The sequence below is a fragment of the Janthinobacterium sp. 67 genome (genome assembly GCF_002797895.1).
In the GTDB taxonomy this organism is placed as follows: Bacteria; Pseudomonadota; Gammaproteobacteria; order Burkholderiales; family Burkholderiaceae_D; genus Janthinobacterium.
On sequence record NZ_PGES01000001.1, the window covers coordinates 3546262 to 3603932 of the forward strand.

The following is a 57671-nucleotide window of genomic DNA, read 5'->3' on the forward strand; positions in this document are numbered from 1 at the left end:
GGCGCGCCGGCCACCTTCAGGGCGCTGGGCGCGCCGCCATCGAGGGGAATGCGGAATACGCCCGAGTCGCTGCCGCGGCGCGTCGTCCACACGAAAACGGATTCGCCCGACACATAGAACACGCGGCCCTGCGGCCCCATGACGGCCGTCGCTTCGCAGCGCATGTCGCGCTGCGCCAGGTCGCACACGGTGACCGTGTGCAGGGTCAGGCCGAAGCCCGTTTCGGGTTCTTCATCGGTGCGGTAGATGCGCGTGGCCGGGGCGATGCGCTTGAAGTCGGATGGCACGGCGTCAGGACGCCAGCGGCGCAGCGCGGGGAAGCCGCCGAACGGGTCGCCTCGGCGCAGGTTCAGCGACAGGGGCGAGTAAAACACCAGTTTGCCGCCGACCAGGCGGCTCGCGTAATTGCGCGAGGAATAATAATCGTTGGAGCGCAAATGATACGTGGAACGGTAGGCCAGCTTGCCGTCCCCATTGACGTCGAACAGGCCGATCTCCGTGCCGCCACGGCTGTAGCTGTAGCCGATCACCACCACCGTGTCGCCATCGATCAGCATCTCGTCATACCAGCTGCCGGACGGGTCGCTGCCCGGCGCGAACGCGTCGAGCGTAGACACGGGCTGCAAGGCGTTGCCGCCCACCTGCACGGTGAACAGCTTGCCGCGCCGGAGCATCACCAGGTGCTTGCCATGCAGCTTGACGATGCCGCCTTCGTCCACGCCCGCCGTCTGCACATTGGTGACGGATTCCGCAGCTTCTGCCGATGGCGCGGGGACAGCCTTGGCCGCCATCGGCGCGGGAGGAACGGGAGGAGCGGGAGGAGCCGCCATGGACTGCGCCGAATACTGCGCCGTGGCGCGCTGCAGTTTTTGCTGCCGCAGCAGCAACGCCTCCTGGCGCGCCTGCAACTGCTGCAGGTAGCTGCTCAAGGCTTGCTCGCTGGCGAACGGCGCCAGGGTCTTGCGCGGCGCCGTGCCGGCGGCGTGGCTGCCTGCCGACAGCAGCAGGGACAGTATCAATGTGATCTTGCAGGCGCTGGACATCGCTTCTTCTCCGGTTGGCTGGGGTGTCAACCATGAAACGCGGCAGCGCAGAAAAAGGGGTTAAGCGCGCGTGAAAATATTCACGCGGCTGCTGCCTTACTCAAAACCCCGTATGCGGTCGCCATTGAAATTCGGCAGCCGCCATTCAAAATGCAAGGCCAGGAAGCGGAACAGGAAACCGGCGCCGATGGACGCCAGTTGCGCCACCGCGCTGTCGACCCTGAAGTGCAGCAGGCCGACATACAGGGCGCCCGTGAACAGGGCCACGGTGGCATACACTTCGCGCTGCAGCACGAGGGGAATCTGGTTGCACAGGATATCGCGCAGCAGGCCGCCGAAGACGCCCGTGATCATCCCCGCCAGCACGACGATGGCAGGATGCATCTTGGCCGACATGGCGATGTCGCAGCCGATCACGCAAAACGCCACCAGACCCAGTCCGTCGACCAGCAAAAAGATGGCGCGCAGATGGTGCAGATAGCGGGCGACGAAGGCCGTCACGATGGCCGCGCCGATGGTAAACAGCAGGTATTCGGGATGCGCAATCCAGCCCAGCGGATAGTGACCCAGCAGCACGTCGCGCACGGTGCCGCCGCCGAGCGCCGTGACGGTGCCGATCATGCAGATGCCGAACAAATCCATGCCGCGCCGCATGCCCATGATGGCGCCGGACATCGCTTCGGCGACGATCGCCACCAGGTAAATCGTATATAACAGCATGGTCTTACTCTTCCGAAAATGATTTGAGAATTTGTTCGCGTTCGCGCGCTTCGCTCAGGGTGCGCGCTTCGTTCGTACCCGTGCCGGAGCCGCCATCGCCGGCGTCACCGCGCGCCATGCGCGTATCCGCACCGCCGCTGCCGCAGCCGACGCTGCTGTGGATAAAGGCGAAGTTATCCTTCAGGCAGTCGCCGGCCAGGTATTCGGCATACACGTAATCGCCATCGAGCAGGGCCAGGCCTGGCGGTTCGGCCAATACCTGCTCGCGGCGACCCTGCACGGCCACCTGCATGTAGTCGCGCCAGACGGGCAGCGCCAGGGTGCCGCCGGTGGCGTTGCCCAGGCTTTTCGGCTGGTCGTAGCCGAGCCAGACGACGGAGACGAGGCCCGAGGAATAGCCGGCGAACCAGGCGTCGTACGCGTTATTGGATGTCCCCGTCTTGCCGGCCGCGTCGCCGCGCCCCAGCGCCAGCGCGCCGCGGCCCGTGCCGCTCTTGACGACGTCGCGCAGCATGCTGTCCATGACGTAGGCGTTGCGCGTGGAGATCACTTGCGTACCCGGCGCCGGCTCGCCCTTGGCGCGTGGCGCCGCATCGCTGAACAGCACTTCTCCGCTGCGGCTGCGCACTTCCTTGATCAGTTTCGGCGGCATCTGCATGCCCCCATTGGCGAACACGGCATACGATTGCGCCAGCTGCAGCGGCGTGACGGCGCCCGCGCCCAGCGCCAGCGGCAGGGACACGGGATTGCGCGCGCCCTCGAAGCCGAAGCGCGTGGCGTAGTGCTGCACGTAGCCAGGGCCGGCCGCCTGCATCAGGCTGACGGCCACCAGGTTTTTCGAGCGCACGAGGCCACGCCGCACGCTGATGAAACCTTCATAGTTGTTGCCGTAATTGCGCGGGCGCCAGGGCCGTGCGCCCGTTTCCTGCGGCAGCAGCAGGCGCTGCGTGTCGTCGACGGCCGTGCCGGGAAAATATCCCTTCTCCAGCGCCGCCGAATACACGAAGGGCTTGAAGCTGGAGCCGGGCTGGCGGTAGGCCTGCATGGCATGGTTGTAGTGGTTGCGGTAGAAGTCAAAGCCGCCCGCCATGGCGACGATCTCGCCGCTGTGGGCCTCGACGGAAATGAGCGCGCCTTCCATCTCGGGCAGCTGGCTCACCAGCCAGCCCTTTTTCGCCGCGTCGCGCACCACGCGGATCACGCTGCCCTCGGCGATGGCGCGCTTGCCATCCCAGGCCAGCTTGCCGCCCAGGCGCGCTTCCGATGCCGCCAGCACGATCTCGTCGCCATTGCGCAGCTGCGCCGTCACCTGGCGCTTGCCGGCCGTATCGACCTTGCGCACGAGGGCGGCGCGCAGTTCTCCGCTGTCCGGGTATGGGGCCAGCTGGCGCGCCACGCTGTCTTCGGAGGCGGCCAGGCGCGCTTCCGGTCCACGGTAGCCGCGCCGCGCCTGCGCATTCAACAGCCCATCGCGCAGCGACTTGTCGGCCGCCCGCTGCGGCGCCATGCGAATGGTCGTCGTCACGTCCAGGCCCATGCTGTAGGCGCCTTCGGGATAGCCTTGCAGGATCAGCTGGCGCGCTTCCTCGACCGCATACGCGGCCGCGTGCACGGAGCTGTTGCGGTCCTTGTTCAGGGCCAGCTTTTCCGCCACGGCCGCGTCGTATTCGGCTGGCGTGATGTAGCCGAGTTCGCGCATGCGCTGCAGGATGTAGTGCTGGCGCACGGTGGCGCGCTGGGGATTGGCGACAGGGTTGTAGGCCGATGGCGCTTTCGGCAAGCCGGCCAGCATGGCCGCTTCGGCGATGCTGACGTCGGCCAGCGGCTTGTCGAAATAAATGTTCGAGGCGGCGGAAAAGCCGTAGGAACGCTCGCCCAGGTAAATCTGGTTCATATACAGTTCCAGCAGCTTGTCCTTGCCGTAGTGCTGCTCCAGCTTGTAGGCGAGCAGCATCTCCGTCAGTTTGCGCTGCACGGTCTTTTCGCGCGAGAGGAAAAAGTCGCGCGCCACCTGCATGGTGATGGTGCTGGCACCCTGCGCATGGTGGCCCGTGACGACGTTGGCCAGGGTCGCGCGCGTCAAGCCATAGAAATCGACGGCGCCATGCTCGTAGAAACGCGCATCCTCGATGGCCAGCAAGGCCTGGCGCATGCGCAGCGGGATCTCCTTCAAGGGCAGAAATTCGCGGCGCTCCTCGCCGTATTCGGCCAGCAGCTCGCCTTCGCTCGAGAAAATGCGCAGCGGCAGCGCGGGCTTGTACTGGGCCAGGTGTTCGACGGCCGGCAAATCCTGCCACGCCTGGCGCAGCCACCAGCCGCCCGCCAGCGCGGCGGCCATGCCCAGGCCCAGGGTCAATCCCAGGCCGAATTTCAGATTGCGCGCCAGCTTGGACTGGGGCTTGCGGGTGCTGCTGTCGTTCGCTTGTGCTTCCATGGTGGTATTCCTTGCTGCCAGGAGGCCGCGCGCTGGCGCGCGGCACTCCATCAAAGAGACATTGTGCACTGCAACACACTCATCCTTATGAAAAGTAAGTATTATTTAGTATTGATAAATTTTTCTTATGCAGGCGATGATCATGGATCTCAATCCCAAACATACGGAAGCGTTTCGCGCCGTCGTTGAAACGGGTAGCTTCGAGCAGGCGGCGCTGCGGCTGCACCTGACCTCCCCCGCCATTTCCCAGCGGGTGCGGGCGCTGGAAAGCCAGCTGGGCAATGCCCTGATCGTGCGCAGCCGACCGGCGCGCGCCACGCGCATGGGGCAGCGGCTGATGCAGTACCTGAAACGGGCCAAGCTGCTGGAAGCGGACTTGCAGGCGGAACTGGCCGTGCAGCAGGATGCCCCGCTGACCCTGGTGCTGGCGCTGAACGCGGACTCGATGGGCACCTGGTTCTTCCCCGCCCTGTCCGAGGTGCTGATACGCGAGCGCGTGCTGCTGGACCTGACCGTGGAAGACCAGGACCACACGTATACCTTGCTGGAAACGGGCATGGCGATCGGCTGCATCAGCACGGAAGCCAAGCCCATGCGCGGCTGCACGGCCGAGCCGCTGGGCGTGATGCGCTACTGGCTGGTGGCCACGCCCGCGTTCCGCCAGCAGTGGTTTGCGCACGGCCTGACGCGCAAGGCGGCGCGCACGGCGCCCGTCGTCGCCTACACGCGCAAGGACACCCTGCAATCGTCGTTCCTGCAAGAGGCGCTGGGGCTGCCCGAAGGGGCCTACCCCTGTCATTACGTGCCGGGCGCCACCTCGCACTTCAACGCCATCCGCTACGGCCTCGGCTACGGCATGGTGCCCGAGCTGCTGCTGAAAGCGAATACGGATGGCGAGCTGGTGGAAATGCTCACGCCCAAGACTCCGGCCGACGTGGCCCTGTACTGGCATACGTGGAAGGTGCAGTCGCCGCGCATGGAGCAGTTGTCGCGGCAAATCATCGCGGCGGCGCGCAGCATGCTGAAATAATTATCGTGACAACTACCGTTGCATGCCCCAGCGCTTCAGAGTCACGCGTTCCAAAGTGCGGAAGCCAAGGTTTTCCACGATTAAACCGATGACGATGACGGCGGCCAGACCCGCAAACACCTTGTCCGTGTACAGCTCGTTGCGATTCTGGAAAATGTACCAGCCCAGGCCGCCCTGCCCCGACGTCGTGCCGAACACCAGCTCGGCCGCGATCAGGGTGCGCCAGGCAAACGCCCAGCCTATCTTCAAGCCCGAGACGATGGAAGGCAAGGCGCCCGGCACGAGGATGTGCAGCACCAGGCGCAAGCCGGTCAAGCCGTAATTGCGGCCCGCCATGCGCAGGGTCTCGGGCACGCCCTGAAAGCCTGCATACGTGTTCAGGGCGAGCGGCCACATGACGGAATGGACGATGACGAAGATCAGGCTGGCGCGCCCCAGGCCGAACCACAGCAAAGCCAGCGGCAGCAGGGCAATCGCCGGCAAGGGATTGAGCATGGCCGTCAGGGTTTCCAGCAGATCGCGCCCGATACGGCTGGACACGGCCAGCAAGGTCAGCACGAAGGCGGCCAGCACGCCCACCGCATAGCCCTGCAGCAAGACGACGAGGGAGGCGGCTGTGCGCGTGAGCAATTCACCGCTGGCGATGCCGCCGATAAACGCCTGCGCCGTCTGCAGAAAACTGGGCAACAACAAATCGTTCTGCGTCCAGCGCGCCGCGCCTTCCCACAGCAGGGCCAGGCTGAACAAAATCAGCACCTTGCGCCACAGCGCGTGCTGGCTCACACGCTGCCAGCGCGACAGCGGCTGCTCGACGGTGACGCCGGCCGGCGGCGGCGCCGCATACACGAATTCCTGGCGGATAGGCGGCTCCAGCAGCGCACTCATACGGCCTCCCGGTGGGCACGCTCTGCTTGCGGGACAGGAGCGGCTTCCTCGTCGAACAGCAAGCCGTGGATGCGGCTGCTGGCGGCCTGGAATTCCACACTGCCGGCGCTGTGCAAGTCGAACTGGTGACTGTTCAATTCGGCACGCACCCGGCCCGGATGGGGCGACAGCAGCAGGATGCGGTTGCCCACGACCAGCGCTTCCTCGATCGAATGCGTGACGAAGACAAGCGTAAAGCGCAGCTCTTCCCACAGGCGGCTCAGCTCTTCCTGCATCTTGCGCCGCGTCAGGGCGTCGAGGGCCGCGAACGGTTCGTCCATCAGCAGCACTTCCGGCTGCATGGCCAGGGCGCGGGCGATGGCCACCCGCTGCTTCATGCCGCCCGACAAGGTATGCGGGTGGGCGTCTTCAAAGCCGGCCAGGCCCACCTTGGCGATCCAGTGATGGGCGCGTTCGCGGGCCGCCTGCTTGTCCAGGCGCTTGCTGGCCAGCAAGGGGAACATGACGTTTTCCAGTACGGTTTTCCACGGCGGCAACTGGTCGAATTCCTGGAACACGACGACACGGTCCGGCCCCGGTTTATGAATGGGATGGCCCTGCATGGCGATGCTGCCGGCGCGCGGCGCGATGAAACCGGCCACGGCTTTCAGCAGCGACGACTTGCCGCAGCCCGATGGTCCCAGCAGCACGAAACGGTCACCCCGGAACACGTCGAAACTGACGTCGTGCGTGGCGCGCACGGTGCGCTGCTCCGTACGGTATTCCAGGCTGACATGCTGAACGCTGAGCAGCGGCTGTAGCGCAACGGGAGGACGGACCAGGTGAAAAGCGGGCGCGTTCATGTCAGCCTCCTTGCGTGATGGCAGGATCGTCAAAGAAATAATCGCGCCAGCTGCCGGGAAAGTTGCGGATGGCGCTCACGCGATGCAGGAATTGCGCGAGCCCATAGGTGTTTTGCGGCGCGATCTTGAATTGCACCTGCGGGTTGGCAAAGATTTTCAGCAGCAGATTGCGGTCCACCTTGCTCTTGTTGACCTTGATATAGATGTCGGCCGCGCCTTGCGGATTTCCGCTCGCATACTGCGCCGCTTCCGCCAGGGCGGCGATGAAGGCGCGGTAGGTTTTCGGATTGTCCTTGCGGTACTTTTCCGTCGCATACAGCAGGGTCGACGAGCTGGGACCGCCCTGCACGTCATACGAGTTCAGGATGATGTGGGCGTTCGGGTTTTGCGCCAGTTCCTGCTCCTGGAACGGCGAATTGCCGAAGTGGCCGCTGAGCTCCGTGCCGCCGGCGATGATGGCGGCGGCCGCGTCCGGGTGCGGCAAGGTTTGCGTGATTTTATCGAGGCGGGCGAATTCCTTGTCGCCCCACTGCTTCGCCACGGCCATTTGCAAGATACGCGCCTGCACGGAAACGGAGACGGCCGGCAAGGCGATACGGTCCTTGTCCGTCAAGTCCGCCAGGGTTTTCACCTTGGGATTGTTGCTGACCAAATAGTAGGGGAAGTTGCCCAGGGACGCGACGGCGCGCACGTTCTGCCGGCCTTTCGTGCGGTCCCAGATGGTCAAGAGCGGCCCCAGCCCGGCCCCCGCGATATCGATATTGCCGGACAACAAAGCATCATTGATGGCCGGGCCGCCGGACAAGGTAATCCACTCGACCTTCACATCGACGCCTTGCTGCTTGCCGTGCTTTTCGATCAGCTTCTGTTCCTGCGCGATATTGAGCAAAAGAAAAGTGATGCCGTGCTGGCCCGCGATGCGGATCTGTCCTTCGGCCCGGGCCATGGGCATGGCCATGCACAGCACGGCAATGGCGGCGAGCAGGCGGCGGGAAAAGGTAAAGATCGGCAACATGGACACTCCTTGGTCAACTACGGTCAAAAAAATCAGTACGGCGCATCGCCTTCGATGGTCGTGCGGTAGAGCTTGCGGCGCTGGTCGGGCGGGCAACCGGTCGCCAAGTGCATCAGGGAACGGTTGTCCCAGAACACCAGGTCGTGCGGCTGCCAGCGGTGCACATACAGGTGCTCGGGACGCACGCTGTGGGCGAACAGTTCGTCGAGCAGGGCGCGGCTTTCATCGTCGGGCAGACCGACGATGCGCGTGGTGAAATGTTCGCTGACGAACAGGGCGCGGCGTCCCGTTTCCGGATGCACGCGAACGACGGGGTGGGTGACGGGCTTGACTTCATCGATCTGCGCCTGCGTCAGGGCGGGACGCCATGGATTGCGGCGGCGCAATTCCTCATACTGGCTCAGGTAGCTGTGCTCGGCACGGGCGCCGCGCACGGCGTGGCGCAGCGCGGCCGGCAAGCTTTCCCAGGCCAGGTGCATGTTCGCAAACACGGTGTCGCCGCCCTCGTCCGGCAACTCTTGCGCATGCAGCATGGAACCGAGGCTGGGCACTTCCTTGTACGACAAATCGGAATGCCAGAAATGGCCCGCGTCACCGAGACCGATGGGCTGGCCGTTTTCGACGATGTTCGAGATGATCAGCACTTCCGGCTGCGTGGGCAGCTGGAACTGGCGCAGCACGTGGATTTGCAAGGGGCCGAAGCGGCGGCTGAAATCGACCTGCTGCTGCGGCGTGATGCGCTGGTCGCGGAATACCAGCACGTGATGGTCGAGGTGGGCATGGTGCAGGCGCTGGAAATCGCCCTGCGACAGCGCTTGCGCCAGGTCCAGCCCCAGCACTTGCGCGCCCAGCGGCGCATCGAAAGTTTCGATCTGGAATGGACTGGTGGACTGCACGGGTTTCAGGACGGCCGACATGGGAGTTCGCCAAGAGTCTGGGGAAGTCCACTGTATGCCGGCCAGCCTTGCTTGCAAACGAAGCATTTACTATATGGATATGCGCGGCGCGTTGCGCCACGCTGCAACAGGCATCGGCGTGGCCAGGTACCTGGCGCGACGCCGACGCCGCTTACGCGATTGCTTCGTAGCGGGCCAGGCGCGTCGCCATGCGCGGCGCCAGTTCGTGGCCAGCCGTGACGGTCACTTCCAGGTCGTTCAGCAGGCCATCCTTCAAGCCATAGACCCAGCCGTGAACGCTGAGTTCCTGGCCCCGTTCCCACGCATCTTGCACGACGGTGGTCTGGCACACGTTCAAGACCTGTTCGACCACGTTCAGCTCGCACAGGCGGTCGCCGCGCTGGCGGCTCGTCAGCACGTCGCCCAGGTAACGTTCGTGTTTCTGGCCCACGTCCTGCACGTGGCGCAGCCAGTTGTCGACCAGGCCGATGCGCGTGCCCGTCATGGCCGCATGCACGCCCTTGCAGCCGTAATGGCCGACGATGATGACGTGTTTGACTTTCAGCACGTCCACGGCAAATTGCAGGACGGACAGGCAATTGAGGTCGGAATGCACGACCACATTGGCAATATTACGGTGCACAAACACGTCGCCAGGCGCCATGCCCAGCAGTTCATTTGCTGGCACGCGGCTGTCGGAGCAGCCGATCCACAGGTATTCGGGCGACGTTTGCGCTTCCAGGTTCTTGAAGAAGTTCGGGTCCTTCGCCACCATCGAGTCGGCCCAGCGGCGGTTACGCTGCAGCAGTTCCGCCAGGGCCGGGCCATTTTTCTGTTCGGTCATATCGCTCCCATTGTGTACGTACGACTGAGGGCGGCAGATCGCGCCCATAGGCCGGCGATGCGCGCACATTGTTCAGTCGTGATGAAAAAAACGCCGGGATGTTGAAGCATCCCGGCGCATGGTATTACGTGTGCTTATTCAAAAAAATCCTTGACCTTGTCTTTCCAGGTCTTGCTTTGCGGACTGTGCTTGGCACCGCCCTCGGTCGTCGACTTTTCAAAGTCGCGCAGCAGGTCTTTCTGTTTTTCCGTCAGTTTCACGGGTGTTTCGATGGCCACGTGGCAGAACAGGTCGCCCGCGTAACCGGAGCGCACGCCCTTGATGCCCTTGCCTTTCAGGCGGAAGGTCTTGCCCGACTGGGTGCCTTCCGGGATCGTGAACGACACTTTGCCGTTCAGGGTAGGCACTTCGATTTCGCCGCCCAAGGCCGCCTTGGTGAACGAGATCGGCATTTCGCAATGCAGGTCGTCGCCTTCGCGCTGGAACACGGCGTGCGGCTTGATGTGGATTTCCACATACAGGTCGCCCGACGGACCGCCATTCGTGCCCGGTTCGCCGTTGCCGGACGAACGGATACGCATGCCGTTGTCGATACCGACTGGAATTTTCACTTCCAGGGTCTTGTTGCGCTTGATGCGACCGGCGCCGCCGCACGGCGTGCACGGGTCGGTGATGACCTTGCCGCTGCCATGGCATTTCGGGCAGGTTTGCTGGATGCTGAAGAAACCTTGCTGCATGCGCACCTGGCCGTGGCCACCGCAGGTACCGCAGGTGGTCGGCGACGTGCCCGGCTTGGCGCCGCTGCCGTGGCAAGTGTCGCACTTGTCCCAGCTCGGCACGCGGATGGTGGTGTCGAAGCCGTGAGCAGCTTGCTCCAGTGTAATTTCCAGGTTGTAGCGCAAGTCGGCGCCACGGTACACCTGTGGACCCGCATTGCGGCTGCGTCCACCGCCACCGCCAAAGATGTCGCCGAAGATATCGCCGAAGCTGTCGGCAAAGCCGCCAGCGCCGCCGCCGAAGCCGCCACCGCCGCCCATGTTCGGGTCCACGCCAGCGTGACCATAACGGTCATACGCATCGCGCTTTTCCGGATTGGTCAGCATCTCGTAGGCTTCTTTGACTTCCTTAAACTTTTCTTCCGATTCCTTGCTATCCGGATTGCGGTCCGGATGGTATTTCATCGCCAGTTTACGGTAAGACTTTTTGATCTCTTCTTCCGAAGCATTTTTTGCGACACCGAGTGTCTCGTAAAAATCACGCTTTGCCATGTTGTCGGCACCTTGCAGTCTATCTACTGATGTAAAAATTACACGAAAAAGCCGAGTCGAGTGCTGCACTGGGCAACGACTCGGCTCGGCCGGTCTTCGCGGCTAATTCCGCGATGTAGCGTTCAGCCCGGCTGCCCCCAGTTCATGGGAGCGCAAGACAATTACTTGCTGTCTTTGACTTCTTTGAAGTCAGCGTCAACAACGTCGTCTTGCTTGGCGCCTGCGTCCGATGCGCCAGCAGCTTGCTGTGCACCTTCCGCGCCGCCGGCAGCTTGCTGCGCTTGCATGTCGGCATACATTTTTTCGCCCAGTTTCTGCGATGCGCTCGACAGTGCTTCCACCTTGGCGTCGATCTCAGCCTTGTCGCCCGCCTTGATGCTTGCTTCCAGGTCGGTGATGGCCGCTTCGATCTTCTCTTTCTCGCCCGCATCCAGCTTGTCGCCGTATTCGGTCAAGGATTTCCGGGTCGAGTGTACCAGAGCATCGGCCTGGTTGCGCGACTCGGCCAATTCTTTGACCTTTTTGTCTTCTTCCGCGTTCAGCTCGGCATCCTTGACCATCTTCTGGATTTCAGCCTCGGTCAAGCCGGAATTGGCCTTGATCGTGATCTTGTTTTCCTTGCCGGTGGCCTTGTCTTTCGCGCCGACATGCAAGATGCCGTTGGCGTCGATGTCGAAGGTCACTTCGATCTGTGGCGTACCGCGTGCTGCTGGCGGGATGCCTTCCAGATTGAATTCGCCCAGACCCTTGTTGCCGGCGGCGATTTCGCGCTCACCCTGGAAGACCTTGATGGTCACCGCAGGCTGGTTGTCGTCGGCCGTCGAGAACACTTGGCTGAACTTGGTCGGAATCGTCGTGTTTTTGTGGATCATCTTGGTCATCACGCCGCCCAGGGTTTCGATACCCAGGGACAGAGGCGTAACGTCCAGCAACAGCAAGTCCTTGCGTTCGCCCGACAGGACCGAACCTTGAATCGCTGCGCCCACGGCGACGGCTTCGTCCGGGTTCACGTCCTTGCGTGGATCCTTGCCGAAGAATTCCTTCACTTTTTCCTGCACCTTCGGCATACGCGTCATACCGCCGACCAGGATGATGTCATCGATGTCCGACACTTTCACGCCAGCATCTTTGATAGCGGTGCGGCATGGCTCGATCGTGGCCGTGATCAGCTCTTCCACCAGCGATTCCAGCTTGGCGCGGGTCATCTTCAGGTTCAAGTGGACCGGTGCGCCGTTCGCCATGGCGATGTACGGCTCGTTGATTTCGGTTTGCTGCGACGACGACAATTCGATCTTTGCGCGCTCGGCCGAAGCCTTGATGCGCTGCAGGGCGATCGGATCTTTTTTCAGGTCGATGCCGTTGATCTTCTTGAACTCATCGATGATGTAATCGATGACGCGCTGGTCGAAGTCTTCGCCGCCCAGGAAGGTGTCGCCGTTGGTCGACAGCACTTCAAATTGTTTTTCGCCATCAACATCCGCGATTTCGATGATCGACACGTCGAACGTACCGCCACCCAAGTCATACACGGCGATTTTACGGTCGCCTTTTTCGGTCTTGTCCAGGCCGAACGCCAGCGCTGCTGCGGTTGGCTCGTTGATGATGCGCTTGACGTCCAGGCCAGCGATACGGCCGGCATCCTTGGTGGCTTGACGCTGCGAGTCGTTGAAGTACGCAGGCACGGTGATGACGGCTTCGGTAACTTCTTCACCGAGGTAGTCTTCTGCCGTTTTCTTCATCTTGCGCAGCACTTCAGCCGAAATTTGCGGCGGCGCCAGTTTTTTGTCGCGTACGCCGATCCATGCATCGCCGTTGTCGGCTTTCATGATTTGGTACGGCATCAGCGCGATGTCTTTTTGGACTTCTTTTTCGTCGAACTTGCGACCGATCAGACGCTTGACTGCGTACAGCGTGTTTTTCGGATTGGTCACGGCCTGGCGTTTCGCTGGCGCGCCGACGAGAATTTCGCCATCTTCTTGATAAGCAATAATCGACGGCGTCGTGCGTGCGCCTTCAGCGTTTTCGATTACCTTTGGTTGACCGTTTTCCATGATGGAAACGCAGGAATTCGTGGTTCCCAGATCGATACCGATAATTCTACCCATGATTTTTTTCCTTTTATTTGCTAGATTTCAGATGGTTCTTATATGTGGCAAAGCGGCATGGTTTCAAGGCTTGCTTGATGCCGCACTCTGATTATTTTGCTTGCGCGGTCGTTACAATGGCTGGACGCAGCAGGCGGTCCGCAATCATATAGCCCTTTTGCAGGACTGACACGATGGTATTGGCTTCCTGGTCCGCCGGCACCACGGCAACGGCCTGGTGTTTCATCGGATCGAGCTTCTCGCCCTGCACTGGCAACACTTCCACCAGGCGGTTGCGCTCGAACGCGGCGTTCAATTGCTTCAAAGTCATTTCGACGCCTTCTTTCAGCGATTCGATGGTCGGTGTTTCCACCGTCAGCGCCGTTTCCAGGCTGTCCTTGACGGGCACCATGGCTTCGGCAAAGCTTTCCACGGCGAATTTATGTGCTTTAGCAACATCTTCCTGCGCGCGGCGGCGGATATTTTCGCCATCGGCCTTGGCGCGCATGAAGGCATCGTGCATCTCTGCAAGACGCGCTTCGGTACTCGCCAGCTGCTCTTCCAAAGTAGGCTCTGCGGGAGTCGATGGGGCAGTCGCCGCGGCGTCCGCTTGCGGATTAGGTACAGCTTGGTTTTCCTGATCTTGCATCTGAAAAGCTCCTACAATCAATGACTTAAATGAGTTAGTCTAACTATCTTTACAACACTAACGGGCAGATGGGGCTATATCCTATTGTTTCAAGGGGTATGCGTGGCAAAACCGAAATTACATGGGTCCATGTTACAGCCTATTACAAAGCGCTTCCCATTTCGGACATCCATCCGTGCGCGCCCACCCTTGATTTTCCTGGCTTCCCACGGCAAAGCGGGCATTCTACCAGCCCCGCCGCAGCCATCGCCACTGGCGGTGTTGCTATTTGGAAAGCCACTTGGCCGCGCCAGACATGACAAAGCCGCGCAAGCGCGGCTTCAAGATGGCAAAAAATCCAGCAATGTCAGTTCGTCGCGCCCAGGGCCAGCGCCGCCGTGCGCGCCTGCTCGCCCGCTTTCTTGTCCGCCTCGCGCTGCGCCGCCGTCTTCATCGTCGGCCAGCCGATCATGTGCTGTTCCGCAATTTCCGCCATGCCCGCGATCCAGGCCGGCGTTTCGTTCAGGCAAGCGATGTAATGAAACTGCTGGCCGCCGGCCGCCTCGAAATCATGCTTGGCTTCCATGGCGATTTCTTCCAGGGTTTCCAGGCAATCGCTGGTAAAGCCTGGACACAGCAGATCGACGCGCTTGACGCCCTGCTGGGCCAGCGCCACCAGGGTGGGCGCCGTGTACGGTTGCAACCATTCGGCCTTGCCAAAGCGGGACTGGAAGGTCACCACGTATTGCTCTTTGCTCAACTTCAACTTTTCCGCCAGCAGGCGCGCCGTTTTCAGGCATTGGCAGTGGTAGGGGTCGCCCAGCAGCAAGGTACGCTTGGGCACGCCATGAAAACTCATCACCAGTTTTTCCGGGCGGCCATGCGCTTCCCAATGGTTCAGCACGGAATCGCGCAAGGCGTCGATATACGTGTCGTGTTCGTGATATTGCTTAATAAAACGCAATTCCGGCACATTGCGCACGGTGGCGTAATGGGCAAACACGGCGTCATAGATGGAACCGGTCGTCGTGCCCGAGTATTGCGGATACGCAGGCAGGATGGCGATGCGTTCGCAGCCCTCGCTTTTCAGCTGGGCCAGCACGTCAGGCAGGGAAGGCGAACCGTAGCGCATGGCCATGGCCACCGTCACGCCGTCATGGCCCCGCTCGGCCAGCGCGCCGGCCAGCAATTTCGCTTGCTTTTGCGTATGCACTTTCAGGGGCGAGCCCTCGCGCGTCCAGATCGACGCGTATTTCTTGGCCGACTGGCCCGAACGGAAGGGCAAGATAATCAGGTTCAAAATGAACCACCAGACCAGGCGGGGAATCTCCACCACGCGCGGGTCCGACAGGAATTGTTTCAGGTAACGCCGCACGGCCGACGAGGTCGGCGCATCGGGCGTGCCCAGGTTGACGAGCACCACGGCGCTGCGGTCGATGCTGCCATGCGTGTACGGCGGTTCAGTTTGAAATGACATGAAGGCTCTTCGAAGGCGTTGGATAGATTAGCCAGTTATTATAGTTACATTGCGTCAACATCGGGAAAGATGGATGTCGATGCAATTCACCCATAGCAAAAGCCGGGGTCAGTCACTGCGTGATCGCAATGCGCTCCAATGGAACGCATTGCCCCGGCGGGTCTGACCCCGGTCTGCCCCCAGCCATGAATCAAATCGCGAGCAACTCGCGTGCATGCTTGCGCGTGGTGGCCGTGATTTCCAGGCCGCCCAGCATGCGCGCCACTTCTTCCACCCTGGCCTTGGCGTCGAGCATGTCGATGCGCGAAGCCGTCTTGCCATTGTCCAGGGTACTTTTTGCCACCTGGAAATGCTGATTGGCCTGGCTGGCCACTTGCGGCAAGTGGGTCACGCACAGCACTTGCCGCCCCTGCCCCAGGCGCTTCAGCAAGCGGCCCACGACTTCGGCGACGGCGCCGCCGATGCCGCTGTCGACCTCGTCGAAGATCAGGGTCGGCGTGGTGGTGGCGTGCGAAGTGATGACGGAAATGGCCAGCGCGATGCGCGCCAGTTCGCCGCCGGACGCCACCTTGGCCAGCGAGCGCGGTGCCGTGCCCGCATGGCCGGCGACGAGAAACTCCACTTGCTCGAGGCCGTGGGCGGCCGGCTCGCAAGGATGGAGGGCAATCTCGAAGCTGCCGCCCGTCATGCTCAGTTCCTGCATGGCGCGCGTGACGGCTTGCCCCAGCTCCAGGGCGGCGGCGCGGCGCGTGGCGGACAGGCGCTCGGCCACGGCGCGGTACTCCGCCTCGACCTTCGCTTCCTGGCGCAGCAAACCTTCGATATCGGAAGCGTCGGCCAGGTGCTGCAGCTTTTCCGACAGCTTGGCGTGTTCCTCCGGCAACTCTTCGGGCGTGACGCGGAATTTGCGGGCCGTGCTGTGCATGGCTTCCATGCGCGCGTCGAGCTGGTGCAGGCGCTCCGGGTCCAGTTCCACCCGGTCAAGATAATTGTTCAGCGCGTACACGGATTCCTGCAACTGGATACGCGACGATTCGATCAGGTCGACAATCGGCTGCAATTCCGCATCGACGGACACGAGCTTGCCCAGCTTCTGGTTCAGGCCCGACAGTTGCGACACGATCGGGTGGTCTTCCGACTCGGAAATCATCGACAGCGCTTCCTGCGCGCCTTCCAGCAGGCTGGCCGCGTGCGACAGGCGGCTGTGCTCGTTGGTGATGTCCGTCCACTCGCCGGGCTTGGCGGCCAGCTTTTCCAGTTCGCCCACTTGCCATTCCAGGCGTTCGCGCTCGTACAGCACGTTGGCGGCGTTGGTTTCGAATTCCTCGCGCTGGCGCACGAGGGCGCGCCAGCGCTTGTGCAGGGCCGCCACTTGCCGCGCGTCCTGTTCCGCGCCCGCTTCGCGCGCCGTCGCCTGGCCGTCGAGCAAGGCGCGCTGGGCTTCGCTTTTCAGCAAGGACTGGTGCGCGTGCTGGCCGTGGATGTCGACCAGCATGTCGCCCAGTTCGCGCAACTGCGCGGCCGTGGCGGGGATGCCGTTGATGTACGCCTTCGAGCGGCCCGCATTGTCGATCACGCGGCGCAACAGGGCGCCGCCATCGTCGTTGGCGAACTCATGCGCCACCAGCCACGCTTGCGCCACTTCGCTGACGGAAAAGTCGGCCGTGATGTCGGCCTTGGCCGCGCCTTCGCGCACGACGCTGGCGTCGCCGCGCCCGCCCAACGCCAGCGTCAGCGCATCGATGAGGATGGACTTGCCGGCGCCCGTCTCGCCCGTCAGCACGCTGAAGCCGGCGGAAAATTCCAGTTCAATGGTATCGACAATGACAAAATCGCGAATGGACAGTGTATGGAGCATGGCTTCAGTGGTTGGGCGGCGCGCCGCGGGTTGAGATGGAGAAAAAGTTAGCTGAGCTTGCCCTCGCCCGACGGATACTCATTCCAGTGCAATTTTTCACGCAGGGTGTTGTAGTAGCTCCACCCTTCCGGATGCAGGAAGGTAATCGTGTGCGGCGAACGGCGGATGAGGATGCGGTCTTGCTGGATCAGGCTGGCGAAGGTCTGCATGTCGAAATTGACGCTGATATCGCGCCCGCGCACGATTTCCACGACGATCTGGCTGGAGTCGGGCAGGACGATGGGACGGTTCGACAACGCATGCGGGGCGATCGGCACGAGCACGATGCCGCCCAGGGTCGGATGCAGCAGGGGGCCGCCGGCCGACAGCGCATACGCGGTCGAGCCCGTGGGCGTGGCGATGATCAGGCCATCGGAACGCTGGTTGTACATGAAGTGGCCGTCGACCTCGACGCGCAGTTCCGCCATGCCGGCGCCGCCGCCGCGCGAGACGACGACATCGTTGACGGCCATGCCCACGTGGATCGACTCGCCGTCGCGCAACACGCTGCCTTCGAGCAAGGTGCGGCGTTCGGCCTTGAAGCGGCCGCCGAGAATTTGCGCCAGCACGGGCAGCATGCGCTCGAGCGGAATATCCGTCATGAAACCCAGCCGCCCCTGATTGATACCGATCAAGGGCACGTCGAATGGCGCCAGCTGGCGCGCAATACCCAGCATGGTGCCGTCGCCGCCCATGACGATGGCGCAATCGGCCGCGGCGCCGATCTCGGCCGGCGACATGGCATGCACGCCGGGAAACGCCAGGTTCAGGTGCGCGGCCGTCTCCGCCTCGAAGACCACCGTGTGGCCCAGCACTTGCAGGAAATCGACGATGCTTTTGACGGGTTCGGCAATGCCGTCCGTATTCTGGCGCACGACGAGGGCGATGGTCTTGGCGCCCAGGTTGAAGCGCTCGCCCGGGGCTGGCAAGGTCGCGGCAGGCTGTTCGGCGCGCTGTTCGGCGTGTTTATCGACGGGCATAAGAGTCTCGGTAGTGAATTCGGTGGCAAGCCGCCCCAGGCTGTCGCGTCGCACGCCGGCATCGCATGATACTGTATATATGCACAGTATAGTGCGGCTGCCGTGTGCCCGCAAGGGGCGTTCTTGGTGTTGCACGCAGTGTAGCGCAGAAAAAGAATCGTCCATGCGTGCGCCAGCGCTCCCTGCATGGGCAAATCCGCTTGCACGCGGCCCATGGCGGCGGGACACTGGCCTCACATCCTTTTTCCTGTCAGGAGGCCATATGGTTACCCAGCATAGCGAACGCAAGATCAATACCGATGCAAAGGTCAAGAATGACGGCGTCGACCGCCTGCCACACGAGCGCGATGAATCGCCCGATGCGCAAAACGTGCGGCCGCGCAAGATCATGCAGCAGGCGGCCAGCGACCTGGAACAGGGCCTGGTCGACACGGACCGCCGCGCCCAGCCCGGCGTGGAAAAGGTCAAGCCCGCCGCGCCGCAACAGGCACGTCCGGACCCGCAGCTGGAACCAAAGAAGGCGCCCTGACTCCAACCCTCAGACACTGCTGTTCCGGAGTACGCCATGCACCGTTACGTCTGTTCCTTGCTGCTGGCCGCTGCCTGCGGCGCGCCCATCGCGCACGCCCAGGCGCCCGCCATGCCCGTGGGCTTCGGCCCGCAACCCGCCCTGCCCGCGCCGGACAAGCAACTGATTCCCACCGTCAACGTGGCGCCCGTGCAGCGCTGGACGGCAGCGCAGCGCCCCGTGGCCGCGCCTGGCCTGGCCGTCCATGCGTATGCGCGCGACCTCGACCATCCGCGCTGGCTGTATGTGTTGCCGAATGGCGACGTGCTCGTGGCGGAAACGAATGCGCCGCCGAAGCCCGACGATAACAAGGGCATCAAGGGCGCCATCATGCAGATGCAAATGAAAAAAGCGGGCGCCGCCACGCCCAGCGCCAACCGCATCACCCTGTTGCGCGGTGTCGATAGCAACGGCGTGGCGCAATCGCGCAGCGTGTTCCTGCAAGGCTTGCACTCGCCATTCGGCATGGTCCTGGTGGGCAACGATCTGTATGTCGCAAATGCCGATGCGCTGCTGCGTTTCCCATACAAAACTGGACAAACGGCCATCACGGCACCCGGCGTCAAGGTGATGGATTTGCCGGGCGGGCCCATCAATCACCACTGGACCAAGAACGTCGTCGCCAGCGACGACGGTAAATTCCTCTATGTTTCCGTCGGCTCGAACAGCAACGTGGGCGAGAACGGTCTGTCGGCCGAAGACGGACGCGCCGCCATCTGGCAAGTCACGCGCGCCACGGGCAAGGCACGCGTGTATGCGACGGGTTTGCGCAACCCCGTCGGCATGGCCTGGCAGCCGCACAGCGGGGCACTCTGGACGGCCGTCAATGAACGCGACGAACTGGGCAACGATCTGGTGCCCGACTACATGACGTCCGTCAAGGATGGCGCCTTCTATGGCTGGCCCTACAGTTATTTCGGCCAGCACGTCGATGCCCGGGTCAAGCCGCCGCGCCCTGAACTGGTGGCCACCGCCATTGCTCCCGACTACGCGCTGGGCGCGCACACGGCCTCGCTGGGCCTCGCGTTTTATGACGGCGCCCTGCTGCCCGAACGCTACCGGGGCGGCGCCTTCATCGGCCAGCACGGCTCGTGGAACCGCAAGCCCTACAGCGGCTATAAAGTCATCTTCGTGCCCTTCACGAATGGCGTGCCCAGCGGGCCGCCGCAGGACGTCGTCAGCGGCTTCCTCGACAGCAATGGCAAGGCGCAGGGACGCCCCGTCGGCGTGGCCGTCGACAAGGCGGGTGCACTGCTGGTGGCGGACGACGTGGGCAATGTCATCTGGCGCGTGACGCCGGCGCCGTGACTGCCGATGCGCCCCACATGCCTCCCTGCATGCTCCCCCTGTGTGGCGCAACGAACGGAAGGGCAAGGGAGGCTCGCGCATGATGGATGCTCGAACCACGCAAGGAGTACATCATGAAAAAAACAGGATCAGCCGTCTGGAGTGGCGGCCTTAAAGATGGCAAGGGGTTTATTTCCACCCAAAGCGGCGCGCTCGACAATGTGGCCTATGGCTTCAACACGCGCTTCGAAGACGGTCCCGGCAGCAATCCGGAAGAACTGATCGGCGCAGCCCATGCCGCCTGCTTCACCATGGCCCTGTCCGGCCAGCTGGGCGAAGCGGGCCTGCGCGCCACGGCCCTGAAAACCACGGCCGACGTCAGCCTGGAAAAAATCGATGGCAGCTATGCCATCACGGCCGTGCACCTGACCCTGGTGGCCACCATTCCCGGCGCCACCGACGAAGCATTCCAGGACGCGGCCCTGCGCGCCAAGCTCGGCTGCCCCGTATCGAAGTTGCTGGCCACGGAAATCACCCTGGACGCCCATCTGGAGTAATGCCGGCATGCCGTCCGTTGCCGTTCCATCACCGGGCGGCAGGGGCGGTCTCGGCAAGAAAGCCGTAAAACGCATAAAATCCTGCCATTCCCCTATCACTATCAAGGATTTACGATGCGTATTTTGCACACCATGTTACGGGTCGGCGACCTGCAGCGCTCCATCGATTTTTATACCAAGGTCCTGGGCATGACGCTGCTGCGCACCAGCGACAATCCGGAATACCAGTACACCCTGGCCTTCGTCGGTTATGGCTCGAACCCCGACCACGCGGAACTGGAACTGACGTATAACTACGGCACCACCAGCTACGAGCTGGGCACGGCATACGGCCACATCGCCATTTCGGCCGAGGACATCGTCGCCGCTTGCGACGCGGCACGCGCGAACGGCGGCAACGTCACGCGCGAACCGGGTCCCGTCAAAGGCGGCAACACGGTCATCGCCTTCATCACCGACCCGGACGGCTACAAGATCGAATTGATCGAACGCAAGTTCGACGGCCAGGGCGCCGGCCTGTAAGTCCTCAGCCTGGCTCGGCGGCCTGTGCGATGGCCGCGCGCAGCCAGGCGATGCCCGCATCGCCGTCCGTGCGGCGATGGCGTATCGTTTCAAACGCAAACGGCGCGATGGCAAATGGCGCGGCGTACAGCGCCAGCCCCTGCGCCGCGCGCCCCTGCAAGGCGCGCCGCGCCACCGTCAGTATCAAATCCGTTCCCAGCAGCAACGCCGGCGCAACCGTCCAGTGCGGCACACGCACGGCGATGCGACGCGTCTTTCCCAGCTGGGCCAGAGCCGCGTCGACTTCGGCCGCCATGCCGCCTTCGCCGGATGCCACCAGCACATGCGGGCGCGCCAGATAGGTTTCCAGACTCAGCATTTCACCGGACGCCAGGCTGGCCGGATCGAGCGCGCACACGAAGGTTTCCTCGAACAGGGTTTCTCGATGTAATTGCTCGGGCAGTTGCGGGAACACGCCCAGCGCCAGGTCGATCTCGCCATCCTGCACGCCCGCGATCATGGCCGGGCGGCTGGCGTGGCTGACGGCCAGGTCGATGCCGGGTGCTTCCACGCGCAGACGCCGCAACAAACGAGGCAAGATCAGCGCCGCGCCGTAATCCGACATGGCCAGGCGAAACACGCGCTGCGCCGTGGCCGCCTCGAAGACGGCGCCACCGAGCACGGAGCGCACGCTTTGCAGGGCTTCGGCCAGCGGCCGCGCCAATTCCAGGGCGCGCGCCGTCGGCTGGAAGCCGCCCTTGCCGCGCAGCAGCAGCGGATCGCCGAGCAGATGGCGCAAGCGGGCCAGCGCATGGCTGACGGCAGGCTGGCTCATGTGCAAGCGCTCGGCCGCGCGCGACAAGTGGCGCTCGCTGAGCAGGGCGTCCAAGATCACCAGCAAATTCAAATCGACGGCCCGCAGATTATTCATTTGGTGCATAGTTTAATGACAAACTACGAATTGGATTTAATCATGACAGCATAATACGATGATCCCATCAACTCAACAGTGATGGAGTCGCATATGCATGGATGGATTACCGTATTTGCCCCGCTGGCCATGCTGGCCGGCGCCGTCGTCCCCTTCCAGGCGGGCGCGAATGCCGCGCTGGGCCGCAACCTGGGCCACCCGCTGTGGGCCACGCTCGCCTCGCTGGCCGTCAGCGCCGTGCTCGCATCGCTCGTGATGCTGGTCTGGCGGGTGCCGGCTCCCGAGGTCGGCCTCGCCATGCGGGGGCCGGGCTGGTCCTGGCTGGGCGGCGCGGCCGGCGTGTTTTACATTACGGCCGCGCTGATGCTGGCGCCGCGCATGGGTTCCGGCCCCTTCATGGCGGCCGTCATCGGCGGACAAATGCTGGCCGCGCTGGCCATCGACCGTTATGGCTTGCTGGGCTTTGCCGTCAAGCACATTTCTCCGCTGCACTGGGCCGGTGCGGGGCTGGTGGTCGCTGGGGTGATCCTGACACAAATCGCCAACAGCCGCGTCGTGTGACGCCGGGCACGGGGCGAAAAAAAACCAGCACCGTCGCCGGTGCTGGTTTTCATCTGAATCCCGAGACAAATATTACTTGTCGAGCAAGGCGTTCACTGGCATCAAGTCCGTTTCCTTCAGGGTGCCGGCCGCCGCCTTCAGGCGCAAGCCGTTCATGATGGTGTCGTAGCGGGCTTTCGACAGGTCTTTTTGCGTCGAGAACAATTGTTTCTGCGCATTCAAGACGTCGATATTGATGCGCACGCCCACTTGATAACCGAGCTGGTTCGACTCCAGCGCCGACTTGCTCGACACTTCCGCCGCTTCCAGCGCCTTCACTTGCGCCAGGCCGCTGTTGACGCCCAGGAAAGCCTGGCGCGCGCCTTGCGATGCCGCGCGGCGTGCCGATTCCAGGTCGTTGCGGGCCTTGTTTTCCAGCGCGATCGATTCGCGTACCTTGCTGGTGACGGCAAAGCCGCTGAAGATCGGGATGCTCCACTGCACGCCGATGGCGTTGTTATTGGAACTGCCGCTGCCGCCGCCCGTCGTGTAGGTATGGCCCGCGTTGGCGATCAGGTCCAGGGTCGGGTAGTGGCCGGCGCGGTTGCGGCCGATGTCGCGCTTGGCCGATTCCACGCTGAACTGGGCCGTGACGACGCCGTAGTTCTGCTCTTCCGCCGAGCTCACCCACGGTTCGATGGCGGCCGGTTCCGGCGCGCTGATGACCACGCCCGTGCGCATCGGCGCCAGCGAGGTTGGCGCTTCGCCGATGATGGTTTGCAAGGCGCTGCGTTTGTTGGCCAGGTCATTGATGGCGGCAAATTCCTGCGCCACCACCAGGTCGTAGGCCGCTTGCGCTTCGTGCGTGTCGGTAATCGTTTGCGTGCCGACTTCGAAGTTGCGCTTGGCCGATGCCAGCTGCTCCGTCGTCGCCACTTTTTGCGCCTGCGTGGCGCCCAGGTTATCCTGCGCGCTCAGCACGTCGAAATACGCTTGCGCCACGCGCGTGATCAGGTCTTGCTGCACCTGTGCAAATTGCGCTTCGGCAATCGCCTGCGCCAGCTTGCTTTGCTGATAGGTTTCCCAGCGATCCCAGCGGAACAGCGGCTGCGCCAGGGTCAGGTTGTAGGTATTCGTGTGCACCTTGACCGTCGGCATGGAAATCGTGCTGGTGATCGGCTCGATGCTGTTGCGCGTGTTGCTGCCTGACGCCGACACTTGCGGCAGCAAGCCTGCCAACCCCTGCGGAACCCGCTCCATCCCGGCCGACAGGGCCGCACGCGCGCTCGCATACTGCGCGTCATTGGCCAGCGCCTGCTGGTACACCTGGATGAGATCGGCCGCCTGCGTGTTAAGCGAGAAAAAAGCGCTGGTCATCAGCACGGCGATAAGGGGTTTCCGCATTGCATTTCTCCGTTGGAGTCGTCAAAAGTTGATGGAATCAAAAATCTGTTACAGCCTGCCTGGCGCCCGCCCGGATAAGAGCAGGGTACAGGCCTCCGCAGGCATGCCCGATGGCATACCTGGGAGTGCATCTACTGCAAAATAATTTAGTATTGAGGCATGCTGCTGTCGACTTGCAGCGCCCAGGCGTGCACGCCGCCCGTCAAATTACTGATCTTGCCAAAACCATTGCGCTCCAGGAAGGCAGCCACTTGCATGCTGCGCATGCCGTGATGGCAGATGCAGACGATCTCCGCGTCTTCATCGAGGTCGTCGATACGCGCAGGAATCGAATTCATCTGCATCAGGGTGGCGCCATCGAGGTGGCACAGCTCAAACTCCCACTGCTCGCGCACGTCCAGCAGGAACGGACGCGGGCGGGAAGTGTCGGCCAGCCAGGCGGCCAGCTGCGGTGCGCTCAAATGCTCCATCGAATCGGTCGCCTCAGAACTGGAAATGCGACGGTGCAACAGCTTGCAGCGGCGTGACATTGGTTTCAAACAGCTTGCGCGTGTCGTAAGCCTTGTCCGAGGTGCGCGTGATCAGGTGCGCGGACATGATCGGCGCTTCGCCGATGATGGCCAGGATGCGGCCGCCGACTTTCACTTGTTGCAACAGCGCTTCCGGCAGGACCGACAGGGCGCCGGACACGACGATCACGTCGTACGGCGCGCCCTTGCTCCAGCCCTGGGCGCCGTCGCCCAGTTCCACGGTCACGTTGGTGACGCCATTGGCGGCCAGGTTCTGCTCGGCCAGGGTTTTCAATTGGGGAACGATTTCCACGCTCGTCACATGCCGCGCCTTGTGCGCCAGCAAAGCGGCCATGTAACCGCTGCCGGTGCCGATTTCCAGCACATTTTCATGCTTCTTGACTGCTACGTCCTGCAAAATGCGCGCTTCCAGCTTCGGCGTGAACATGCATTCGCCGCCGCCCAGTGGAATTTCGGTATCGACGAAGGCCAGGTTCTTATAGGCGGCCGGTACGAAATCTTCACGTTTGACCACGTTCAACAGCTCCAGCACGTCGATATCCAGTACGTCCCATGGACGGATTTGCTGTTCGATCATATTGAAGCGGGCTTGTTCGATATTCATCTTTGGACTCGGTAAGTGAAGTAATAATCCGCCATTTTATCGTTGAACTGGCTGAAAGCACATGTTAACCATAAAGGCGGGGAATGGAGGAAATTTGCGACGATCTGCAGATTTGGGGGGGCGAACCTTGGAAAAGGGGCAACTGAACGGTAGCAGCGACGCCGGCGCGTCAGCTTTTCCCGGGCGCCTCCGCCTGCAGGCTGCGCAAACTCATGTCGATAAAGGCATTCATATAGGCCACCGGATCGATGTTCTTGACCTCGCACGGCAGGAAGGAATGCGTCCACATCATGAGCATGGTGACGGGCGCGCTGAGGATGGTGCTGACCAGCACGGGATCGACCTGGCGGAATTCGCCGCGCTGCATGCCCCGTTCGACCAGGCTGGCGATCAGCGCATTGCCGCGCGTGACCACCTCTTCGTTGTAAAACTGCGCCAATTCGGGGAAATTGTTGGATTCGGCCAACATCAGCTTGGTCAAACCGGCCAGCTTGGTGGCGCCAAACTCTTCCCACCATTGCATCATCATGCTGCGCAACAACTCGGCGCTGCTGCTGTCCGAGGCGGCCATGCTGTCCTCCGCCTCGCCGATCGACTGCACGATATTGTCGCGCACCACCGCCTTGAACAGTTCCTGCTTATTCTCGAAGTACAGGTACAAGGTGCCTTTCGACACGCCAGCCCGCTTGGCCACATCCTCCAGGCGCGTCGATGCGAAGCCCCGTTCGACAAACAGGTCGAGGGCGGCGGCGAGCAATTCCTGCGGGCGGGCATCCTTGCGCCGCTCCCAGCGGGGCTTGGTATCAATCGGGGCTTGCATCTGTCTTTCCAAGTAACTTACTTTTGAGTCATTAATAGTAGACCTGTCTACCGGTGAGGTCAAGCGCGACACACCTGTTACGTCGGAATAGAAACTTGAACAGCGTAATAGAAACTTGAATGGGCGATCAGGTCGTTTTAATAACAACTTGAATCATATAAGTAGTTGAGGGTTTCCGTAAGGGTGGCTACGTGCCGTGCTTTCTGGGGCAGGGTCATATTTTTATTGACAAAGGAAAAAACGTGTCCATAATACTCCTATTAATAGTTTTATTTACTTCTAAAGTTGGTATATGAGCCCATTCTCAACAGTATTTCGGGAATTGCGCATATTTTGCGAGCTACGGCAGGCTGAATTCGCCTCCCAACTTGGCTACGAACAAAGTTATATCTCAGCTATTGAGCTGGGCACCAAGGGGCCGCCATCCATCGATTTCATCGAGCGCCTGGTGCAGCGTTTGCAGCTTGACGAGCATTGGAAGAAGCGCTTGCTTGAAGCGCTGGACGAGTCCCAACGAAAAATTATGTTGCCCAATGAGGCGCCAGATGAGCTGTACAGGATGTTCAATGAACTTCGGCGCCAGATCGGTGCATTGCACCCGGCCCAAGTGGAATTGATACGAATGGCATTGCGCATGCCTGTCATGTTGTCGCACCCACCTTTCAAACCTTTGCGCCCTCTCAAGCGCAAAGGAGAACCAGACAGAACCGATGTGGTCGAAATAATACGGTAATGCCAAGCTGGTGGCTTGGCATCAGATCAGGACGAGACGGTTGGCCACTGTGCCTCGCGCTATTAATCCTGCTCTGCCAAAGCATCACGTAAATAGTCGCACTCGATAGTCGTGTATTGACCGACGTCCATAATGTGAGCTATTTACCTCCAAAATTTGAGCTTTTCCGTTTGCAGGACGACATGAATGCTTCGGTGCGTCATTGCTTGCGGAAAAACATATTCTGGAGATGGAGCGGTCCATGTCGGGAACTACGCAACAATTGACCAGTTCGGGGCGTTTCGATGCCCCATCAGACTTGATTGCCGTTCCGGCCGAGCCGACACCCAAGCCTCGACTACAAAAAGGCATGACGCACAAGAAGTTGTGCCAGCGCATCAGGTTGGGCCATGGCATAGGGCATGGCAGCGGCTATTTGCCTTGGTTGATCCTGCGGCGCAACAACCCTTCGCCCTATTCGAATCAGGTGGCCACCTCCATGCCGCCTTTGCGCCGTGGCGCCTATTATTACTCACGTGGCGAATACCACACCGCATTGCTGCTGTTATGGCTAGGTGTGCGGGACCTGCGCGAACAATTTCCGCTATGGCCAATCGCCCATCCCCATCCGCTCGATGGAACGCCGGGCACGACTCCCATCCAAAGACCGTGGTCTCGGGGCTTGCTCGATATCGCCCGTGAAGCCGGTATCGATCATGGCTACGAAATCGGTACGGGCATTCCCTATGTCGCGAGCCTTGACCTGCTGGCCACAGCACCGCTGCCAGGGGGAGATAGGCTGGCAGCTTTCTCGTCGAAACCGATCGTTGACCCCACTCAGGAGGTCGACTGGCGCACGCTTGAACGGCTGGAGTTGGAAAGGCGCTATACCGCCGCTATCGATTGTCCCTATTTCGTTTCCAGTTCCGCCCTGATACCGAAACTCATGGCCGGACAGCTTGAAGTCTGGTTGGACGCGTCGACATTGTATTGCGCACCGCATCTCATTACCTGGGCCGGCGAGTTCGCGCACTACCTCAACGCCAGCCTTGATCTGCCGATCAACGAAGCAGTGCTCCATGCGGCCCGTACGCTACGCCTCACGACCGCCGAGGCCTGGCTATTATTCCAGCACTGTGCATGGACACAGAGCATCGACATCGACCCATCGCGACGTATTCTGACCTCCTACCCAATCCGGCCAGGTGGGCGGGTCATGCGAGACGACTTGCGCCGGCACTTTTTCGGAGATACATGGCCATGACGGAAACGACCATCGAGCCGGGCCTGGTGCTTGCCGGGACTTCGGACAATTCGCCTCTTCCTGGCCTGCATCGCGTGCTGGAAGTGGCTTCGTACCTGGATCAAGTCACACTCATCCCGATTCCGAGTATCGGCCGGGACATGCCGGGCAAGAAGCAGAAAAGCTATTACGCCAAGGGATTTTTTTTAAGAAAGCTATCCCATTTGAAATTCTGGCTTGAAACGGATGCTATTAAACCGACAACGTTGGTCTTGCCGAACCACTGGCACCTTGACGATGAAGATTTTCGCCGCCTGTGGCCTCCTTGCGACGACCCGGCTGTCGCGCCGGAAGACCGGCACCGATCAACGCTTGAACTTCGGCGGGACCGCAAATGGACTTTGATCGCACCACTCATTCCTGCCGGCGCCGGTATACGGCCACCGAACCTGGCCTGCCTCGATTCTCTGGTGCGCGCGCGGGCAAGGGAGGCTGGCGTCAGCGCGGGACAGGTATTTGATGCATTGCATCGATATTATGCTTTTGGATGCATCAAAAATGCCTTGATACCCAATAATGTTGGTCGATCCGGCGCACCTGCGGTTCCGCGCCGGGGAAAAAACCAGGTCAAGCTGGGCCGCAAAAACACGGCCGTCAAAGCCGGCGACACGGAGAAAGCTGGACTCATCCTGACCGATCAGGACGTGCTGAACATTCAAGATGGCTATATTTCGTTCGTCCGTCCCGGCACAACCGTGAGGCAAGCCTTCCTGTCCATGACCGGGACGTATTACAGCACCGGCCATGTTCTTCAACAAGGCCTGCTGACACCAGTACTGTTGGATGCCCACTTACGACCGACTGAAGACAATTTTCGCTATCACGGACCTAAAGCGCCGGACGCCACCGGCGCCGCGCGCAGGTTAATGGGTGAGGGGAAATGGGCCCGTGATTATCGTTACCTGGCCGGCACGGTGCGCGACGGCATCGTCGCGATCGGGCAGGTCGGATCGCTTGATGCGTCCCCGGTAGACGTCAATTTCGTCGCATGTGGTGACCCGCGACAACCGATCGGCGTAGGCCGGGGCCTGTTCGTGCGCGATGCGTGGCTCGGACTGTATCTTGGCTGGCATATCGGCATGGGAGGATTGGGCACGGACGACGCCAAGATGGCGATTTTGAGGGCCGCGACGGACAAAACTTCCATGCTTGAACGCTACGACCTCGATCTGTCGCCTGAAGATTTTCCCTCGCTGTTTTTCACCAAATACCTCAGCGATAACGGGGAATTGCGCAGCAAGGGCGGCATCACGACCATGGTAGACGACCTGGCGTCGCGCATCGAATTTATTGCCAGCGGCAGAGCGGATCGCAACAGTCCATCGGAGTCGGGACACCATTCGCGACACCGCAATTTCGACCATCACATCACTGGCACTACAAAAGGGCGCCCATCGAGGCGCGGCGAGCGGCCAGCGATTACCAAAGCCTTGATCTCACGCTTTTCCTATACGCGCCTGCTCTTGCTCTGGATACACTGGGCCAATACCAAACAGGATCTTCCCCTGCATATGGTGCCGAGCGAAATGCGCAGGGAATATGCAGCACAAGGGGAAATCGTTCCACGTACCCGCATTGCCATCTATCGATGGGCAAAACTGAATGGCTATGTTGCCGGAAAACCGGTTGACCCAACCTATCTACGCTCGCATTTGTTACCGCGCTTCACCGCGAGTGTTCAGCGCAGGGGACTTGTGTTGCATAGGCCCAATACCGGCAACGCTGTTGAATTACTACATGGCGCACGGTTCAATCACCAGTATCTGGCCGAATCCGGCCTGATTCGCGATGCGATAGCAAGCGGCAACATCCACATCGAAGTGCGGGCAGATCCGGACGACCTGTCTCACATTTTATTGATGGATAAAAACGGAACGCACATTATCCCCAACATCAAGGATGACGCCATACTGCTTCACGAGGGTGGTATAGCTGACCTGTGCGGGCTCAATGACGCGGATCGCTTGTACGTTCAGGCGACAACATCGCGCCGCGACCAGGATGAGATCGATCAGCAGGCACTCAGGCAAGAAACTGAAGCCGATGCCAGGGATAGGAAAAAACTGGCGCAAGAAAGCCTCGGGAAGAAGACTGCACAGAGCAATAAGGCGGGCAATGTTCGCGCTGCACAGGCACAAGAAAAACGCGACCAGCTCGACGATGCCGTGCGGCGCGCAACCGAACCTATTGCACCCTCACCACCCTCGGCACAGCCACCGGCCACAGCATCGCCGCCAATGCCAGTACCAGCCGAACCGGCGCCACCGGCTTTGTCGACCTTGACCGATATCAGAAAGCATCGCCTATCCCGCTTTAATAGTGAAAGGAAGTTTTGATGTTCTCATCCGCCCAAACCACCGCCTCACCGCCCTTCCCCAATCCTTTTCTGGAACCGCTTGAAGTGCATTTGTCGACGCAAAACCTTGAACAACGCCTGTCGAATTGGCCGTTGGACGGCCTGGACATCAAGAACCTCGACATGCAGACGCGCCTTGATCTACTCGATCGGTTGCAAGATCAAATGTTTGAGCCAACGCTGACAGCCATTGATACGACAAGCCGCCTGTTCCGGGTGATACGTCGCGGCTACACATCGCACAATCCGGCCTTGGTCTCGTCGCGGCAACAAATGATGGCGCTTGCCCGCTGCGCCGGTCGGGAACTCAATAATTTGCCTTGGTTACCCAGCTACGCAAAAGGATTGCGCGCGAGTGGTATCACGGGGCTCGGCAAAAGCTACGAGATTTTGCGTGCACTGAGCCTCATTCCTCAGCGCATAGAGCACGGCCCGTCCAAAAGCGCCGACTGGAACCACATGATTCAAGCTCCATGGCTGTACGTGGCAATGAGCCACGACGGCTCTCTCGGCGGCCTGCTGCTCCAGATATTGACTGCGCTCGACGCTGCCATCGGCACCAATTATGCTCGCGCCCGTGACATCGCTGGCCTGAGCAATGAAAAGCTCGCAGTCCATATCGGCATCATCCTGCTCAACCACGGCGTCGGCGTGTTGGTCATTGATGAATTACAAGGTCGCAATTTCGCCGGTGGCGTGCGAGGAGGCCTCGCCGCGACGTTTTTCCTGCGCTTGCTCAACTTCGGCGTTCCTCTGGTATTGATGGGTAACCCCCTCGGTATGGACGCTCTCGATTCATTTTCACAAGATATGCGCCGAGTCGGCTCGGGCGGCAACATAGAAATGCATCCGATGGAGTCATTTGACTATGACTTTACCGACGTGCTGGCACCGGCGCTGTGGCGCTACAACGTAATGCCGGAACCGTCGCCGATTATCGACAAGGACGGTGCGATCCTGTTCAAATATTGCGGTGGCATCCGCGATTATGCGGGCCGCATCCGCGCTAGTTCGCAGCGCTTGGCGCTCGACGAAGGCTGCGCTTATGTCACCGAAGTCCATATGGAGCAAGCCTTCAACGGTCCGGACTTCAGCGCCAAGGACAGAGCGTTGATCGCTGGCTTTCGCGACAAAAACCCTATTCTTCTTCAGCAATTCGACGATATTCCTTGGCGCAGTTATGCGGTGCGTTGGGGATTGCACCCGTCCCCCCAAGACGCATCGGCAGCAGCGCCGGCAGCAGTGCCGGAAACGCCACCGAAAGCATCATCACCGCCTAAAGTGCGCAAACCTGTGGCGCAGCAGTCGAAAGAAACCGCACAACGCAATCGCACCAGAAAAGCCAATCAAAAAGCGGAAAACGCCATGAAAAAGGCCAGTCTTGAGCCGGAGGATATGCGCAATCAAGGCTTGCAAGAACATCTGATCAGCGGCCTGGAACAACTCCAAGCCAACAATTCACAGATCAATCCATCCTCATCAGGAGCGTAAGCATGCCCGTCAAGACCACTGCACGCGCATCAAGTATTCTGCCTTTTTTTCCTCTTGGCTTTCCCGATGAGACAATTGGCTCACGAGTAAGCCGTTACCATATTCGCCGTGGCCGGCCAACGATCCAGGTGACGTACAAGCAGTTGTTCGACAAAGCTCCGTTCAGTTTGACAGGGCTAGTCCAGCCCAACCTTGACAAGCTGGCCGAAAAATTACCTGGTTTGCCTAGTCACAATCTGGTCAAAATACAGAATGACAGCACCCTGTTACCACTATTCCAGCAGTTCTTCGGCCCCAAGTCCGCCACAAGGCATCCGGATCGAATCCCAGGTCCACCCTTGATCAAACTGCCGCGACGTATCAAGGGCGACAACAGGCTGACCTATATCTGCACCCACTGCCTGATCGACGATGAACGCGATCACGGCTGTCCATACATCCATCGTGCGCACCAGATCCCAGGCGTCACCGCGTGCTGGAAACATGCCATCCGATTGCTCGATCGCTGCCCGTCGTGCGGATGCCCGTTCGCTGAGCCAAATCAATTGATCCTGTCCGCATGGATGGGATGCGAGTGCGGTTGCACCCTTACCGACCAAATACGGCCAGATCTGCAGCCAGCGTGTGCGGTAGAAGTTGAATTCGCACGCTTTGCACAAGTGCTCCTAGCTGCGAAGCCAAGCAAACTGAGTATCGAACAATTGATCGATATCTACAAAGTACGTGCCATTGAAATTGGATGCCAGTGGGGAGACAAGCGCGTCAATCACAGTATGCTATTGGGGAAAATCGAAGCGCATTTCGGCGCCGAATTGTTCGCCAAGATCGATCCGGCTTACAAATCCGGAAAAACAGAACATTGGCTCAATATTCTCTGTGCCCACTCTGCGGTGGAGGCGCCGCTAACGCGGCACCTGATGGCCGCCTACTTTCTTTTCCGCGATGCCGCACTCTTTCTCAGCCGCGCCGACGCCATCCTGTATGCCAAGCCCGAACTTGGTGATCTTCCTCATATTACAGGTGCAGCCCCGCGCTCGCCCAATGGCAACGTCGAATCCATAAGGGAAAAACGACCGGAAGAAGAGCTGCTCGATGAACTGGTTAATCTGGCGCAGCGCGATCATTACGATATCGCACAGTTATGGCGCCATCATTTCGGCAGCATGAAACGGGTTGTCAAATTACTGCCAAATGCCAGCGAAGTGATTGAACGCCGCTTGGCCAGCGCGGCTGCAAAGCAAAAAAAAGATGCCGCTAGGGCACTCAAAGTTCGCGAACAGCGTCTTGTGCGCGATGCCCAGTTGTCGGAAGCTGTCAAGGCAAGCGCGGTCGAGTTATATGGGGAAAATGCCAGGCCCGTGCGAGTTACCAAGAATCGATTGTTGCAAGCATCAAAATCCAAGTCTAAATCCTCTTGGCCTGCAGGGCCGGGATTTCCGTTGACTGCCGCAGCGATCAGCGCCAATGAGGAAAGCCTCTGGCATTTTTATGCCAGGCGCATCCTGTGGACCTTGCAATGTCTTCATGATCCGCACACGACCGAACACAAAATCATTGCGCTATCCAAGCTCGAAGTCAATAAGTTCAGGGTCATCATGGAATATTTTTCCGACTTTGTTCCTTGCGGAGGAGGCTCAATTCAGGTCATCAAGTCAGTCCTGAAATCGCGCGGCCTTGCCAAGAATTGGCAAGGCCCTTGTCCCGAACGCGAATTCTACAAGGCAGGCCGGGCTTATCGCCTGCGCACCGCACGCCGGGGCCCCATTGGCGGCCGCGCTGGCGATACACAACTGGGTGCCTGACGCTCGGCCATACGATCCGTGTAAAGAGAACCCAGATGGATATCCATTGCTTGCCGATTGCACGATCCGACGAAACGCTTTATAGCGTCGTCGCAAGGATACGGCTGGCCAACGCGGCAAGAAATGACATCGATGCCTGCCAGAGTCTGTTTGGCCATTCACGCAACACGCGAGTGTCCGACTTCCCCGTCAACCTGAAACGGTTTTGTGACGTTACCCAAGATTGCTTTGGCGATCCTGCACGTGTTCTCGCTAATATGACACTGAGCGGCTTTTTTGAGCGGCTGGGCAGCCGCCCATGGAATAGCGGCTCGGCTCCAGCACCGATCATCACCGCAGGCTATGGCTTGTCGACGTTGTCGAACGGTTCGGCCGGCAGATGGAGGATGTGTCTGCGTTGTGTCGAGAGTGACCTGCGTTGCCATGCGACTGCATTCTGGCGACGTGCGCACCATCTGCCCACGGCATTCGTCTGTCCCATCCACGCCACGCCTCTGGCGAGCTGTATACTGGCACCTCTCGAACGTCACAAGCGCTTCCTGCTACCGGAGCAAACCGAAGCGGACACCCTCAAGGCGCACGTCGATTGGGCAGCGCACCACCATGCCTTGAATCGCCTGACCGCGCTGGGCATGGATGTGCTGGAGGATACCCGGCAAAGTATCGATGCGGACACCCTACACGCGACCTTGCTCAACGCACTCGGTGATCACGGCCTGCTGACGGCGACGGGCAAGCTACGGCGCATACCATTTTCCAGCGAATTCGTACATCGTTACCAGTTCCTGAGCGGGCATCCCGACTTCACTCCGGCGCTCTCGCCGCAGGGTATCGCCATCTTGCAGCGCAGCTTTATTCATCCGGCACCGGCGCGCTCGGCCATCCACAACTTGCTCCTAGTTGATTGGCTATTCGGCTCCTGGCAAGCATTTCATCAGCATTGCCTCTGGCAAGCGACGATGGACTGCGCACCATCTCAGCAAGCACGACATGCTCCGGAGGTAACACCTCAAACACACCGAAGAAGGTGCTTGGAATTTCTGGACTCAGACGGCAAAGCATCGCGTAGCCGTTTTGCAAGGGCTGTACCGACTTCGTTTCGGTGGCTGTTGCGCTTTGACCAAAACTGGTTCGACGCCACTTTGCCTATTCGTTCAAAGGACAAGCAGCCAGGGCTGTTCTGAGCCACTAATCACCAAACCTGTTGATGTGTCTATTGCGGTAAATTATCAAGTCGCGAGGCACCTCGTATTCTCTACGATGCGGGGGCCACTGGAATGAATTTATGAGTTTGGTAAGGGCCATCAGCCCTATTCTCGATCTGATGCCTAAAACCTGCAGTCCAAGACCGATACTGTTCTGCCAGCTCCGCTATTCGTACTGGATCATCGCCAGTAAAAATATATTTTTCCGCCATCACCACTGTACGACGATTAAACTCGCGCACTTCGTCTGATGTCGCCTGCAATTCGGCATGCGATCCTGGGCAATTGTCCAACTGTATCAGAAGCCGACTGGTCAGGGGCAATGACACTTGTATGCCCATAGTGGAAGGGCCAGCACCGCGATGGCGATACTGCAGGTCCGCATGGTAGAGCGCCACAGGTTGATCCGACGTAACAAAGGACTCACCAAAAGGCGCTTGGTACAAGGTCATGCGCATTTGATAGAAAATCTTCAGGATATCTTTGTCGAAAGCTGATTTAAGCATGACGCGCAGGCACTCAGCATTCGTAATCTCTACAACGATGTTTTTTGCGATCAATGCTTTTTCATAACCCGTAGGTCGTGAAGGAAGTTGCCCCCTACGTTCGAGTTCCCGTAGTTGAACCATCAGTACCGCTTGTTTTGAGCTATCGACATGGTCTTTCATCGCGGGAATACGCATGCGCATCAACGCTAAAAAATCGACCAAATCTCGCCTCGTCTCTGGTGCCCTTATGCCATGGAGTTGCACTTCTTTCAGCACAGTATTCTGGTAGCCCTCAAGACCAGCCAAGGATTTTTCAAGAAATTGCGGATCCTTCACGCCCTCGATGTCGTTTGTATGAAAGTTTCGAAGATAGCCCACACTGTCAACCGTGCCTGGAACAACAAGTGATTTCTTCTTATAAATCTGAAAGATCGCGCACTGATTGGGCGAAAAACCGCGTAGATAAAACTGCGGCAGATAATGATGCTTTATCGGCTGATTGGGCTTTTTGGACGGATTCATAAATGGTCGTGCCGATGGTGAATATCAGGGTAATGGGGATGCGCATGGCGCAACGGCACATGTTGATGCGCATGCACATGCGGTTCCTTGCCATCCCAACTGTCGTCATGCGTGTGCTGGTGATGGGCATCGTGGCTGTGCGCGTGCGTGTGGAACATCGGCTCATGCTCATGATCGTGCTCATGCTTTTCCGTCAAATGCAGCCAAATACCGGTGGCCATCAATGCTGCGGCTAGCCAGAACAACGGCCCGGGAATATCGCCCAGCATGAACAGCGAGATGACCGCGCCGACAAATGGCGCCGCCGAGAAATAAGCGCCTGTGCGGGCCGTCCCCAGATACCGCAAAGCCAGCACGAACATGACAAGACTCAATCCATATCCGCAAAAACCGACCAATCCCGCACTCAGGGAGATGCTGACGCCGGGCAAGGTGTAACCCAGGGCCAGGGCGATGGCCAGGTTGACGGAACCGGCCACCAGTCCCTTCAGGCCTGCAATTTGCAAGGCATCGCTGGCCGACACCTTGCGCGTCAGGTTGTTGTCAATGCCCCAGCACAGACAGGCGCCGACTATGGCGATCGCCCCCCAAGGCACGCCAAGCTTGGGCACTTGTTCCCACGACAGCAGGATGCCGGCGGCGACGATCAGCAGCATGCCGATGAAAATGCGGCGGTCGAAATTTTCCTTGAAGACGAACCAGGCAAGCATCGCTGTGAGTACGCCCTCGATATTGAGCAGTAACGAAGCCGAAGATGCGGGCGTGAGCGTCAGGCCAAACATCAGCAGGACGGGCCCGGCAATGCCGCCGAAGGCGATCGCCCCCGCAAGCCAGGGCAGATCCGCGCCCGTTAATGTTGCCGGCTTGTCCTGACTGTTGCGGGTGAGCACGGCGCGCACCACGAAGCAAGCCAGCAAGCCCAGTCCGCTGCCCAGGTACAGCATGCCAGCCAGAGTCACGGGAGCGACCTGCCCTACCAGCGTTTTGGCAAAGGGCGTGCTGGCGCCAAACAGGGCTGCCGCCAGCAAGGCATACACGACACCTTGATGCGTGCTGTGACTGGTTGAAGACGATGAAGAAGTCATGCCATGCTTTCGTGGTGTGTCGTTCTGCCTTGTCTGCCAGTATGCACGATCTGGCACACGCTGGCTTTGCGGCCCTCACATGCGGACCGGTGCGGGCCGCATGATAGTTAAACTGAAGACAAGGTCGGCGTTGGCCAGATTTGTGCCAGTAAAGTAATATCGACTCAATATTTAGTAATGAAGTCTACATTTCTTGTAAATATCATTACCATGATATATGCTGCGATCATGAAAACCATTCCTCAAAATTGGCTGCTGCTCGTTGTGAGCCTGCCGACCGATAGCGCGACCGCCAGAATGCGCATTTGGCGTGCTTTGAAAAACCTGGGTTGCGGTGCATTGCGCGACGGCGCCTACCTGCTGCCCGACCGCGCTGCACAACAGCAACAGTTGAGCGAACTGGCAGCGGAAACCTTGCGTGAAGGCGGTAGCGCCTGGCTATTGACAGTCCAGGCCCAGTCCAAAAGCGATAACGAAGCATATTGCAGCCTGTTTGACCGCAGCGCCGAAATGACCCAGTTTGTCGAGGCACTCACGCGCATGCGCCGCACGCTGGATGGACTTGCACCGGCGGACATCAACCGTGCTTTGCGCAAGTTGCGGCGCGAGTACGATGCCCTGTGCGCCACCGATTATTTTCCCTCACAAGCCAGCGCGCTCACGCAGGCAGCCTGGATGGACTTTGTCCACGTGGCCGAAGCCTTGCTCTCGCCCGGAGAACCTGAAGCCACCAACGCGCAGATCGTTCTGCTCGATGCCGCTGCGTTCCAGGGGCGCCTTTGGGCCACCCGGCGCCACCTGTGGGTCGACCGCGTGGCCAGCGCATGGCTGATTCAACGTTTTATCGATCCGCAAGCCCACTTTATATGGCTGGACAAGCCAGCGGACTGCCCGCCAGATGCACTGGGTTTTGATTTTGACCAAGCCAGTTTCACCCACGTCGGCGACCGCGTGACATTTGAAGTGCTGCTGGCCAGTTTTGGGCTGGGTCACGATACTGGCCTTCTGCGTCTCGGTGCCATGGTGCACACGCTGGATGTCGGCGGCACCTTTGTGCCGGAGGCGAGCGGCTTCGAGGCCATGCTCAGTGGCGCGCGCCAACGCGCCAAGGACGACGACCAGTTGCTGCAAGAGATCAGCCTGGTACTCGATGCCCTGTATCAGCACTTTTCCTCTGAACCGCAGGCTCCCGCATTGCCGGCCTAAAGGATCCTCCATGAAGATAATTGACGCCCAACCAGTTCGTGCCAGCTACACGCTATGGCAGATGATCGTGTACATGTTGCGCCTGGGCAGCCTGGGCTTCGGCGGACCAATTGCGCTGGTGGGCTATATGCACCGCGACTTGGTCGAGCAGCGCGGCTGGATTACGGAGGCCGACTACAAGGAAGGCCTGGCGCTGGCGCAGATCGCGCCAGGCCCGCTTGCCGCGCAGCTGGGGATCTATATGGGCTACGTCCATTACCGGCTGCTCGGCGCCACCCTGGCCGGCCTGGCGTTCGTACTGCCATCGTTTTTCATGGTCGTCGCGCTGGGCTGGGCGTACATGCGCTTTGGCGGCCTATCCTGGATGCAGGCCGTGTTTTATGGTGTGGGTGCGGCAGTGATCGGCATCATTGCCATCAGCGCCAGGAAGCTGACGATCAAAAGCATCGGCAAGGATAAATTGCTGTGGGCCATCTACCTGTTGCTCGCCGGCGTGACCATCGTCACCGAATCCGAGGTGGCTTGGCTGTTTATCGCGGCCGGCGTGCTGGTGTGGCTGGTGCGCGCCCCGCCAAAGGGCCTCATGAAAGGCGGCGGCTTGCAGGCGATCGGCATGGCACAGCTGCCAGCGGCACCGGGCATATGGGGCGTGGTGGATGTGTCGCAGTTGACGCAAATCGGCATCTTCTTTGCCGAAGCGGGTGCCTTTGTGTTCGGTTCAGGCCTTGCCATTGTGCCGTTCCTGTATGGCGGTGTGGTCACCGAGCACCATTGGCTGACCGACAGGCAGTTTGTGGACGCCGTCGCCGTCGCCATGATCACCCCAGGGCCCGTCGTCATCACCGTCGGCTTTATCGGCTACCTGATCGCCGGTTTCCCAGGCGCCGCTGTGGCGGCCCTGGCCACCTTCATCCCCTGCTATCTGTTTACCGTGATTCCAGCACCGTACTTTAAAAAATACGGCAAGTTGCCAGGTGTGCTGGCCTTCGTGGACGGTATCACCGCCGCCGCCATCGGCGCCATCACCGGCTCGGTGATCGTCATCGCCAAACGCTCAATCATTGACATCCCGACTGCCTTGATCGCCGTGGCCGCCATGGTGCTGTTGTGGAAGTTCAAAAAGTTGCCGGAGCCCGTCGTGGTGGCCACCGCTGCCGTGGCGGGTCTGCTGATTTATCCATTGCTGCATCACTAACCGAATGAAACGGAAAGCTATCTGCCTCGGACTGGTAATGGCCTTCTCTGCAAGTGCCACCGCCAGGCCGTCCGCTACACACCGCGTCGTTGATGAAGGTGCGTTACGCGCCATGTTTGCCGGCCATGCGTTGAGCGACGGTACGCATTACACCTACCAATTCCAGCGCGACGGCAGCTTGACCGGTGCTGAAATGGGCCGCGACGTACAGGGCCGCTGGCAAGTCATGGCACACAGCATGTGCCTGAGCTGGATTAAACCTGTCGGGAAACGTGAATGCTACGAAGTGCGTATGGCAGGCGGCGAAGTTCAATTATCTCGGAGTGGTCGCGAGATGTACTTTGGAACCCTAGCGCGGCTCATCGCCCCGGCGTAAGCGGCGCCGAGGGGCCTGGATGCACAAATTTATAGTCTGCTCGCTAGGGCTCGCGGTTCTTGTTGGTCCTGTCAGCCTGAGCGTGGCCGATTCATGTAGTACTCATTTTTGAGGAGAAACACAATGTCACATCAATATTGTCGGAAATTGGGCTTGGTCGCGTTGCTTGCCATGAGCATGGGGGCACTGCACGCCGAACCACAGGAAAATCTGCTTGCCGCCTTGGGCAAGGGCAAGCTGACGCTGTTGGATGGGGTACGTCAGGCGAACAAGGATGGCGGCGTGGCGCTGTCGGCCAAGTTCGAGTTCGATGACGCCGGCAAGTTGTCGCTGTCAGTGTACTCGGCTGGCAAGGGCCTGGGCGCTGCGCCTGACGAGAACATCCTGCAAGAACTCTCTGGCAGCCCCGAACAAAGCCAATGGAAGCCCGAAGTTGAAGTGTTCAAGGATGCGCCGCATATCGCGCGCTCGTCGGAGCAATTAACTTTGCTGTCATTAACGCGGGTAAGCCTGGCGGATCTGATCGCTAAAGCGCAAAAAGCACAGCCTGGAACGGTCTATTCAGTAACACCGGGCATCAAGCAGCACAAGCCTGTCGCTCAAGTACTGGTCGCCAACGGCAGAAAAGTCACCGAGCTGACCTACAGCCTGCTCAACGGAGCGCTGATGGATACGCGACATCAGTGATTGAAGGGGACCGCGCGCCAGTTTGCGCCGGTCACCGACTAATGCAACGCAAAGGAGTCCGCAATGTCATCATCACGCCGCCAATTCATGCAAGCATCCGCCGCCGTAGGCGCCGGAATCGTTGCCGCACAGTTGCCCAACGCAACTGCCAAAGAAGGGAGCCATACCATGGACCAGTTGACCGATGCCAGCGGAAAGTATGCGGTGGGGCCGCTACCGTTTTCCTATGATGCGCTAGAACCGGTGATCGACGCTAAGACCGTCGAACTGCACTACAATTTTCACCACAAGCCGGCGGTTGCGGCGGCCAACAAGGCCGAAGAGGCATTGGCCAAGGCGCGCGAGAGCGGTGATTTCAGCCTGGTAAAACACTATGAGAAGGAACTGGCCTTCCAGTTATCCAGTCATCTGTTGCACACAATCTACTGGTCGAATTTGTCCGGCAAGGGTGGCCAGCCGGCTGGGATGCTGGCCAAGGCGATCAATACCGAATTCGGTTCCTACGACAAGTTCAAGGCGCACCTGATCGCGGCGAGCACGGCGGTAGAGGCATCGGGCTGGGGCATGCTGGCATACCACCCAGGCACAAAAAAGCTGATGATTTTGCAGTGTGAGAACCATCAAAAGCTCACCGCCTGGGGCGTCCAGCCGTTGTTGCTGCTGGATGTGTTCGAACACGCCTACTACCTGAAATATCAGAACCGCCGCGCCGAATATCTGAACAACTTGTTCACAATCATCAATTGGGACAACGTGGCTGCACGTTTCGATGCCGCCCGCGCATGAGGAGAGCATCATGCAATGGATCACCCGAGAACACCCTAAAATCGATCGCATAGCCTGTCCGTGGCTAATCGAGCGCTTTGTCGACCAAGAGGCGGAGTTCTTGTACGTGCCCGCCGGTGAGGTACTACGCCTAGCTGCGGAAACGGGAGCGATCCCATATGACGTACCGGACGTGGAGTTAACCCATGTCGGCGAGTTGTGTAGTTTCGACGCGTTTCTGGAAAAGTACAAGCTGACCGATCCCGCTCTGCAGAAACTTGCCGTTATCGTGCGCGGCGCCGACACCGCGAGGTTGGATCTGAGTCCGCAGTCGGCCGGGCTATACGCACTCTCGTTGGGCTTGTCGAAGGTGTTTTCCGATGACCATGACATGCTGCGGCATGGCCTGGTGATGTATGACGCCTTGTATGCGTGGTGCCGTGACTGCCAGGGTGAAACGCACAACTGGCCACCTAACATGAACTGAAAAAGTAGTGGTCCGGCGGAATGAATTGACACTGGAGGCTTACCGCTGCAGCGTCACGCGTTCCGATCCGGTCCTCGGTACGGCCTGGAACGTGAAAGTCGGTCTTGTTACATAGCGCTGACGCGATGGTGTAGGTATGATTAGTGATATCCATTTCCCCATGTAAATCACTATCTGCTTTGATGAGAATAATCACATGCCCGAGTGAGCGCCACGATTCAGTTTAAGATCACTTCAAATCCCAATTCCTTAGTCGGAAGGTCATCTTGACGTTTACTGTAACGGTGAGATTTTTTGATGTTTTGTACTTCTCTTTTCGTATGCATTACTTAAACGATGAAACCAGCTGACTTCAAAACTATTGTAGAACGTTGCTCGACTTTAGGCTTAACGATTTCGCAGGCCCAACTCATGGCCCACGCAGGGGAAGGCTTTGGCCCATTAGATCTTCCACATGTGCTGGGTCTAAACCCGATTACCATGGCCCCCTTGAAGCCCAGAAAGTGGCTTTGGATGGCAGCGCAGACATGCAGCGTAAGCTACCGAAAAACACTCACACCAGAAACTTTGCTTAGTATTCTGACGACCGGTGATGTACCTAAAGAAAATGTTTCCAATATCGTACATCTCCTTCAAGAGGCGCCGGTTCAAAATGTAGTGATGGCTGTGGAACAAGCTGCACAACAGAGTGGCTTACCTGCAGAATTTCTGTGGCGAAACCTGAAGCGGATAGCTTCAATTTGGCAGTGCCATCGCCTGTTCCCGTTGCCGCCTACTGAATCGCCGCGAGTCAAGGATACACACTCGCCCCATAATCCTAGGCAAAGGAGTAGCCATAAATAATGAAAATCGGTACACCGAAAACAGGAGGTGCGGGGCAGTGCTCGCGAACCCAACGGGCACGCCATTGGCAGCAGGAAACTGTGAACAGTACGTCACACTCATCCCTCTTGATCTTCGGGGTAATCTGCTTGAGGAATTGATACCCAGCCATCGCGTTTAATACCAGCACCAAAGCGAATATTTTTGCTTTCGGTTGCCGCCCAGTGTCCGCCACGATGCAACACAGCACGAATTACTGACTTTCGTGGATGATCCTCATCGGCCTTGGCTGAACTGCATATGGCATTCCATGCGTGCTGATCAGGCATCTTATCCAGCCGTGGACCAAGCAACTGATCCAGAATCTCAGTTGAAACATTATGGCGCCCGCCGTGATGAGGTACTTGAAAATACCGAATGCCTGGTAGCATGAGTCCAGCAAATGGCGCATAGTCAATGACTTCTTGTAGCGCTTCACGTCCTGCATCGCCAGTCAACAGGACGCGATGGCCATTTAGGACCGCTGTCTGTACGACGCTCATTTCGTTCTCGCGACTGGTAGGGGCGGGCGGAAAATACTCATCACCCCAAAAGGACTTAATGTAAGCAGTCGCCGCTTCCACTACGTGGAATATGCTACCCAGAACGCCATCAAAGATATTTTCTTCCACAGCTTCTGGTGTTCTATCTGAATCCACAATCAACTCACAGTAGCGGTCAAGTGTAGGTGCCATCACCAGGAATGGCCCAATACTCTGTCCTTGAAGAGGTGCATGAATTGGAATTCCCTTGGCAACGGCGATATCCTCAAGCATCGCTGTAGCATCGTAGATGGAGCGCAACTTGCGTCGCAGTGCCTCGACTGATTCATAGTTTTCAAAATGGTCAATTAAGCGATCCGCGTAAATCCACGGCCTGTTGATCCAGAGATTGCGAACCGTGCACTGCTCCAGAACCTTCCTCAACCCGTTTGCATGGTCACGATCAGGGTGCGTGAGGATCACATTGTCGATGACGGTTGTTCCATAGTAGGTTTTCAGATGTTCAACGATCTGATCCCCCGTATCCAGATACCCTCCATCAACAACGTGTACGCCGGCAGTGCCATTCACGGAATAACGCAGCGCAATTGCGTCGCCACTCTTTGCCGTTTCGACACCAAGAAAGTCAATCTCGAAATAGTCAGCCATACATCCCTCTCGTTTTATACCAACAAATTGCTATTTGTCTGTCCCTACCAGCGATCCACCGCACAGGTGAGACCTGTCGGAGTCCATACCAATGACACGGCGGGAAGACCACCCGCATCCTCTGCAATACCGCGTAGGGTCTTGCGGTCGATACCCGAATGCACACCACCTTTCGGATGGCTATGCCAAGTTCCGATGAAAGTGAGATACCCCAAAGAAGCCTCGTTCGCAGCGCGCAAACCCTGAACGAGTCCGTCAGTTCCGAGAACAAAGCGGGCAGCCTCTCGCACGCTGTCAGCGGGAGCGTCAACGAGGCCTGCAATAGTGATTGTTCGACTTTCAAACGAGATGCGGCCGACTAAGGCTCCACCTGTTTCAAGGGATCCCCACCGCATCGCGTCAGTGTCGATGGCCTGCGCGACCGGGTTCAGAATCCGAATGTTCCAACCACCGTCATCTGCTACTTCAAGCACGGTAGTTGAGCCAAGGCTGGCACAAGTCCATGCCATACCGAGGTCTTCGGCATCAGTGATCCCGGCGCAAAGCACCGCGTCACTTGGAAGCCCATCGATGAGCCAACGTTCCAATTGCAGGCCCGCCAGTGACGCCGATCGCGAAACGATGGCATCGGACATTGGCATAGTCAGGGAACGGCAGTTGTCTCCCACGAAAATGCGCGTTGGCTCAGAAGTTTCCCCTGCTATAGCCACGCGCAATCCCGGCACAAACCGGCAGCGCTCAAACAAGAATGCAGTGAGGTCATCGACGCGACTGGCGCGACCAAGTCCTTCGAGCAAAATCACAACACAACGTCCTTGACCATACATCGTGATCCGAGCTAGCCGGGCCGGAGACTGGTTCAGCGCGGCTGATTGCATTTCTGCAGCAAGCACCTGAAGTGAAGCCGTCGTATCCACGATGAGAGTCGCATCCTGCGGAATGGCAGTAGCAAACTGCGCAGGATCGACCAAAAGAGTCACTGCATCGTTATCGAACGCGCGCGTCTGAGTATGCGACAGCGATTCAAAGGCCGCCTTCATCAACGCTGCCTTTAGCGGCGGGAGCAGCACAGACACCTGTTCGATGAGCGCATGTCGCGCCGAATTGTGAGGTGACATGGATTCGTTATCCACGAAAGTCATCGCACCGAAGCCAGCTCGGCCCAGATGCATCGCGATTTTCGAGCCTAGGCTTCCGCAGCCGAGCATGACCAGTGGTTGCGATGTTGTCGCTGACGAAATGCCAGACGTTCTTGCGAGCAACTCCGGTGATAACGCATGCGCGTGAAAAGCGGGGTGAACCGTAGCGTTTCGCTCCAAAAGTGATTGTGTGTTGAGCTCATAGCGCACCACATAGGGCAGTACCTCGACACTTCTCCCAGGTGAACCAACAAGTGGCACTGGTCTTTGTACAACTAGGATCACAATCGCATACAAGCCATGTGTCCAGCCGCGCGCATCCTGCCGTAGATCCAAGATCGAGCGTCCGTAGTAGCCATCCAAGCCTCGCTCCAAAGCGTCGCGATTGATACCCAGTTCCTCTGCTCGATCAAGCAGTGTCGCGAAATCAACAACCGTTTCTGGTTGATAGTGTCCGATTACATGGGGATGTTCTCTGTCCATCGGAGCCCGCGCGATGAAGGCGACGGTGTGACCTTTTCCCCACTTTCCCAATTTGTCGTCGCATGCTTCCTGATAGAACACTGAATCGACTTGTGCGATCAGTTCCGCATTGACAATGGCGTACAGCCCGCCATCAATCGTCACGTAACCCGCAGGAATTACTAAAATCGCGCCGTCGGCGGGAGCAGCGGCTACGACCTTCTCGGCGCTGAATACAACGGTCGAGGGACAGCTGTCCCGACGTGTTGGTTCCCACCCCTGCTCAAGGTCAAGCAATGTCCCTGCCGCAGCCTTGTGCAACCAATCGATCAATTGATCGACAATGGCGTCCAGACCAAACCGGTGTAGCAGTTCGTCTAACGATCCCTCAAACAGGCAGGGCGATACCAACTGACCTGCGTGGTGGGGATTAATGTGCGGCAAATTGAGCGGAAAATCCGCGCGCAGAAAAACCTGGGGGGCGGATAGGGGCCAGTTACTGCCGAATGTCAGAACGCAGGTCTCGACAGCGCGCACGCCCGTCTCGGATACAGCGCTGCGCCGAGACCTGCTCGGTAACTCGACAGCGACATCAATATCTATCTGCGTCGTTTCACCGCTGGTCCTTAGCTCGCCAACGCGGGCTAGACCGCGGTGCCGCTGAAGCTGATGCAGTGCGTCTGCGATGGCATCTATCATGACGCCCCATGCGGCATAGGAGTACGCGCAGACGTCACCACAGCAGCGGCCTTCGATCCGGCCTCCTTCTTTGGGGGTGGTTGCACGCCCTGAGAAGTGACGGTGAATACAAGTGGTTCCACGGATTTTTCGTTGGGGTATTCTCCAGTGCAATAGAACTGGCCTTTTGCTTTGTCCACGATCGCCACGTACTCACGCTTAGCACGGATGCAGGGCGGATCGCTGTCGTCATCTGCAATCGGCTTGCAACTGGCGACGATGACAGCACCGTCACGGGTTTGCGAAAGCGCCTTTCTGGCGTCGGCATCGAGCTTGGCTTTTTCGCCGAAATCGGACCAACTGTCGTAGGACAGAGAATGCCAGGAACAATGATGTGGTGCCTGCATGATGTCGTACTCAAGCACTTCGACTTCCGCCTTGTGGCGTTGCCACTGGCGGTTCCAGATAAACACCTCGGCATCGCCACCGGTAAGGAATTTCACGCCATCCGGAGTCTGGGCATCAGCGGCCAACGTGATGTTCATGATCACACTGGACTGGTTCTTGACCAGGCACTCTTCTTCCTCTTCGTCATCCTCGGCATCCAGGGGAGCCAGAAGAAAAGCAGAGAAGAATGCAGAACTCTTACCATTGATCGTCGAGAAGCGCGTGTCCACCTTTCGCAAAATCGAGGTGAGATCATCAGTTTTTCCATCGATGTCCTCACCCATAATCTGAATACGGTCACCGTTCCCGACCACGAAATTCTTGTCACGATTCAGTTGCACGCGCCGACGCGCCTCTGTGCTGAATGCTTTGGCGTCATCGCTCAAGGTATGCGTCTTACTAGTGCGGCGAAACACGATCGGGGATGACCACATCTCGCGAATCACGATTTTCTTGTCCTTGTCATCTTTCTTGTCATCCGGATACTTATCCAACGCCCCCAGGTAGAAATGCCGCGTCAGTCCCCGGCAATGATCTTGGTCTGGATGGCTCAACAGGAAAGCATCGACATAGGGCCTGCCGTTCTCATCCTTTTTCAAACGATCTCGCAAGTCCTTGGCGACATCTCGCGCATCCCCGTCGGGATCATCGGCGTCTTGCCTAATGTTTACGTCGATCAGCAACGTCGTTGCGTCCAGATCGCCAAACTTGATAAGGGTCATGTCGCCGTTGTCGACGGGGAAGAAAGTGAGGGTCGTGGGCATTTGGATTCCAGTGGACGGATGGTTAATGATCGCGTATAGTTAATATACGACTATTTTTACGATCCGTCTACTTTTTATGCCCATTTTAATGCAAGAGTCTCCAGTTATAGCCCCTGACCCCGTTGAGCTAAAGGGCCTGAGTTGGGGGCTGGAGCGCAGACTTCAGTTCATTGATTTTCGTCTTCGGTGGGAACGACGAATCAATCGCATGGACCTCACCAACCACTTTGGTCTGTCGACTCCTCAAGCCTCATTGGATATTGCCAAGTACACAGAATTGGCGCCAAAGAACTTGGCCTACGACCGTAGCTCTAAGACCTACACTGCAACGCCAAACTTTCGACCGCTCTATCAACGAAGTTCGGCACAACGTTACTTGGCAGAATTGCTCGCGACCAAAATGGGAATTGTCGAGCCAACCGCCAGCTTTATCGGTTCTGCCCCCGAGACGGATTGGGCTCCATCTCCATGGCGCACGATCAATGAACAGACCGTCGAAGCGGTGGTCAAGGCCATACAAGAACGGATGGCCATCTTGGTAAGCTATCAGTCCATGACTTCCTTGGATGAGTCTGTGCGTCTTTTGTCTCCACATTCACTTGGAAACGATGGATTTCGCTGGCATGTACGTGCGTTTTGCCATAAACGTCAGCGGTTCAGCGATTTTGTGCTCGCACGCATTCTGCGCATCGATGGCTTTGAACCAAGCCATGTAGATGCAAGACAGGATTCACATTGGCAAACGGTCCTTACATTGGTGCTGGCACCGCATCCCGATTTGCCACCTGCAAAAAAACGTGTTTTGGAACTGGATTACGGCATGGAAAATGGACAAGTCCAACTGCCATGCCGCCAGGCTTTCTTATACTACACTCTAAGACGCCTCGGCTTGCATACTAAAGAGGCATCCGACCCTCTCGCGCAGCAAATCACTTTGAAGAACCGCGATGAAATTCAACCCTATATTGATGCATTGTCAGCCCAAGGTTAACTGCCATGACAACTATTTTTGAACTGGTCAAAGACCCCTACGAACGCAAGGCGCGAGTGATTCCTGGCCTTCTTGTGGCTTTGCCGTTGCTCGTTCCCTTGTTGTGCGTCTACGGCGCAAAGCACCCTGTGCTTACAAGCGTGATCGGGCTGCTTGGCGGCTGCGGCGCAATCTATGCGCTCGCAAGCGTAGCCCGTGGGCGTGGAAAGATGTTGGAAGAAGCCTTGGTCAAGAAATGGGGAGGAATGCCAACAACCATTGCCCTGCGCCATCGTGACAAGTTTCTGGATAGTATTAGTAAGCAGCGATACCACACTGCAATTGCAGGTAAGTTGGGTATTGTCATGCCAACTGCAGAAGAAGAATCAGCAGATCACGACAAAGCAGACGACATCTATATTGGTGCAACCAAACGACTTCGAGAACTCACCCGCACAAACAAGCAACTTTTGCTCAAGGAAAACATTGCCTATGGCTTCCACCGCAATATGCTTGCAATGAAATCCGTCGGCATAGTCTCATGTATTTTTGGCATTACATATGGATTGCTAATTGCAAGAATTCTGCAGGTAAATCCGCCTCATTGGATGCCTGTCAATTTCGCCGACCCTGGTCTTGCCGCAGGCTTGACGCTGCTCATCTCGCTCGCACTACTTGCTGCCTGGCTACTGTACTTTGATGAGAATGCAGTAAAAAGAATGGGATTTGTCTACGCAGAGCGTTTGTTCGAATGCCTTCCTTCTTTGACTTCTTCGGCTCCAAGAAAAAAAGGGGCAACCTCTACAAATTAGGTTTCTCCCAATTTGTAAACACACTAGGGTAGCGGCCAGTTGCAGCAGTTTGGCCAGCAATTCGCGCGGCGGTATGGAATTGCTTACATCAAGAACATAACGCCAGACCTTCATGAAATTCGCTGACAATCAATGTCATTCAAGAATATATTAAAATATATCAACGACAAGATGCCCGATCTGGTGGCCATTCAAGAAAACAGCGGGACAAAAAAAATTGGATGAGAATCGTAAATCCTTGATTCCAAAGAGCCACGATTCAAGATTCTATTCCGACGTAACAACACCGCCCGGCACGCCGGACACAGGCATTGTACCCTCCGTGCCGGCGCCGGACCTTCGGCACCGGGTGGACCAGAATACGTTTCAGCCCCCATTTTGCGCAGTTCATCGCATTTCTACTTAGCAAGCGTGTCGGATTTGCTACCTTGTCATCGACAGCACGGCAGCCGCGGCGCGGCAGCCGGCTTTTTCTGTTCCCAAATTAAAACAATCATAAAGGAAACACCATGCGTACCATGCTGGCCCTGTGCTGTGCCGTTGCCCTTGGCGGTTGCGCCATCGTCATCAACCCCAACGATGGCGACGTGCGCCATGCCGAGTCAAACAGCAATGCCATCCGTAAGCGTAAAGCCAGCGCCGTCTTTACCTTGACTACTCCTGCCAGCATGATTTGAGGTTGAGACACAAATCGATTGTGTCCACAAACTCGATTATGGACACAATAATTCAACCAGTCGCAAGACCCTCAAAACGTGGCAGCTACCGGCGCCACTCCGATGAATTCAAGCGGGCCGTCGTCGCCCAGTCGCTGCTGCCTGACGCATCCGTTTCGCGCATCGCCCGCCAGCACAACCTCAACGCCAATCAGGTATTCGCTTGGCGTAAACTGTTCGGAGAAGGCCAGCAGGAATCTGGCAATAATGTCTGCACACTGCTGCCGGTGACGGTGGTGGCGTCGGTCATGGCACAGCCCGTGGCCGAGCAGGCACCAGCGTGCGGCGGCATCATCGAACTGACCGTTGGCAAAGCGCGGCTGCGGCTGGAAGGCGCCGTTGACACTGCCGTGCTGCACCTGGTGTTGCAGCGGCTGCTGCCATGATCGGCCTGCCGGCCCACACCCGGATCTGGATCGTCGCTGGCATCACCGACATGCGCTGCGGCTTCAACGGCCTGGCGGCCAAGATAGAGACGACGCTGCAGGCCGATCCATTCAACGGCCATGTGTTTGTATTTCGTGGCCGGCGCGGCGACATCATCAAACTGCTGTGGTGGACTGGCGACGGCCTGTGCCTGCTGGCCAAGCGGCTTGAGCGGGGCCGTTTCATCTGGCCGCAGGCCAGCAGCGGCACGGTCACGCTGACGCAGGCCCAACTGTCGATGCTGCTCGAAGGCATCGACTGGCGCCAGCCAGTACGCACCTGGCAACCATCGTCGGGCTTGTAAACGTCGGCGCCCTCGCGTAAACTTGGCCCATGCTCAATTCAGCCGATCTGCCCAACGACATCGATGCCCTCAAGGCATTGCTGCTGGCGGCCGAGCAGACGCTGCGTGAGCGCGACACCGTCATCGCCGCGCACGACGAGCTGGTGTCAGGACTGCGCGCGCAACTGACGACGACCGAGGTCGAGATCGAGCATCTGAAGCTGATGATTGCCAAGCTGCGTCGCATGCAGTTCGGTCGCAAATCCGAGAAGCTGGACCACCAGATCGAACAGCTGGAACTACAACTGGAAGACCTGCAAGCGACCGAGGGTGAGGCCGAGCGTGAGCGGCCGCCGGCAGACAAGGCACCGCGCACCAAGTCGGCGCGCAAACCGCTGCCGGAGCACCTGGCGCGCGACGAGCGCGTGTATCAACCGCAGGCCGAGGCTTGCCCGGCCTGCGGTGGCGGGCTGCGCAAGTTGGGTGAGGACGTCGCCGAGCAACTGGAGTTCGTGCCGGCCAGCTTCCGCGTGATCCGTCATGTACGTCCGAAGCTGGCGTGCAAGTGCTGCGACACCATCGTGCAGGCACCGGCGCCAAGCCGGCCGATCGCGCGCGGCATTGCCGGACCGGGGCTGCTGGCCCATATCCTGGTGGCCAAGTTCGCTGACCATCTGCCGCTATACCGGCAGTCGGTGATCTATGCCCGCGAAGGCGTCGAACTGGAACGTGCGCTGCTGGCGAACTGGGTCGGGGCGGCCAGCGCGCTGCTGCGCCCGCTGGTCGAGGCGATCCGGCGCCATGTGCTCGCTGGCGCCAAGCTGCACGCCGACGACACCCCGATTCCGGTCCTGGCGCCCGGCAATGGCAAGACGAAAACAGCGCGGCTGTGGACCTACGTGCGTGACGATAGCGCGTCGGGCGACACCACGCCAGCAGCGGTCTGGTTCGCCTACACGCCGGACCGCAAGGGTATCCATCCGCAAACCCACCTGGCCAGCTTCAGCGGCGTGCTGCAGGCTGACGCCTATGCCGGCTTCAATGCGCTGTACGTCGACGGCACCATCCAGGAGGCGGCATGCTGGGCGCACGCACGGCGAAAATTCTACGACCTGCACGCGGCCAGGTCATCTGCCATCACGACCGAGGCTCTACGACGCATCGCCGAACTGTATGTGATCGAAGCCGAGATACGCGGCAAGCCGCCGCACGAACGACAACTGGCGCGCCAGCAACGATCACGACCATTGCTCGACGAGCTTAATGGCTGGCTACGCGCCACGCTTGAAAAGCTGTCGCGCAAGTCGGACACGGCGGCGGCAATCCAGTACGCGCTGAACCTATGGCCGGCGTTACTGCGTTACTGCGACGACGGCATCATTGAGATCGACAACTCGGCCGCCGAGCGGGCGTTGCGCGGTGTCGCCATCGGCCGCCGCAATTACCTGTTCGCAGGTGCCGACAGCGGCGGCGAGCGTGCTGCCGCGATCTACTCGCTGATCGGCACGGCCAAGCTCAACGGTGTTGACCCCGAGGCCTGGCTGCGCCATGTGCTGACCAACATCGCCGATCATCCGGTCAATCAGGTCGACGACTTCCTGCCTTGGAACTGCGCCGCGCAGCTCCCTTCGGCTTAAACAACACGCCGCTTCCCAGCGGTGTGATGCCATCATCTAGCAAATCAACGCCAGGCTCAAGACGGCGCAGGCTTTACGCTTACTGCCATCCAGGGCAACGAGCAAGTGAGCCGCGACGTGCGCCAGGTCGGCAACATCAGCGTGCTCGACATCGACAGCATGAAACGCATCGATATCAAGATCGACGTGCGCGTCGGGCCGGCGACATCGCTGGTGATCGAAGCGGACAGCAATCTGCAGCCGCGCATCCATAGCGAAGTGAGCGGCAATACCCTGCGCATCTGGAGCGATACGAACATTCGCAGCAGCAATGGCATCCACGTGATCTACACGACGCCGCAATTGAAGAAGATCACCATTTCCGGCTCGGGCCGCCTGGTGGCCAGCGGTTTCAATGGCGACGATTTCAGCCTGGAGCAGCGCGGTTCGATGAAGAGCGAATTGTCGGGCACGGTGGGACGCTTCAACGTGGCCAACAATGGTTCCGGCAGCATCAACGCGGCGGCCCTCGCCAGCGGCAACACGGACGCGGTGCAGAACGGTTCGGGCAACATACAGTTGGGCAGCGTGCGCGGCGAGCGCGTCAACGTGGCGGTCAACGGCTCGGGCAGCGTCAGCGCCAGCGGCGCCGTGCAGCGCATCGACGCCAACGTGAATGGTTCGGGCGACATCAACCTGGCCTCCGTGAGCAGCGACGTTGCCTATTTGGCGAGCAATGGTTCCGGCGACATCGACGTCACCGTCCAGAACGAAGTCAACGCCCGCGCCAGCGGTTCAGGCCGTATCACCGTGCATGGCGATCCGGCCCGCCGCACCCTGTCTGGCAAGCGCGTCAGCATCGTGCGCTAAGCGCGCCCTGGCGACGCACGGGAGCCGGCTTGCTATACTGTCGGCTCCTCACCCGTCCGTTTGAAATCCCATGTCACCCTCTGCCACCCTGGCATGCCGTCCATCGTGCGGCGCCTGCTGCACCGCCCCCTCCATCACCAGCCCGATTCCTGGCATGCCGGATGGAAAACCCGCAGGCGTGCGCTGCGTGCAGCTGGCTGACGACAACCGTTGCAAGATCTTCGGCCAGCCGGAGCGGCCCGCGTTTTGCGGCGGCTTGCAGCCATCCGAGGACATGTGCGGCGACAGCCGCGAACACGCCATCCGCTGGCTCGACGCGCTGGAACGGCTGACGGCGCCCTGAAGGGCGTGGCGGCGGCTGACAGATAACAGTTGACCTCATTTGCACGTTTGCGTATATTCATGCACATTCCTGCACGTTTACAAGTTCGCCATGTCCGCCACCCTGCTCCTCAAACAACGCCATGCGCTGATCCAGCAACAATTGCAAGCCGATGGCCGCGTGCTGGCGCTGGACCTGGCGCGCCAGCTTGACGTTTCCGAAGATACGATACGCCGCGACTTGCGCGAGATGGCGGCGGCCGGCCTGTGCCAGCGCGTGTATGGCGGCGCCCTGCCGCTGGCGCCCGACGGCGGCACTTTGACGCAGCGCAAGCAGGAAGCGCCCGAGCGCAAGGCGCGTCTGGCGCAGGCGGCCGTGTCCCTCGTGCGCGCGGGGCAGGTGCTGTTTCTCGACGCGGGTTCGACCAACCTGGCCATCGCCAGCGCCTTGCCGCCGTTGGCGCTCACTGTCATCACCAACGCGCCAGCGATCGCCATGGCGCTGATGGAACGTCCGGAAATCGAGCTGATCATGGCTGGCGGCCGGGTCGACCGCCGTGCCGGCGCCAGCCTGGGGCCGCAGGCGCTGCGCACAGTCGAGCGCATGCATCCCGACCTGTGCTTCCTCGGTGCTTGCGGCGCCGATGCGGACGCGGGCGTAACGGCCTTTAATTACGACGAGGCCGAGTTTAAGCGCAGCATCGCCGGCGCCAGCAAGGCGGTCGTCGTGGCCGTCACCAGCGACAAGCTGGGCACGGCCGCACCGTTCGGCGTACTGGCCACGGGCTTGCTGCAGCACCTGGTGCTCGAAGCCGATGCCGATGCGGTCCACGTTGCCGCCTTTGAACGGCTGGGCGTGCAAGTATTGCGCGCCCACGCCTGATTTTATCCACCCCGACTCTTGAAAAGCTCCCCCATGCATCTCACCGGCACCCTGCAACAACGCGCCACGCGCCTGGTCTTTTTCGCCGCCGGCCTCGGCATGGCCGCCTGGGCCCCGCTGGTTCCCTACGCCAAGTCGCGCCTGGGCCTCGATGAAGCCACGCTCGGCATTTTGCTGCTGTGCCTGGGCGCAGGCTCGCTGTGCGCGATGCCGTTTACGGGCATGCTCACGGCACGCTTCGGCTGCCGCAAGGTCATTGTCTGCGCCGGCCTGCTGCTGACGGCCGTGCTGCCCGGCCTGGCGCTGGCCGCCACGCCGCTACAGCTGGGCCTGGTGCTGCTGGTGTTCGGCGCGGCCATGGGCACGTTCGACGTCGCCATCAATATCCAGGCCGTGGTCATCGAAAAGGCCAACGGCGGCGCCATGATGTCGGGCTTTCATGCGCTGTTCAGCGTGGGCGGCTTTGCCGGCGCGGCCTGCATGGCCCTGTTGCTGTGGCTGGGCTTGTCTCCTGCCTGGTCCTGCGCGGTGGTGATGCTGCTGCTGTGCGGCGTGCTGGGCGCGGCGCAAGGCCATCTGCTGCCGACGGCATCCGCGACCGGCGAAAAGACGCCGCTGTTCGTCATGCCGCACGGCGCCGTCATTTTCATCGGCCTGCTGTGCTTTATCGTCTTCCTGGCCGAAGGCGCCATCCTCGACTGGAGCGCCCTGTTCCTCACCACCACGCGCGGCGTGGAAGAAGCCAAGGGCGGCCTCGGCTATGCCGCCTTCGCCATCGCCATGACGGTGGGACGCTTCACGGGCGATAAGGTGGTCAGCCGCTTTGGCGGCAAGCGGGTGCTTACTTTTGGCGGCCTGTGCGCGGCGGCAGGCTTCTTCCTGGCCGTGCTGGCGCCGCATGCCGGCCTGGCCATGTTTGGGTTCGTGCTGATCGGCCTGGGCGCGGCGAACATCGTACCCATCCTGTTTACGGCGGCGGGCCAGCAACATGCCATGCCGGCCAGCCTGGCCGTGGCAGCCATCACCACCATCGGCTATGCGGGCATCCTGGCCGGCCCGGCCGTGATCGGTTTCGTGGCGCACGCCACCAGCCTGAATATCGCCTTTGCCATGCTGGGCGCCGCCCTGCTGCTGGTGGCGGCCAGCGCGCGCCTAGTGGCGCCAGAAAAACAGCTATCCTGATCGTCCCTCCGCCTGCCGGACGGCGCGAAAAAAGCGCCGCCCGGCAGCGCCCAAATCGGCTAGCCGGGCCTCCGGCATGGTAAGCTTCGACCCCGCGCACATTGCTGGCGCCACGCACTCACCCCATCCTGCCACTTATACCCGTTTATACACCTATGGATCTCATTCTTGCGTTAAAAGCCATCATCATGGGGCTGGTCGAAGGTTTCACCGAATTCTTGCCGATTTCGTCCACCGGACATCTGATCCTGGCCGGCAGCCTGCTCGACTTTACCAAGGATGTCTCGAAAGAAGTCATGGATGTCTTCGAAATCGCCATCCAGGCCGGCGCCATCCTGGCCGTGTGCTGGGAATACCGCCAGCGCATCGGCAAGGTGCTGACCACCTTCGGCAGCGAAGCGAAGTCGCGCAAGTTCGTGCTCAACGTGGCCATCGCCTTCCTGCCGCTGGCCATCATCGGCCTGGCAATTGGCAAGATGATCAAGCATGCGCTGTTCAAGCCCGTGCCCGTGGCCATGGCCTTCATCATCGGCGGCATCGTGATTTTGCTGGTGGAGCGCCGCGCGCGCACCAATCCCGTCACCGTACGCGTCAACTCGGTCGATGAAATGACGCCGTTCGACGCCCTGAAAGTGGGCTGCGCGCAGGCGTTTGCGCTGATCCCCGGCACCAGCCGTTCCGGCTCGACCATCATCGGCGGCATGCTGCTGGGCCTGTCGCGCAAGACGGCCACGGAATTCTCGTTCTTCCTGGCCATCCCGACCCTGCTGGCCGCCACCGCCTATTCTCTGTACAAGGCGCGCGACATCCTGTCGGCCACCGACGTGCCCCTGTTCGGCCTGGGCACCGTGGCGGCCTTTGTCTCCGCCTTCCTGTGCGTGCGCTGGCTGCTGCGCTACATCAGCTCGCACGACTTCACGTTTTTTGCCTGGTACCGCATCGTGTTCGGCTTGCTGGTGTTGGCCAGCGCCCACTACGGCTGGGTTGTTTGGGCAGAATAAGGCACCATGAATCAAGATCTTAACCAGCGCGCGCTGCACCTGCTGCAAACCGTTTTCGGCTACCCGGCCTTCCGCGGCCAGCAAGCCGACATCGTCGACCACGTCAGCCATGGCGGCGACGCGCTGGTGCTGATGCCCACGGGCGGCGGCAAGTCGCTGTGCTACCAGATTCCCGCGCTGCTGCGCGACGGCGTCGGCGTCGTCATCTCGCCCCTGATCGCGCTGATGCAGGACCAGGTCGACGCGCTGGAGGAGGTCGGCGTGCGCGCCGCCTTCCTCAATTCCACGCAAACCTACGAAGAAGCGAGCCGCATCGAGCGCCTGGTGCGCACGGGCGGCATCGACGTCGTCTACGTGGCGCCCGAGCGCCTGATGACGCAACGCTGCCTGGACCTGTTCCAGGCCTCGAAGATCGCCCTGTTCGCCATCGACGAGGCGCATTGCGTGGCCCAGTGGGGCCACGACTTCCGTCCCGAATACATCAAACTGTCGGTGCTGCACGAGCAGTTCCCGGACGTGCCGCGCATCGCGCTCACGGCCACGGCCGACCCGCAGACGCGCGCCGAAATCGCCCTGCGTTTGCAGCTGGACGACGCGCGCCAGTTCGTCTCGTCCTTCGACCGCCCGAACATCCGCTACCAGATCGTGGAAAAGGCCAACGGGCGCAAGCAGCTGCTCGACTTCATCAACACGGAACACGCGGGCGACTGCGGCATCGTCTACTGCCTGTCGCGCAAAAAGGTCGAAGAGACGGCGGAATTTCTGAACCAGAGCGGCATCCGCGCCCTGCCCTATCACGCCGGCATGGAGTACGCCAAGCGCAGCGCCAACCAGGCGCGCTTCCTGCGCGAAGAAAACATCGTCATGGTGGCCACCATCGCCTTCGGCATGGGCATCGACAAGCCCGACGTGCGCTTCGTCGCGCATCTGGATCTGCCGAAAAGCATCGAGGGCTATTACCAGGAAACGGGGCGCGCGGGCCGCGACGGCATGGCCGCCAACGCCTGGATGGCGTACGGCTTGCAGGACGTGGTGCTGCAGCGGCGCATGATCGACGAGTCGGAAGCGGACGACACCTTCAAGCGCGTGCTGGGCGTCAAACTCGACGCCATGCTGGGCCTGTGCGAAACGCTCAGCTGCCGCCGCATGCGCCTGCTCGAATACTTCGGCGAACCGGCTTCGCCGTGCGGCAATTGCGACACCTGTCTGGTGCCGCCCGTGTCGTTCGATGGCACGGTGCCCGTGCAAAAACTGCTGTCGGCCATCTACCGCGTCGACCAGCGCTTCGCCGGCGGCCACGTGATCGACGTGCTGCGCGGCGTGGAATCGGAACGCATCAAGACCTGGCACCACGATTCCTTGTCGGTGTTCGGCATCGGCTCGGATCTGGGAGAAGCGGAATGGAAGTCGATTCTGCGCCAGGCCATCGCGCTGGGCCTCGTCTCGGTCGACCATGAACAATACAGCTCGCTGAAGCTGACGGACGCCTCGCGCCCCGTGCTCAAGGGCGGCCAGAAAGTGCAGCTGCGCCAGTACCAGAAACCGGTGAAAACCAGCAAGCGCAGCACCAGCGTGGCGAAGGGCTATGTCGAGACGGACCTGTCCACCAGCGAGCAGGCGATCT

The 57671-nt window shown here is 59.8% G+C and carries 54 protein-coding genes (2 of these 54 only partly in view); 30 read left to right on the forward strand and 24 right to left on the reverse strand.

Annotated features, from left to right (window positions below; translation table 11 throughout):
• The 3 genes from CLU90_RS15915 to CLU90_RS15925 form a co-directional block, all read right to left on the reverse strand.
• A protein-coding gene (locus CLU90_RS15915; protein ID WP_092711882.1) for a beta-propeller domain-containing protein crosses the window boundary here: on the reverse strand, positions 1-1043 show its 5' portion. Its footprint begins 856 nt before the window's first position; 1043 of the gene's 1899 nt are visible here — the first part of the coding sequence; the start codon lies at positions 1041-1043; its stop codon lies off the left edge, out of view.
• A gap of 96 nt (positions 1044-1139) precedes the next feature.
• Positions 1140-1763 carry a trimeric intracellular cation channel family protein gene (locus CLU90_RS15920; RefSeq protein ID WP_092711884.1) on the reverse strand — a complete coding sequence of 208 codons (624 nt, stop codon included), beginning with the start codon at positions 1761-1763 and terminating at the stop codon, positions 1140-1142.
• A gap of 4 nt (positions 1764-1767) precedes the next feature.
• Positions 1768-4197: a penicillin-binding protein 1A gene (locus tag CLU90_RS15925; RefSeq protein WP_092711886.1), complete on the reverse strand. Its 2430-nt coding sequence runs from the start codon at positions 4195-4197 to the stop codon at positions 1768-1770.
• A gap of 136 nt (positions 4198-4333) precedes the next feature.
• Here CLU90_RS15925 and CLU90_RS15930 point away from each other — a divergent pair, with 136 nt between their 5' ends.
• Entirely contained in the window at positions 4334-5227 is an 894-nt protein-coding gene (locus CLU90_RS15930) for an HTH-type transcriptional regulator ArgP (protein ID WP_198511329.1), read from the forward strand.
• Positions 5228-5239: 12 nt separating this feature from the next.
• Here CLU90_RS15930 and CLU90_RS15935 read toward each other — a convergent pair whose 3' ends face one another.
• From CLU90_RS15935 to CLU90_RS15985, 11 genes are all read right to left on the reverse strand, one after another.
• Positions 5240-6112 (reverse strand): ABC transporter permease, encoded by an 873-nt coding sequence (locus tag CLU90_RS15935; RefSeq protein ID WP_092711888.1) that lies wholly within the window; start codon positions 6110-6112, stop codon positions 5240-5242.
• Complete coding sequence (locus CLU90_RS15940; RefSeq protein WP_092711891.1) at positions 6109-6954, reverse strand: ABC transporter ATP-binding protein; 846 nt, start codon at positions 6952-6954, stop codon at positions 6109-6111. Before CLU90_RS15940 ends, CLU90_RS15935 begins: the two co-directional genes overlap by 4 nt.
• A 1-nt stretch (position 6955) precedes the next feature.
• Positions 6956-7969, reverse strand: coding sequence for an ABC transporter substrate-binding protein (locus CLU90_RS15945; protein WP_100428368.1), 1014 nt, complete (start codon positions 7967-7969; stop codon positions 6956-6958).
• 32 nt (positions 7970-8001) lie between these two features.
• The gene (locus tag CLU90_RS15950) at positions 8002-8886 is read right to left on the reverse strand and encodes a TauD/TfdA dioxygenase family protein (protein WP_092711895.1); all 885 of its coding nucleotides are present in this window, start codon (positions 8884-8886) and stop codon (positions 8002-8004) included.
• A 151-nt stretch (positions 8887-9037) separates the two neighbouring features.
• The gene (can, locus tag CLU90_RS15955; RefSeq protein WP_035822585.1) at positions 9038-9709 is read right to left on the reverse strand and encodes a carbonate dehydratase; all 672 of its coding nucleotides are present in this window, start codon (positions 9707-9709) and stop codon (positions 9038-9040) included.
• Positions 9710-9843: 134 nt separating this feature from the next.
• Positions 9844-10977, reverse strand: a complete 1134-nt coding sequence (dnaJ, locus tag CLU90_RS15960; RefSeq protein WP_034745985.1) for a molecular chaperone DnaJ — start codon at positions 10975-10977, stop codon at positions 9844-9846.
• A gap of 161 nt (positions 10978-11138) precedes the next feature.
• A complete protein-coding gene (gene dnaK / locus CLU90_RS15965) occupies positions 11139-13082 on the reverse strand; it encodes a molecular chaperone DnaK (protein ID WP_092711897.1) in 1944 nt (647 codons plus the stop codon).
• 91 nt (positions 13083-13173) lie between these two features.
• The gene (grpE, locus tag CLU90_RS15970) at positions 13174-13710 is read right to left on the reverse strand and encodes a nucleotide exchange factor GrpE (RefSeq protein ID WP_092711899.1); all 537 of its coding nucleotides are present in this window, start codon (positions 13708-13710) and stop codon (positions 13174-13176) included.
• Between the two features lie 346 nt (positions 13711-14056).
• The gene (gene hemH, locus CLU90_RS15975) at positions 14057-15166 is read right to left on the reverse strand and encodes a ferrochelatase (protein ID WP_100428369.1); all 1110 of its coding nucleotides are present in this window, start codon (positions 15164-15166) and stop codon (positions 14057-14059) included.
• A gap of 190 nt (positions 15167-15356) precedes the next feature.
• Positions 15357-17024, reverse strand: coding sequence for a DNA repair protein RecN (gene recN / locus CLU90_RS15980; RefSeq protein WP_092711903.1), 1668 nt, complete (start codon positions 17022-17024; stop codon positions 15357-15359).
• 47 nt (positions 17025-17071) lie between these two features.
• Positions 17072-18043, reverse strand: a complete 972-nt coding sequence (locus tag CLU90_RS15985; protein ID WP_232731224.1) for an NAD kinase — start codon at positions 18041-18043, stop codon at positions 17072-17074.
• Between the two features lie 262 nt (positions 18044-18305).
• Between CLU90_RS15985 and CLU90_RS15990 the strand changes: the two genes are divergently transcribed.
• The 4 genes from CLU90_RS15990 (at position 18306) to gloA (ending at position 20977) form a co-directional block, all read left to right on the forward strand.
• Entirely contained in the window at positions 18306-18572 is a 267-nt protein-coding gene (locus CLU90_RS15990; protein ID WP_092711905.1) for a hypothetical protein, read from the forward strand.
• A 36-nt stretch (positions 18573-18608) separates the two neighbouring features.
• Positions 18609-19919, forward strand: a complete 1311-nt coding sequence (locus tag CLU90_RS15995) for a PQQ-dependent sugar dehydrogenase (RefSeq protein ID WP_100428370.1) — start codon at positions 18609-18611, stop codon at positions 19917-19919.
• A 113-nt stretch (positions 19920-20032) separates the two neighbouring features.
• Positions 20033-20455, forward strand: a complete 423-nt coding sequence (locus CLU90_RS16000) for an OsmC family protein (protein WP_035828320.1) — start codon at positions 20033-20035, stop codon at positions 20453-20455.
• A gap of 114 nt (positions 20456-20569) precedes the next feature.
• Positions 20570-20977, forward strand: coding sequence for a lactoylglutathione lyase (gene gloA, locus CLU90_RS16005; protein WP_092711909.1), 408 nt, complete (start codon positions 20570-20572; stop codon positions 20975-20977).
• Positions 20978-20981: 4 nt separating this feature from the next.
• Here the strand turns inward: gloA and CLU90_RS16010 are convergent, their stop codons facing one another.
• On the reverse strand, positions 20982-21887 hold the full coding sequence (locus CLU90_RS16010) for a LysR substrate-binding domain-containing protein (RefSeq protein ID WP_100428371.1): 906 nt from the start codon (positions 21885-21887) through the stop codon (positions 20982-20984).
• 93 nt (positions 21888-21980) lie between these two features.
• Between CLU90_RS16010 and CLU90_RS16015 the strand changes: the two genes are divergently transcribed.
• On the forward strand, positions 21981-22448 hold the full coding sequence (locus CLU90_RS16015) for a DMT family transporter (RefSeq protein WP_198511224.1): 468 nt from the start codon (positions 21981-21983) through the stop codon (positions 22446-22448).
• A 72-nt stretch (positions 22449-22520) separates the two neighbouring features.
• Here the strand turns inward: CLU90_RS16015 and CLU90_RS16020 are convergent, their stop codons facing one another.
• The 4 genes from CLU90_RS16020 to CLU90_RS16035 all read right to left on the reverse strand — a co-directional run bounded on the left by CLU90_RS16020 (position 22521) and on the right by CLU90_RS16035 (position 25785).
• Positions 22521-23831: a TolC family outer membrane protein gene (locus CLU90_RS16020; RefSeq protein WP_100428373.1), complete on the reverse strand. Its 1311-nt coding sequence runs from the start codon at positions 23829-23831 to the stop codon at positions 22521-22523.
• A gap of 146 nt (positions 23832-23977) precedes the next feature.
• The gene (locus CLU90_RS16025) at positions 23978-24301 is read right to left on the reverse strand and encodes a rhodanese-like domain-containing protein (RefSeq protein WP_092711915.1); all 324 of its coding nucleotides are present in this window, start codon (positions 24299-24301) and stop codon (positions 23978-23980) included.
• Positions 24302-24314: 13 nt separating this feature from the next.
• Positions 24315-24965, reverse strand: a complete 651-nt coding sequence (locus tag CLU90_RS16030; protein ID WP_092711917.1) for a protein-L-isoaspartate O-methyltransferase family protein — start codon at positions 24963-24965, stop codon at positions 24315-24317.
• A gap of 169 nt (positions 24966-25134) precedes the next feature.
• The gene (locus CLU90_RS16035) at positions 25135-25785 is read right to left on the reverse strand and encodes a TetR/AcrR family transcriptional regulator (protein ID WP_092711919.1); all 651 of its coding nucleotides are present in this window, start codon (positions 25783-25785) and stop codon (positions 25135-25137) included.
• 292 nt (positions 25786-26077) lie between these two features.
• Between CLU90_RS16035 and CLU90_RS16040 the strand changes: the two genes are divergently transcribed.
• The 6 genes from CLU90_RS16040 (at position 26078) to CLU90_RS16065 (ending at position 34633) form a co-directional block, all read left to right on the forward strand.
• Positions 26078-26518, forward strand: a complete 441-nt coding sequence (locus tag CLU90_RS16040; RefSeq protein WP_086147246.1) for a helix-turn-helix domain-containing protein — start codon at positions 26078-26080, stop codon at positions 26516-26518.
• A gap of 241 nt (positions 26519-26759) precedes the next feature.
• Positions 26760-27761 (forward strand): TnsA endonuclease N-terminal domain-containing protein, encoded by a 1002-nt coding sequence (locus CLU90_RS29345; RefSeq protein ID WP_157808835.1) that lies wholly within the window; start codon positions 26760-26762, stop codon positions 27759-27761.
• Positions 27752-30136, forward strand: coding sequence for a hypothetical protein (locus tag CLU90_RS16050; protein WP_100428374.1), 2385 nt, complete (start codon positions 27752-27754; stop codon positions 30134-30136). The genes CLU90_RS29345 and CLU90_RS16050 overlap by 10 nt, the downstream gene beginning before the upstream one ends.
• On the forward strand, positions 30136-31647 hold the full coding sequence (locus CLU90_RS16055; protein WP_086147243.1) for an ATP-binding protein: 1512 nt from the start codon (positions 30136-30138) through the stop codon (positions 31645-31647). Before CLU90_RS16050 ends, CLU90_RS16055 begins: the two co-directional genes overlap by 1 nt.
• Positions 31648-31649: 2 nt before the next feature.
• Positions 31650-33449, forward strand: coding sequence for a TniQ family protein (locus CLU90_RS16060; RefSeq protein WP_086147242.1), 1800 nt, complete (start codon positions 31650-31652; stop codon positions 33447-33449).
• 35 nt (positions 33450-33484) lie between these two features.
• Positions 33485-34633 carry a TniQ family protein gene (locus CLU90_RS16065; RefSeq protein ID WP_100428375.1) on the forward strand — a complete coding sequence of 383 codons (1149 nt, stop codon included), beginning with the start codon at positions 33485-33487 and terminating at the stop codon, positions 34631-34633.
• Positions 34634-34704: 71 nt separating this feature from the next.
• On the opposite strand, the gene CLU90_RS16070 is transcribed toward CLU90_RS16065, so the two are convergent.
• Both CLU90_RS16070 and CLU90_RS16075 read right to left on the reverse strand, forming a co-directional pair.
• Complete coding sequence (locus CLU90_RS16070) at positions 34705-35664, reverse strand: DUF4238 domain-containing protein (protein WP_086147240.1); 960 nt, start codon at positions 35662-35664, stop codon at positions 34705-34707.
• Positions 35661-36749, reverse strand: coding sequence for a DMT family transporter (locus CLU90_RS16075; protein WP_086147239.1), 1089 nt, complete (start codon positions 36747-36749; stop codon positions 35661-35663). Before CLU90_RS16075 ends, CLU90_RS16070 begins: the two co-directional genes overlap by 4 nt.
• A 228-nt stretch (positions 36750-36977) precedes the next feature.
• Between CLU90_RS16075 and CLU90_RS16080 the strand changes: the two genes are divergently transcribed.
• The 6 genes from CLU90_RS16080 (at position 36978) to CLU90_RS16105 (ending at position 41465) form a co-directional block, all read left to right on the forward strand.
• Positions 36978-37955: a chromate resistance protein ChrB domain-containing protein gene (locus tag CLU90_RS16080; protein WP_100429480.1), complete on the forward strand. Its 978-nt coding sequence runs from the start codon at positions 36978-36980 to the stop codon at positions 37953-37955.
• A 10-nt stretch (positions 37956-37965) separates the two neighbouring features.
• The gene (locus CLU90_RS16085; RefSeq protein ID WP_172404838.1) at positions 37966-39150 is read left to right on the forward strand and encodes a chromate transporter; all 1185 of its coding nucleotides are present in this window, start codon (positions 37966-37968) and stop codon (positions 39148-39150) included.
• 37 nt (positions 39151-39187) lie between these two features.
• On the forward strand, positions 39188-39526 hold the full coding sequence (locus CLU90_RS16090) for a hypothetical protein (RefSeq protein WP_100428376.1): 339 nt from the start codon (positions 39188-39190) through the stop codon (positions 39524-39526).
• A gap of 123 nt (positions 39527-39649) precedes the next feature.
• Positions 39650-40213, forward strand: a complete 564-nt coding sequence (locus tag CLU90_RS16095) for a hypothetical protein (RefSeq protein ID WP_157808837.1) — start codon at positions 39650-39652, stop codon at positions 40211-40213.
• Between the two features lie 63 nt (positions 40214-40276).
• Positions 40277-40999, forward strand: coding sequence for a superoxide dismutase (locus CLU90_RS16100; protein WP_086147236.1), 723 nt, complete (start codon positions 40277-40279; stop codon positions 40997-40999).
• Positions 41000-41009: 10 nt separating this feature from the next.
• A complete protein-coding gene (locus tag CLU90_RS16105) occupies positions 41010-41465 on the forward strand; it encodes a chromate resistance protein ChrB domain-containing protein (protein WP_086147266.1) in 456 nt (151 codons plus the stop codon).
• Between the two features lie 941 nt (positions 41466-42406).
• Here the strand turns inward: CLU90_RS16105 and CLU90_RS16115 are convergent.
• Genes CLU90_RS16115 through CLU90_RS16125 form a run of 3 tightly spaced genes read right to left on the reverse strand, consistent with a single transcriptional unit; the run spans position 42407 to position 46967 of the window.
• Complete coding sequence (locus CLU90_RS16115; protein WP_086147235.1) at positions 42407-43477, reverse strand: ComEC/Rec2 family competence protein; 1071 nt, start codon at positions 43475-43477, stop codon at positions 42407-42409.
• Between the two features lie 44 nt (positions 43478-43521).
• Entirely contained in the window at positions 43522-45777 is a 2256-nt protein-coding gene (locus CLU90_RS16120) for a ThiF family adenylyltransferase (RefSeq protein WP_086147234.1), read from the reverse strand.
• Positions 45774-46967, reverse strand: a complete 1194-nt coding sequence (locus CLU90_RS16125; RefSeq protein WP_100428378.1) for a metallohydrolase — start codon at positions 46965-46967, stop codon at positions 45774-45776. The genes CLU90_RS16120 and CLU90_RS16125 overlap by 4 nt, the downstream gene beginning before the upstream one ends.
• 208 nt (positions 46968-47175) lie before the next feature.
• Here CLU90_RS16125 and CLU90_RS16130 point away from each other — a divergent pair, with 208 nt between their 5' ends.
• The 12 genes from CLU90_RS16130 to recQ all read left to right on the forward strand — a co-directional run.
• Positions 47176-47958 carry a WYL domain-containing protein gene (locus CLU90_RS16130; RefSeq protein ID WP_226935452.1) on the forward strand — a complete coding sequence of 261 codons (783 nt, stop codon included), beginning with the start codon at positions 47176-47178 and terminating at the stop codon, positions 47956-47958.
• A 5-nt stretch (positions 47959-47963) separates the two neighbouring features.
• Positions 47964-48749 carry a hypothetical protein gene (locus tag CLU90_RS16135; protein ID WP_086147231.1) on the forward strand — a complete coding sequence of 262 codons (786 nt, stop codon included), beginning with the start codon at positions 47964-47966 and terminating at the stop codon, positions 48747-48749.
• 509 nt (positions 48750-49258) lie between these two features.
• Positions 49259-49426 (forward strand): hypothetical protein, encoded by a 168-nt coding sequence (locus CLU90_RS29350; protein ID WP_157808838.1) that lies wholly within the window; start codon positions 49259-49261, stop codon positions 49424-49426.
• A 38-nt stretch (positions 49427-49464) separates the two neighbouring features.
• Entirely contained in the window at positions 49465-49851 is a 387-nt protein-coding gene (tnpA, locus tag CLU90_RS16140; protein ID WP_100427870.1) for an IS66-like element accessory protein TnpA, read from the forward strand.
• A complete protein-coding gene (tnpB, locus tag CLU90_RS16145; protein WP_100427869.1) occupies positions 49848-50195 on the forward strand; it encodes an IS66 family insertion sequence element accessory protein TnpB in 348 nt (115 codons plus the stop codon). Before tnpA ends, tnpB begins: the two co-directional genes overlap by 4 nt.
• A gap of 29 nt (positions 50196-50224) precedes the next feature.
• Complete coding sequence (gene tnpC, locus CLU90_RS16150; protein ID WP_100427868.1) at positions 50225-51811, forward strand: IS66 family transposase; 1587 nt, start codon at positions 50225-50227, stop codon at positions 51809-51811.
• Positions 51812-51916: 105 nt separating this feature from the next.
• The gene (locus CLU90_RS16155) at positions 51917-52660 is read left to right on the forward strand and encodes a head GIN domain-containing protein (RefSeq protein ID WP_100428379.1); all 744 of its coding nucleotides are present in this window, start codon (positions 51917-51919) and stop codon (positions 52658-52660) included.
• A gap of 70 nt (positions 52661-52730) precedes the next feature.
• Positions 52731-53003, forward strand: coding sequence for a YkgJ family cysteine cluster protein (locus CLU90_RS16160; protein WP_100428380.1), 273 nt, complete (start codon positions 52731-52733; stop codon positions 53001-53003).
• A 90-nt stretch (positions 53004-53093) separates the two neighbouring features.
• Positions 53094-53864 (forward strand): DeoR/GlpR family DNA-binding transcription regulator, encoded by a 771-nt coding sequence (locus tag CLU90_RS16165; protein WP_092711925.1) that lies wholly within the window; start codon positions 53094-53096, stop codon positions 53862-53864.
• 33 nt (positions 53865-53897) lie between these two features.
• On the forward strand, positions 53898-55046 hold the full coding sequence (locus CLU90_RS16170; RefSeq protein WP_100428381.1) for an MFS transporter: 1149 nt from the start codon (positions 53898-53900) through the stop codon (positions 55044-55046).
• 155 nt (positions 55047-55201) lie between these two features.
• Positions 55202-56047, forward strand: a complete 846-nt coding sequence (locus tag CLU90_RS16175) for an undecaprenyl-diphosphate phosphatase (protein WP_092711929.1) — start codon at positions 55202-55204, stop codon at positions 56045-56047.
• 6 nt (positions 56048-56053) lie between these two features.
• Positions 56054-57671, forward strand: partial view of a DNA helicase RecQ gene (gene recQ, locus CLU90_RS16180; protein ID WP_100428382.1) — the 5' portion only. It continues 206 nt past the right edge of the window; only the first 1618 of its 1824 coding nucleotides appear in the window; it begins with the start codon at positions 56054-56056; the stop codon falls past the right edge of the window.

Coding starts and splice junctions, on each gene's coding strand:
- CLU90_RS15920 (WP_092711884.1), bottom strand. CDS start 1,763: ATGCTGTTATATACGATTTACCTGGTGGCGATCGTCGCCGAAGCGATG.
- CLU90_RS15925 (WP_092711886.1), bottom strand. CDS start 4,197: ATGGAAGCACAAGCGAACGACAGCAGCACCCGCAAGCCCCAGTCCAAG.
- CLU90_RS15930 (WP_198511329.1), top strand. CDS start 4,334: ATGATCATGGATCTCAATCCCAAACATACGGAAGCGTTTCGCGCCGTC.
- CLU90_RS15935 (WP_092711888.1), bottom strand. CDS start 6,112: ATGAGTGCGCTGCTGGAGCCGCCTATCCGCCAGGAATTCGTGTATGCG.
- CLU90_RS15940 (WP_092711891.1), bottom strand. CDS start 6,954: ATGAACGCGCCCGCTTTTCACCTGGTCCGTCCTCCCGTTGCGCTACAG.
- CLU90_RS15945 (WP_100428368.1), bottom strand. CDS start 7,969: ATGTTGCCGATCTTTACCTTTTCCCGCCGCCTGCTCGCCGCCATTGCC.
- CLU90_RS15950 (WP_092711895.1), bottom strand. CDS start 8,886: ATGTCGGCCGTCCTGAAACCCGTGCAGTCCACCAGTCCATTCCAGATC.
- can (WP_035822585.1), bottom strand. CDS start 9,709: ATGACCGAACAGAAAAATGGCCCGGCCCTGGCGGAACTGCTGCAGCGT.
- dnaJ (WP_034745985.1), bottom strand. CDS start 10,977: ATGGCAAAGCGTGATTTTTACGAGACACTCGGTGTCGCAAAAAATGCT.
- dnaK (WP_092711897.1), bottom strand. CDS start 13,082: ATGGGTAGAATTATCGGTATCGATCTGGGAACCACGAATTCCTGCGTT.
- grpE (WP_092711899.1), bottom strand. CDS start 13,710: ATGCAAGATCAGGAAAACCAAGCTGTACCTAATCCGCAAGCGGACGCC.
- hemH (WP_100428369.1), bottom strand. CDS start 15,166: ATGTCATTTCAAACTGAACCGCCGTACACGCATGGCAGCATCGACCGC.
- recN (WP_092711903.1), bottom strand. CDS start 17,024: ATGCTCCATACACTGTCCATTCGCGATTTTGTCATTGTCGATACCATT.
- CLU90_RS15985 (WP_232731224.1), bottom strand. CDS start 18,043: ATGCCCGTCGATAAACACGCCGAACAGCGCGCCGAACAGCCTGCCGCG.
- CLU90_RS15990 (WP_092711905.1), top strand. CDS start 18,306: ATGGTTACCCAGCATAGCGAACGCAAGATCAATACCGATGCAAAGGTC.
- CLU90_RS15995 (WP_100428370.1), top strand. CDS start 18,609: ATGCACCGTTACGTCTGTTCCTTGCTGCTGGCCGCTGCCTGCGGCGCG.
- CLU90_RS16000 (WP_035828320.1), top strand. CDS start 20,033: ATGAAAAAAACAGGATCAGCCGTCTGGAGTGGCGGCCTTAAAGATGGC.
- gloA (WP_092711909.1), top strand. CDS start 20,570: ATGCGTATTTTGCACACCATGTTACGGGTCGGCGACCTGCAGCGCTCC.
- CLU90_RS16010 (WP_100428371.1), bottom strand. CDS start 21,887: ATGAATAATCTGCGGGCCGTCGATTTGAATTTGCTGGTGATCTTGGAC.
- CLU90_RS16015 (WP_198511224.1), top strand. CDS start 21,981: ATGCATGGATGGATTACCGTATTTGCCCCGCTGGCCATGCTGGCCGGC.
- CLU90_RS16020 (WP_100428373.1), bottom strand. CDS start 23,831: ATGCGGAAACCCCTTATCGCCGTGCTGATGACCAGCGCTTTTTTCTCG.
- CLU90_RS16025 (WP_092711915.1), bottom strand. CDS start 24,301: ATGGAGCATTTGAGCGCACCGCAGCTGGCCGCCTGGCTGGCCGACACT.
- CLU90_RS16030 (WP_092711917.1), bottom strand. CDS start 24,965: ATGAATATCGAACAAGCCCGCTTCAATATGATCGAACAGCAAATCCGT.
- CLU90_RS16035 (WP_092711919.1), bottom strand. CDS start 25,785: ATGCAAGCCCCGATTGATACCAAGCCCCGCTGGGAGCGGCGCAAGGAT.
- CLU90_RS16040 (WP_086147246.1), top strand. CDS start 26,078: ATGAGCCCATTCTCAACAGTATTTCGGGAATTGCGCATATTTTGCGAG.
- CLU90_RS29345 (WP_157808835.1), top strand. CDS start 26,760: ATGTCGGGAACTACGCAACAATTGACCAGTTCGGGGCGTTTCGATGCC.
- CLU90_RS16050 (WP_100428374.1), top strand. CDS start 27,752: ATGGCCATGACGGAAACGACCATCGAGCCGGGCCTGGTGCTTGCCGGG.
- CLU90_RS16055 (WP_086147243.1), top strand. CDS start 30,136: ATGTTCTCATCCGCCCAAACCACCGCCTCACCGCCCTTCCCCAATCCT.
- CLU90_RS16060 (WP_086147242.1), top strand. CDS start 31,650: ATGCCCGTCAAGACCACTGCACGCGCATCAAGTATTCTGCCTTTTTTT.
- CLU90_RS16065 (WP_100428375.1), top strand. CDS start 33,485: ATGGATATCCATTGCTTGCCGATTGCACGATCCGACGAAACGCTTTAT.
- CLU90_RS16070 (WP_086147240.1), bottom strand. CDS start 35,664: ATGAATCCGTCCAAAAAGCCCAATCAGCCGATAAAGCATCATTATCTG.
- CLU90_RS16075 (WP_086147239.1), bottom strand. CDS start 36,749: ATGACTTCTTCATCGTCTTCAACCAGTCACAGCACGCATCAAGGTGTC.
- CLU90_RS16080 (WP_100429480.1), top strand. CDS start 36,978: ATGAAAACCATTCCTCAAAATTGGCTGCTGCTCGTTGTGAGCCTGCCG.
- CLU90_RS16085 (WP_172404838.1), top strand. CDS start 37,966: ATGAAGATAATTGACGCCCAACCAGTTCGTGCCAGCTACACGCTATGG.
- CLU90_RS16090 (WP_100428376.1), top strand. CDS start 39,188: ATGGCCTTCTCTGCAAGTGCCACCGCCAGGCCGTCCGCTACACACCGC.
- CLU90_RS16095 (WP_157808837.1), top strand. CDS start 39,650: ATGTCACATCAATATTGTCGGAAATTGGGCTTGGTCGCGTTGCTTGCC.
- CLU90_RS16100 (WP_086147236.1), top strand. CDS start 40,277: ATGTCATCATCACGCCGCCAATTCATGCAAGCATCCGCCGCCGTAGGC.
- CLU90_RS16105 (WP_086147266.1), top strand. CDS start 41,010: ATGCAATGGATCACCCGAGAACACCCTAAAATCGATCGCATAGCCTGT.
- CLU90_RS16115 (WP_086147235.1), bottom strand. CDS start 43,477: ATGGCTGACTATTTCGAGATTGACTTTCTTGGTGTCGAAACGGCAAAG.
- CLU90_RS16120 (WP_086147234.1), bottom strand. CDS start 45,777: ATGATAGATGCCATCGCAGACGCACTGCATCAGCTTCAGCGGCACCGC.
- CLU90_RS16125 (WP_100428378.1), bottom strand. CDS start 46,967: ATGCCCACGACCCTCACTTTCTTCCCCGTCGACAACGGCGACATGACC.
- CLU90_RS16130 (WP_226935452.1), top strand. CDS start 47,176: ATGGACCTCACCAACCACTTTGGTCTGTCGACTCCTCAAGCCTCATTG.
- CLU90_RS16135 (WP_086147231.1), top strand. CDS start 47,964: ATGACAACTATTTTTGAACTGGTCAAAGACCCCTACGAACGCAAGGCG.
- CLU90_RS29350 (WP_157808838.1), top strand. CDS start 49,259: ATGCGTACCATGCTGGCCCTGTGCTGTGCCGTTGCCCTTGGCGGTTGC.
- tnpA (WP_100427870.1), top strand. CDS start 49,465: ATGGACACAATAATTCAACCAGTCGCAAGACCCTCAAAACGTGGCAGC.
- tnpB (WP_100427869.1), top strand. CDS start 49,848: ATGATCGGCCTGCCGGCCCACACCCGGATCTGGATCGTCGCTGGCATC.
- tnpC (WP_100427868.1), top strand. CDS start 50,225: ATGCTCAATTCAGCCGATCTGCCCAACGACATCGATGCCCTCAAGGCA.
- CLU90_RS16160 (WP_100428380.1), top strand. CDS start 52,731: ATGTCACCCTCTGCCACCCTGGCATGCCGTCCATCGTGCGGCGCCTGC.
- CLU90_RS16165 (WP_092711925.1), top strand. CDS start 53,094: ATGTCCGCCACCCTGCTCCTCAAACAACGCCATGCGCTGATCCAGCAA.
- CLU90_RS16170 (WP_100428381.1), top strand. CDS start 53,898: ATGCATCTCACCGGCACCCTGCAACAACGCGCCACGCGCCTGGTCTTT.
- CLU90_RS16175 (WP_092711929.1), top strand. CDS start 55,202: ATGGATCTCATTCTTGCGTTAAAAGCCATCATCATGGGGCTGGTCGAA.